The sequence below is a fragment of the Chitinophagales bacterium genome (assembly GCA_041392475.1).
Lineage (GTDB): Bacteria > Bacteroidota > Bacteroidia > Chitinophagales > UBA2359 > JAUHXA01.
This window is the reverse complement of record JAWKLZ010000003.1, coordinates 1,303,255-1,360,925: the sequence shown is the minus strand read 5'-3', so window position 1 is coordinate 1,360,925 and position 57,671 is coordinate 1,303,255. Positions and strand designations below refer to the sequence as shown.

Below are 57,671 nucleotides of genomic sequence, written 5' to 3'. Positions count from 1 at the left end.
TAACACCAAAATAGTGCAAAAAATGAAAAGCATCAGCGAAGAACTCCAATCCTTAGACGACCACTTAAAACTCAAAAACTACAGCGTAGCCACCCGAAAATCCTACGGTTGCGCCCTCAAACAATTCCTCCATTGGCGCATCAAACAAGGTTTTCTCACTCCATTAGACCAAAGCCAAGCCCGCAGATACATCCTATATCGCTACGACCAAGACTTGAAGTGGCAAACCATCAACGGCGACTACTCCGCCCTGCTCCATTATTACAGAGATGTCAAAAAACTCTCTTGGGATGTCGAACACATACCCCGCCCCCGAAAAGAACGCCAACTACCCCGAATCATCTCCAAACAAGCCGTTGAAAAAATGATTTCCCATGCCCCCAACCTCAAACACCAAGCCTTCCTCTGCCTACTCTACGGCACAGGCATCCGGCTATCCGAAGCCCTCAACCTCAAAATCACCGACATAGACGGCCAACGTAAACAAATCTTTATCAGAGGAAAAGGCGCAAAAGACCGCTATGTCGACCTCCCCGAATGCCTCCTACTCCTACTTCGACACTACTATAAAATGTACCGCCCCATCACCTACCTCTTCAACGGAGCAGTCCGAGGCGAACAACTCGCCCACCGTTCCGCCCAACACCTCATCCAGCAAATCCGCAAAGCAGCCAACATTCAAAAAACTGTCAGTCCACACACCTTTCGCCACTGTTACGCCACCCACCACCTTGAAAATGGCACAGATTTGTTGTACCTTCAAAAACAATTAGGACACAAACAGCTCAAAACAACCGCCCGATACATCCACTTAGTCAAAACCTACTCATGGCGCATTCACCATCCCATTGCCACCCTTCAAATAAGCTACCACAACAGAATAGCATAGGAGAAATATTCCGCAAATATGGAGAAGCCTATATCACTCAATATCAACCCAATCAAAGAGCCATCCAACTCATACGCAACATCCGAAAATGCCGCACTCCCTACATGGGAGCAATACTAATTCAATGCAAAAGTTGTGGCGAATCCAAACGAATTTACAAATCCTGTGGAGACAGCAAATGCCCCATCTGTCAGAGCATTAAAAGAATGAAAAGCCAAGACAAAATTAGCAGTCGCATGTTGAACGTACCCTATATCCATGCGACTTTTACCCTTCCCCATGAATTAAACCCATTGCTGCGAAACAACCCCAAAATCCTCTATGGCTTGCTCTACCAAAGTGCCTGGAAAACCATCCAAAAAGTATGTGCAGAACCCTGCAATGTCGGAGCACTCCCAGGCATGATAGCCATCCTACACACATGGGGAGCAGACATGAAATACCACGTTCACCTACATACACTTATCACCTTTGGAGGCTTAGACAAACAAAACAATTGGCAACACCCCAAACGAAAAAACAAGCTCGCCAGATACCGACAAATCAACCGAACATTTAGAGATACTTACCTCAAAGGCATTCAAAAACTCCTTCAAAAAGAAGCACTCACACAAGTGCCAATGATGAAAGAAATACTCGCCGAAGTAGCAAAGAAAAACTGGGTAGTAAACAATGGACTTCCCCAAGTCAATACCCAAAACATAGAAGAATACCTCAGCCGATACATCAACAAAATAGCCGTTAGCAATTCCTCCCTCACCTTCAACCAAGCCAAAGAACAAGTAGAATTAATCCACAACGACTACCGCAATCAAATTGCAGGACAAGCAGCCCCCAAAAAAATCAAAACTTTTGACCCCCTCAATTTCATCCATCAATTCCTACAACACCTCCCACCCCGACACTTTCAGCGACTGCGATACTATGGCTTACATGCCTCTGCCAAACAAACAAAAATCAAAGACCAAATCCCCCAAAAGCTCAAAAGAAATGGCGCAACAGTTCGCACAACCCTGCAAATCATACGAGCCTTATTAGGCATAGAACTTTCAGCCTGTGAGCAATGTGGAGCAGTCGAATTCGAAAAAAGCATCGAAAAACCCGACCACGAATGGTTGGCTAAAAACATCAGAAACTTCAATCCAAGAGCCTCACCCAAAAAACACGACATAAGAAAATCTTGCTCCAATAACCCATTGAAGAAAAGCCCTATTCGTGGTGCCAATGGAAAAGTAGCACCCCAAAAACACCAAACAGCCTCACAAACCACTTGATAAAACTCTATTTATCCAGTCCTTACCTCCAATTCTAAAAATAAAGCAATTTCTACATACATTTTTTTGCCCCAAAACAAAATTTAGCTATATTTACGAAGTATAAAAGGCAGTCCGAGTTTAGAGCCTTTCCCCTATACTCCAATTTCGTTCAACTGAAATGTCTGCGCTTTGAAAGTTGATTGATTATACTAAACTTGGAGAAGCGCAGACATTCCTTTGAGTTGGCGGTAATAAAAAAAATAAAAACGCTCCGAAAAAAGAAGTTTAAAAATTTGTGCAACCAAATAACTGCATTTATATTTGCAGTCAAATAACTGCACAAATGAAATTAAGACGAGACGTATTTCAAGCCATAGCTGACCCTACCCGAAGGGCAATAATTACTTTGGTTGCTGTTAATACAATGACACCAACAGCGATTGCCGAAAATTTTGATTCATCACGGCAGACCATATCAAAACACATTCAAATCCTTACCGAATGTGAAATTCTCCTGCAAGAGCAAAAAGGTAGAGAAATTTATTATCATCTAAATCCAAGCGGAATGAAAGATATAGCTGATTTTATTGAACCATTCAGAAAGTTTTGGGACGATAGGTTTAACAAAATTGAATCCGTGATGAAAAAACACCAATCAAAAAAATAGACTAATGGAGCAGAAAACAAATGTTTTTGCCAAAGAGGGCAAACAAGAAATTTTAATCACAAGAGAATTTGATTTGCCTTTGGAATTGCTGTTTGAAGCCTATGTAAGAGCTGAAATAGTGGAACAATGGATGAATACAAAAGTGCTGAAATTGGAAAGTAAGAAACATGGTAGTTATGAATTTGAAACCACCGACCCAAAAGGAAATAAGCACCGATTTAACGGAGTGATTCACGAATGTATTCCAAATCATAAAATCATACGAACTTTTGAAATGGAGAATATGCCTTTTGGTGTCCAACTTGAAATTTATGAATTCGAAAAACTGAGCGAAGAAAAGAGCAAACTAAAACAGCAGATAATTTATCAATCTGTTGAACACAGAAACCAGAACTTAAAATTGCCATTCAAGCAAGGAATCAATTGGGCGCACAATCGTCTCCAAAATGTTGCAAACAATCAAAATAATTGAAAATGACAAAAAGAAATAAAATAATCTATTGGGTGGCTACTATTTGGCTTGCTCTCGGTATGACTTCTACCGCAATTGTCCAATTGATAAAAATGGATGAAGAAGTGGCAAACTTTACAAAGTTGGGTTACCCACTTTATCTGATGACTATAATTGGCATTTGGAAAATTTTAGGTGTCGTTGCCGTCTTAATACCAAAATTTCCATTGATAAAAGAATGGGCTTATGCAGGGTTCTTTTTTACAATGTCGGGGGCAATCATTTCTCATTTAGCAATTGGGGATGAAGCAAGCACTTTATTTGGTCCTGCATTGTTGCTCGCCCTTACAGTAGCTTCTTGGTATTTTAGACCAGACACTAAAAAGTTAATTTCGTAACTAAATAAAATTCAGAATGGAGAAAGTTGATAAATTTATTGAAAAGCAAAAAAGGTGGAAAGAGGAATCTAAATTATTAAGGAAAATCTGTTTAGAGTGTGGTCTTGAAGAAGATTTTAAATGGATGCACCCTTGTTACACTTTTCAAGGAAAAAATATTGTGCTGATTCACGGATTCAAGGAATATTGTGCACTTCTTTTTCATAAAGGAGCATTGCTAAAAGATACAAATAACATTCTGATTCAACAGACAGAGAATGTGCAAGCTGCTCGTCAGATTCGATTTACCAACAAAAAAGAAATTGTTGATTTAGAAGAGATAATTAAAGTGTATATTTATGAAGCGGTTGAAGTGGAAAAAGCAGGTGTAGAAGTACAAATGAAAAAGACTTCTGAATTTAATATGCCTGATGAATTTAAAAAAGCATTAGAAAATGACCACGAATTAGAATCTGCTTTCCAAGCTCTAACACCAGGAAGACAAAGAGGCTATCTTTTGTATTTTTCCCAAGCAAAGCAATCAAAAACCCGTGCATTAAGAATAGAAAAATACATTCCTAAAATCTTTGAAGGTAAAGGATTAAATGATTGATAAAGAGTAGGTTAAAAAGAATACTGCCGCCAACAAAGGCTAAAATGTGTGCGACAAGAAGTCGCTCAAAATATAGTCATACAATCACTTACGAACAAACAGGACAAGTAGAAAGTGAACGTTATGACCTTTTATACCACTAAAAGTTTCTTAGGTCGATGTGCGTCATTGGCAACGATGAGGTGCAAAGCTCGACTGACAATGTGGCTGGCGGGAAAGCGTGAGCAAGTACCAACAAACCGTTAATACCCTGCGGTTTAGCTGCTAAGAACAGAGTACAGTTCTGATTAACAAATGCTTCACCAAAATGAACGCAGGTGAGGTTAGATGTGCGTGAGTCGTATGCGGTGAAAGTCGCTTTGCCTGCTCCGCATTTCAATCGGAGTACGGTTCTTAGGGAGGAACGGGGCAGTGATGCTCCTGACCTACCCGAGTCGTAAGCGGTTTGCCTATGGGAATACCTCTCACACCATTTCCGATTACACTTCGTTTCTTCGGAGCAGGCAAGCGTACGGGTCTCGTACTCGGCGGTTCGTTATTGATGCCTAATGCGGTGATAGAAGTTCGCCAAAATTCGCAACCTCTTTTCTCCAACCGTTTGAGGGTGATAGTCGTGCAAAGTATTAGGCTTTGGACAATACGCCATCCCCCCATTCTTGACCTACTCCAAGTTTATGCCATGTCAGGTTCGACCCCCAACCTTATCATTTCTTAAGCTTGTGGTCGGGTTTCTTCCAACCATACAATATATTTTTATTAAGTTGAATCATAGCCATCAAGTTTAGTAATTAACATAAGCATTAAGCCCTGAACAAGAACAAATAATAAAAAGGAAGCTTTCTTATAGTTCATGTGTATAGTGTGCTTCTTTTTTATTAAAACTTCCTGTTGAATGTTGTATGAGAAACAAGCAAACCTTAGCTTGATGGCTATGATTAAGTTGAATTAAGAACGCTTTCATCGAGGTCATAATTGGATGAATAAACAACGTTTGGTCTTGAATCCCAAAAATTCTCCTTTTACTATACCTCCATTTTCTGCGCTGATAGCCTTTTACTCTAATCTTTGACTTTACCAAATCTACTAATCGTAGTGGAAGGCCCTTTTCGTATGTGAGCATCAGTAGGAACGGAAAGATCCACACGAACTGTATAGTCATACCAACTGCCCATTCCAATAGCTTTGACTCCTTTCCAACCAGTTCCAACTTGATTACCCGTACCAGAACCCCATGATGCCGTACCATTCAGAACTCCTAAGTGCCTGTAGTAGTAGAGGTTTCCGTTGTCTTTGTTGACCAAGTAAATATTTCCATCTCCTGTCGAAAATACTTGTCTGGCTGATAACCAACCGTTTCCTATCTTGTTATTGAAGCCACCCAACCAAGTGCTTGCTCCATTGTCTAAGCCTGTGTGTCGGTACCAAGCCAAATCACCGTTCTCCTTGATGCCATAAAAAACGCCATTTCCGCCCGAAAAAATTGCTTTGAAGACATTCCAGCCATTTCCAATTTTAGTTCCACTCTTGGGATGCCAAGAAGCCTTTCCAGTTTTGTAGCCCAAGTGTTTGTACCAAAACAAATCGCCATTTTCTTTGAGCAAATAAATCACTCCTTTACCGCCCGAAAAAACTGCTTTGGTGTCACCTGCCCATCCATTGCCGACTTTGCTTGCAGAAGCCAATGCCCAGTTGAAACTGCCTGTGTGATAGCCATTGTGACCATACCACATCAAATCACCACTTGGAGTGACTCCGTATAAATACCCATTGCCATCATTGAATAGAAATTTAAAATTCCACCCACTGCCTACCTTTGTGCCTGTATTGGCACTCCATTCAAATTTGCCAGTTCCATAACCCGTATGTTTGTACCAAAGCAAACTGTTATCCGTAGAAGTCGCATAGATAATGGGTTCGGTGATGTAGCCAGGACCGCCATACAATTGCCTAACACCTGCGATGTCTTTTTCACTCAACATGCCATCGTTGTTCCATGCGGGGCTACAATAATTCATAATAGATTCAGCATCATAAGGTGTTATCCACCAGTCGCCGTTTGTGCCTTGAGCATCTTTTTGACATTCAAGAGGAGCATCTGTACGGTTTTGTTCGTGCGCAAAACCCAAAGCATGACCAAACTCATGTACTGCAATGAGTTCGATACAGTCTCTTCTCATTGCAGGGTTCGTTGTAGCATCGTTACATTCCCAATTGTTGAAAGTGAAATTTAGTTCCATTCCATTCATCATTCCGTCCAATGCGCTCCCAAGTGCATTGACATGAGGATGTGAATCAATGATAAGAATTCTCACTCCTCGGCTGTTCGCATTGCAGTTGCCCCAGCCTGTAGTTCTAAATTCTGACTCCCGTTCCCATGTTCGGGCTACGGCATCTCTCACCCAAGTTCGTTCTTGCATATTGCCATTATTGGCATTTTCCCAGCAGACTTCACAGGTTTTATTGGGCCAAACTCCGCCAGACAATGCGCTTAATCCTTGTTGAGATTGACCTATGCGTTGGGCAAATATTGAAGTGGAGAACAATAGGGTGATTGCTAAACATAAAACAAAATTTTTCATGATTAATTGAGGTTTAAGGTTTAATATTGGTTTTTAAAAGCCTTGCAATTTTAACCTTATCCCTTTTCAAAATCAAAGAAAAAAAAATGGCTTTATAGAAAAAAAAGCCTAATTTGGGTGTGAAATCTCACTACAAAAAATCTTCAAAGCATGGAAAACTCATTGTTGATAATGGTTTTACGTACCTTTTCTGCAAAGGAGATGAAGCAATTTACAGAATTTGTAGATTCTCCCTACTTCAATAAAAACAAACACCTGAAGGCTTTAACCACTCAACTCGCCAAACTTCACCCTAATTTTTCTCCTTCAAAAGCAAACAAAGAAAAACTGTTTACCAAATTATTTCCTAAGACTGCTTTTCGCAACAGCACCATGCTCAATCTTCTTTCTGACCTCTATCTACTTGCCCAAAAATTTTTGGTATGTAATAAGCCAAAAGAAGGAGATATAACCGAACAACTTTGGCTAATGGATGAGTTTTACGAAAGAGGTTTGGACAAACACTTCAAAAAGACATGGGAGGAAACCCAAACAAAGGTTGCCAAAAGCCATCTCAAAGACCATGATTACTATCGAAATATGGCATTTTTGAAGCAAGGATATAGCATTTTTCAGCACGACAAAAAAACCAACGAATACATACAGATTGCTGCAAACAGACAAGAACGAAATGAGTTTGTGGTTCGGGCAGCAATATGTTGGTTGTTCGATGTTTATGGGGAGGTTTTCAATATGGAGCGACATGTTGCGATAGATTTTCCTTTCACCTTTCCTTTGTTGGAGGCAATGCTTGAAGAAACCCAAAAAGAAGCCTATCAGAGTGATTCTTACCTGCAAATTAGCAGAGCGGCATTGTTGATTGAAAAAAACAACGAATTGGCGGATTTTGAACGACTTGAAGCCTTGTATGAACAGCATTGGAGAGAATTGGACGAACGCATGGGACACAATGTATTGGTTTGCCTCCGCAATTTTTGTTTTGCTCACCGCAATGTCATGCCTGAATTGAACAAAAAAAGATTTGAACTCAACCTAAAATCATTGGAAAGATACAGCCTCAAAGGGCATTACAGCTACATAAACGATGCGGTTTTCATCAATTTTGTCAAAGCTGCAATGGATGTAAAGGAATTTGAATGGGCTGAAAATTTTGTGAATAAATACAGCGAATTGTTGCATCCCGACAGAAAAAATGGAGTGACAGATTATTGTCGAGCATCCATTTTGTTTTATCAACAGCGATTTGAAGAAGCAGTGACTATATTGGCTGCCATTGAACCCTACAATGACCATACTTGGTACTTCAATATCAAAGAAATGTTGCTTTGTTGCTACTATGAATTGAAGTGGGATGAAATGTTTATAGCATTGTTGGATAGCTATAAACATACAGTGAAAAACAGAACAGACATTGCAGAAGGAGTGAGGAAACAATTGCAAAATTATGCTTGGTTGATAGGGCGAATCTTCAAAATAAGAACACAATTACCTAAGTCTGCTCATAAGCTATCTGATTTGAATGAGCAAATCAGCACTCGTCAACCGAATGGCTGGAGTGAATGGTTTTCTCGAAAAGCATCGGCATTGACAATGGCTTAGAAATGAAAAACATACAAAAGTTTCAAAAACTTTTGTATGTTGCAATTGGTTTGAAACGCACATCTGCTATTCTTCTGCAATTGATTAAAAAAAAGTATTTGGTGAAAAGAGTAAAAGTTCCTACAATGGAGAAGTTTGAAAATCAGCAGACGTTTCAATGTAAGATATTCAGCACTTAATAAGTACAATAAAATTAGTGTAAATAAAATGAAATTAATTAAAACTTTAGCCTTTTTTACTTCCTATCTATTTATGGTTTTAAACGCCGTTGCACAAGAAAACTATGTAGAAGCATCTATCACTACGCTGCAAGGCGAAAACCTAAATGGTTGGATTGATTATAGAGATTGGCAACAAAGTCCTTCTAAAATAGACTTCAAGGAAACATTGGAAGGCAATGAAAAAGAGTATTATCCCGTAGATATTCTGGAATTTAGTGTAGGAGAAGCAATATATAAAAGCGCAGTAATTGAAATAGAGCAGAGTTCTCGAAAAATTGAGAATTTGGATGCGAATAAGGACTTGAAGCTGTCAAAGGATACTGTATTTTTGGAAACATTGATAGAAGGCGAAGTAGAGTTATATGCTTACGATGGAAAAAATAGTGGAATCAATTTTTATATCAAAGAAGATGAATCTTATACGTTATTGCAATATAAAAAGTATATGGATGACAATGCCTCAAAGGTAAAAGAATTTAAAGGCTATATTTATCAACTATTACAGTATATGGAAAAATGTTCTGAAATGCAGACCAATTTAACCAAAACAGTTTATACAAAAGTTAGTTTAAAAAAGGCATTTAAAAATTATTATCGCTGTATAGATGCGCTACCTGATTTTGAGAGAAAAGGAAATAAGATAGCTCTAAAATTAGGAGTAGTAGGAGGGATAAATTATACTTCAATGTCGCTTATTAGCAACTCCCAGAAACATATAGTTTTTGATGATATAAAACTTTCCAATTCAGTTGATGCTACTTATGGAGTAAACCTTGAAGCTTTTTTGCCTATAAATCAAGGAAAATGGTCTATTTATTCAGATTTGATTTTAACGAATTATAGCATGAATGGTAGCTTTGAAAAATTTAGTCAAAACGTCTTCCATGAAGTACACGAATTGAATATAGCATTGAGACACCTTAAACTTAGCCATTTATTGCGATATCAGTTTGCAAAAACTCCCCTTGTCATTGGACTGGGAATTTCTCATGCTTCAGTTGTAAGTGAGGTTGAAAATTATTACTCATACAAAGATGTAATTTTCGACCCACCTGTAGTTTTCGAGGAAAGAGAATTTGTAACAAATCCTAACGTCCGTGAGTTTGGTCTATTGTTAAGTGTAGAAGTTCGATTGTGGCGTTTGGGTTTAGAGGCGAGATATGAGAAAAGCGATGGAATACCTGATTTGATATCCATTACTACTCCAACAAATAGGTTATACTTATTGGCGAAGTTTAGATTAAATTAAACCTACTTTAACTTATTCAAAAGGACTAATCATACTTGGTACTTCAATATCAAAGAAATATTGCTTTGTTGTTATTATGAATTGGAGTGGGATGAAATGTTTATAACCTTGTTAGATAGCTATAAACATACAGTGAAAAACAGAACAGACATTGCAGAAATAGTAAAAAAACAACTGCAAAATTATGCTTGGTTGATGGGGCAAATCTTCAAAATTAGGGAACAATTGCCGAAATCTGCACCAAAGTTAGCCGATTTCAATGGAGAAATACAAATCCGACAACCAAATGGTTGGAGCGATTGGTTTTACCAAAAAGCAAAGGATTTAGGATTTTGAACCACAAAAGGAACAAAGAAAATAAAATCTACTTGTGTCTATTTTCTTGAATTTCTGCATCTTCCAATAGGTACATCAATCCATACACATCATCTACCAAGTCCAGTTTACCTTTGAAGGTCAACATTTGGTCCATTTTGAAGTGTTGATTGCTATCTTTCATGCGAATTTCCATCACCGATTCTTTGCCCGCAGCACCACAAAAAAAGCAAGCACTGTATGGAAAAGCAGACAAAACATAGACATCACCCGTCACATCCACAGGCACCATAAATCCTTCTACGATAACCTCCTTACCTTCCATTTTTTTTACTTTGTCGTTGAATTGAGGCTTGTTGTACCAAATATCTTGTTCGACATCGTAGGTGTATTTGAATTTGGCATCAAGCATTATTTCCCACGGCAAATCGCTTTGAGCGGTGATAGAGAACTGTAAACCTGTCAGTAGGAAGAGGGTAAAACAAAGGAGAAATATGGATTTGAAGAAATTCATGGTGTTTGAGATTTGTTGTTTAATGTGTTCTTGATGAAAGATTTTTGAAGTTTTCTTTTGAGAGCATATTGATTTTCTAACATGCCATATCTTTTAGAATAAACTTCAAAAGGCTTATTCAACTTTCGCCTTACTTTAACTTCAACAACTGCGAATTGGTTTAAAAAGCAATCTCACTATTGGACAAATCAAACTTCAAATATCGCCTGTCCTATAGGTGAAAACAAAAAAGCGACTTAATTGGTAATCAAATAAGTCGCTTTTGTTTTTAGTAGTGAAGTTGAAACTTATTTCACCAACTCTACTTTTTTGGTTTCAATAACCTGTCCTTTAGTGTATTTTACCAAATAAGTCCCTTTAGGAAGTTCTTCCAAATCTACTGTCATGGAAGATTTATCAATAGGAATGGATTGTTGTAGCTGTCCAGAAAGATTGAAAACATCTATTGTTCCTCCAATTTCCAACTGGTCTATGGTCAACAATCCCGTTGTTGGGTTTGGATAGACTTTGGAATCGCTGGTTGATTCTATGCTTGTTTTCAAATGACTAATTTCTCCACCACCGCCATCATTAGCGATATAAGATCCAGCTCTTACTGCTATGCCATAAGTGCCTGTTTGTCCACTGTATCCCCAAACTCGAATATGGTAAGTCGCACCTACTGTCAAGCCTGAGCGTACAATCTTAGGCATATCGCCAGGTCCATCATCATCGTCACACTCCAAACCTACTAAAGAAGAACAATTGCCACTATACAAAGCCATCATCATATCCGTAGCTGTACCTGTTTGGTTCATCTGGATAGTCATAGTCGAAAAAGTAGCTGTAAATTTATACCATACATCCTTGCCGTAGAAAGGACAAGAAGATGTAGGCCCAGGATTGGTGGTGTTGGTGGCGTTGACGTTTGTGCCTGTGGTATAAGACCAGGAACTGACAATGGGTAAAGTGATGGCATTGCAGGGGTTGTCGTTGGAGGGAGTAGAGGTGGTTGCACCACTCTGCGTGACACTAATAGTTTTATTAGCAGCCCCTGTTGCAGATACGGTGACTGTACCTGTTCTTGATGAAGAACTTGTATTGGCTAAAACAGCAACTGTTACCGTAGAACCGCTTTTGGTTGCATTGATCCATGATTGATTATCTGAAACGGAATAAGTGGATACTCCTGATACTGTTGAAGTCTTGTTACTTGCTGAACTGGTGAAACTTAATGAAGTAGGAGAAACTGTAATAGTTGGATTGGTTATCGTAATCTGCTTGTAACCGATATTGTTGCTTTCATTGCTTTCGGTAACAGCATTGGTGGCATCTGCTCTGAAAATAATGTATTTTGTACCCGTGGTGGCACTGCTCGGTATGGTAAGGGTTTTGCTTTTGCTGCTTGTTGCCCCAGCATTCAAGGAAGAAACGTCATCTGTTCCCAACTCAACATCGTCTGAACTGTAAGTAGAGTTGGAAGACAAGTAGTAAGTCAATGTAGTGGTTTGGCCTGTTGCGCCTGTTCCATTGTTTTTGATTGTACAAGAGGCTGTTAGTGTCGAGCCTTTGGCTATACTTGTTGGACTTGCGGATGGGGATTGGACGCTAAGGTCGGACTGGTTAGCTGCATCTAAGAAAAATGCAGCGGCACAACTTGCAGTTGGTTTTTGTCCTAATTCGAGACTAGCTAAAGCTGTAGAACCATTTGTAATGTTTTTGTATAAAACTATGTGTAAGTGAGAAGTACAAGTTCCTGTTCCTGTTAGTCCCGTTTTTCCTAAATAACCTATCAATTGACCTGCTGAAACAGTTCCATTTTTTACAATACCAGGTGCTACACTTTGAAGATGTGCGTATCTTACTGCGAAATTAGTACCTGTAAATCGAATGATTACTTGACGACCATAAGAATTTCCACAAGAAGATGCAGTTCCCAAAGTGTTGTTCACATAAATAACAGTACCCGAGCCGCAAGCGTATAAATCTTGACCTTCATCAGCATTTCCACTGCCCCAGTTCCAGTCATCTGCATATTGATCTGCTCCAGTATGAGCTGAACTTCCTACGGCAACTTTCCATTCCTTTGATGTACCGTTATAAGTGTCATAACGATTTGTCCAGCTAGAGCTAGAGCCAAATGCCCAGTACAAATGCGATGTACCAGAATTTAGTGAAAAATTTGTCTGGGCATACATATTTATTGAGGTAAACGAAGCTAGAATAATTAAAAAATAGATTTTATTTCCTTGTTTCATGGGTAGGCTAATTTTACAAACACAACCAACATCAGTTGCCCTGCAAATTTAATCCACAAGCAAGATTCAGAACGAGCAAATCAAAAGCAATAAACAAGCAAATTGAAGTGTATAAAATGTAAGCTATTTGCAGAGAAATTGCGGAGAGCACTTACCGCTTTTGCTGCAATTCCAACCATTCCTTTAGCTTGTCAATGGTCAAAATACTATTAGGAGCCTTGAGGTAATTTTGACCTCGTTCTTTAAGGAATTGAACAATTGTAGGCGACACACCGTTTGACTGTGCTTCTTTAAAAGAAAAACTGTTGGCTTCAAAAACCTCTTCAAAATGATTTTTAATTTGCTCCAGTACAATGCTTCCTGCTGCCATTGAGTTATTTGAATAAATATTGGTATAGACTCCAATCATGATTGGGTAAACCTTTCCTATTCCCTTAAAAACAGTAATCCTTAAATGTTTCCCTCTTCCTTCAATGGATCTTAAATCAAGATACAAATGTTGATTACTTTCTTCTAATTCGATTTTTCCTTCATAATGTGTTGAGGTATCAGTTTCTACATTTTGAAGAAATACAGTATTTTTATCTGAAATATTTAAAATGGCTTTACCCAGTTTTCCAGTTCGAGATGTTTCTTCATAGTGATGATAAAAAACCCACCAGTAGGTATTGTTGAACTGATTGATTCGGTTGCTTTCTACTTCAACTTTATTAGTCATTGTATCAATTGGCTGTAAATTAGACTGGCAAAACTGACGAAACAACTTATTGAAAATAAAGATAGAGAAGCAATTTCTAATTCGTTCTTGTGAAGGGTATTTCCGTTCTTCGAATTTACTCATCAAAATTCTTTCATCAAGCCTAAAGTTGATTACATTTCCTTCTGAAATTAATTTTTCCAGACATGCTTGTTTTTTTTCAAGAGGTAAGGTGAAAAAATTAGTTCTTTTGTCCTTGATGAATTTTTTAGCAATGTCGGTATTTTGAAGAATTGCATTTCTAACACTACCTTCTATATCATCCTTCAATTTCTTAAGAGCAGCCTTATTGTTGTCATTCCACTCCGAAGGGTTTTTGATTTCGTACTGCTCTTCTATTTTTTTGAGTACATATTGCCAATGTATGTGCATCGTAATGAGGTTTGTATTTGATGAAATGAATATTGAGAACAAGTTACGATAAAATAGTAATAATAATTAGAATCAACGGAGGATTTATTAAATAATTGAATAAATTTTATTTAAGAGATATTGGATATGACGATTAAAGAAAGAAAAACAGTGATGCAAACGGCAATACCATCAGCCGTTTTTGGGGAATAAGAAGGTTTTGGGATAGATAGGTGTTTTCATTTGTGCCAAAAAACTATGTTGTAGGAAAAACGATAAACCGAGGCGGAATCGGTTCTGCCAACCATATTCCATTGTTTTCGAGGTAGAAGTCAATGCCACTTTGATGTGCTTCCAATGCTTTGACTTCCAATATAGTAGGCTTACTATCCCGCCTTTCACCAACAATCATAGCCGTTTGAATGTCAGCCGAAAGATGCACATATTGGCGATTCATGGGTAGAAGCCCACTTTTTTCAATCAATGGCACTGTTGTTCTCGGTGTGCCGTGATAGAGTATTTCAGGCGGTTCGTTGGTCGTTTTGGTGATTTTTTGAGTGATGGAATGACCATAAAATGCTCTTATTTTGCCGTCTTTCACCTCATAGCGTTGCTTATCTGCCGCCGCCATCATATCCAAAATATCTTGTTGGGTCAGGTTTTCCCATGTTTTTTGTTGCCTCAATTTGTTGAGAAGCAACTCCAAAGATGTCCAACCTTCTGGGTCGAGGATAATGCCAAATTGCTCAGGGCGATGACGCAATATTTTGGAGAGTGTTTTACTTAGTTTTGTGTAATTCATTATTTTTTTATGTTTTTTTATTCCACCAAACCATATTTGATAGCATATTTGACCAAACCAGCCGTATTTTTTGCGCCCAATTTGGTCAGCAAATTGCGGCGGTGCGTATCAACCGTTCGGATACTGATAAACAATTCTTCAGCAATTTCGGGATTAGAATATTCAGCCGCAATGAGTTTGAGAACTTCCATTTCTCGGCGGGTAAGCGGAATTCCTTCCTGCTTTTTTTTGTTGCTAATTTTTCCTTGCAAATGGGCAACTAATTTTGCAGAAACTTCTGTACTACAATACGTTTCACCTCTCATCAGCAGGTCAATGGCTTTGAGCATTTCGTTTTTACCTGCGTTTTTAAGCAGATACCCCTTTGCACCTGCTTCAAAAGCTTTGGTAATGTAACTCAAGTCGCTATACATTGATACGATCAATACTTTTACATCAGGATATAATTTGGTAATTTGTTTGGTTGCATCAATGCCATTGTAGTCGCCCATGTCAATATCCATTAACACAATGTCTGCCATTTTTTTTTGTAGAAGTAAAATTACTTCTTTACCGTTGTCCGCTTCACCTATTACCAAAATATCGGTTTCTTCTTTCAGCAGGGAAATGATGCCATGTCGGATCATTTTGTGGTCATCAGCTACAATTACTTTTATCATTGGGGAGTGTTTTTGAAGCTTGTGACGCAGACAGAAAAGAGAAGTAACAAAAGTATAAGGAATAAAATAGAAGCAAATAAATAATATACAATATTATTTAATGTTTTTTTAATTGGCAGTTTTAGTTTTTTAATGGAATTTCGACTGTTCCCAATACTCCTTCTCCAACTCGACTATCAATCGTAAATAAACCTCCTAAAGATTTAGTACGGGTATTGATATTGCGCCAACCAATACCTTTTTTCTTATCTTTCATTAGTTGATTATCAAAACCTATGCCATCATCCTCTACCATCAGTACAATGCTATTTGGATGTCTTATCAATTGAATAACAATATTTTCTGCCTTAGAATATTTCAGTGCATTGTTGAGTAATTCCTGCCCGATTCGGTACAAACCTAATTCAATGTTTTTGTCCAAACGCTGTTCTACATTCGTTCCATAAAAACTTATTTCAGCTTTCGCCACTTCGTTTGTACTATCGCATAAGTTTTCTAAAGCTGTTGCTACTCCAAAATCTTCAACTGCTGAAGGCATCAAATCATGTGAAATAGCCCGAATATCTTGTGCAATGGTTTTGGATAGTTCTCGAAGAATAGAACACTCAAAAATAAACTCGGGTGTTTTTTCTTCAATGATGGCCTCCAAAGATTCGATGTGCATGGTCAGTGATGAAAAAAGTGGTCCCAATCCATCGTGTATTTCTTGTGCAATTCGCCGCCGTTCCTGTTCTTGACCTTCCAGGGTAGCGTGTAAGGCCTGTTTTTCGATGCTGTTGATTTTGGTAATATCTTCAACAAATATGATAAAGGTATCTGAAATCCATTGACTTTGAAGCTTTAGTGTTTTATTTTCAAAAGATGAGGTTACAAAATTGAAGGGTTGTAACCGTTTTTTAATCACCATTTGCAAATATTCACTCCACTCAGGCATAGAGTCCATTAAATCTGAAAGTCGTTTTTCTTTTGGTTCTTTTTCCTCAATAGAAATCCCTATTATTTCTATTGCTTGCTGATTTGTTTTTAATACCTCTCCAGTCTCACTTAGCACTATGATTCCCAAAGGAACTGTATCTATCAGATTATCTAAAAAGTGGTGATTGTTTGTCATTGTCATGCTTGAAAAATCAATTCAAAGAGGGCGATTCTGGAAAATGAGAAATAATGCGAAAATGATCGTCATTGGTATCTCGAAGTATTTCTCTCCAAAGGTTTGTCGAATCAGCACCAAAAATATATTTTGATTGACTGGGTACAACAATCCATGAATTAGTTCCCATTTCTTCCTTCAATTGTCCTCCTTCCCAACCTGAATATCCTATATAAAAACGAATAAAACGAGGATCAATTTGGCGGGTATTGATAAGGGATTTGATTTGTTCAAAATCACCGCCCATATAAATACCTTCCGCTATTTTTGTGCTACCTTCAATCAACTCGCTGTAATCGTGTAAATAATACAGCGTATTTTCACCAACAGGGCCACCATAATACAGCGGTGCATCAAATGCGTCTATATCAGGGACTACATCCGATAATGTTTCTTTTAGTTTTCGATTGACCACCAAACCAAAAGTACCCTTTACTTCGTCGTGTTCACATAATAGCACAACGGTTCTATCAAATTCGGGACAGTTCATAAAAGGCTCGGCCAGTATAAAACTCCCTGTTTTAGGCTTTGTATTCGATAACACTCTATTGCAATTTTTTACTAAGTTAAAGAATTTTGGACTTTGGATAAAAGAAATAGGAAACAACTTATAAAAATTTGATAATCAAAAATTTAGTTCACCAATGCAATTCAACACAAATAATTTGTTATCAATAAATTAAATTCCTGCTTCTTACATCTTTGTTTCCTCGTCCAAAGTCTAAAAGAATTAGATTCTCGAATTTAAGGTTTTTATTCCAATCAATCGGTCATATCTTGCCCCAAATTTGCGGTGATACACCAAGATGGTATAATCATTTTCAGTGCGGTAATAATTTCCTTCAAATGGCTCCGCTTTTGGTACAAAATCTCCATCCTCCAGCAGCACATATTGATAGTTGTAAAAACCTTGCTTCAAATAAATACAAGCTTGATATGCTTTTTGTTCATAATCGTATTTCAACTGATAGCGAGGAGCGATTTGCCAATCCGTAAAACCTCCAAACAAGTATATATTACCATTCCTCAACGGTTCATCAAAGGGCAAGGTGAAATGCACAAAAGCATAATCGGCATCCAAATAGTTGAACAAACCATCTCGCATCCCAATCTCATATCTGCCATTGAAGTCAGTATAGTTGATTCTAAAACGAATGCCTTCAGGAGTGCGGGGGTAGTCTTCTTTCAAATAAACGTGTTTTTCACGCATTTCCTTGTCTTCTTCCAATCTTTTTACCCTTTCGCTACGATACCGAATGCTCCGAAAATCGAAGTACCGAAACTCATTGCCTGCTTCAAATAGGTTTCTGTTCGCAAAATTGTAAATCAACTCGTCAACGTGCATAAACGTGGGCTTCAAATTCTTCAAAGCATTGTCCCACCGTCCGTTTTGAAGCACCACCACATTGAGTTCAGCCATTGGATTTACAATATTCAAACCCTTATGAACCAAGCTAAAATCAAGTCTTTGGTGGGTTCGCAATACAGCAGTCAAAGTCGGACTTGAAAAACGTCCTTCAATTCGCATAAAATTTTCATACACAATCATCCGCCTCGTCAAAACCAAGTCGTCTTCATCACCACTTCGATAAACCTTCAATAAATAATTACCCGATTTGGTAATTTGCATATTGCGGTTCGGAATCTCCAATTGGTACTGTGTATAAGGCTGAAAGGTATTAAGTGAAAACTGATAGCGTGTTATGTCTTGCTCAATAAATCCATTGATATAGTCAAAGGAATCCAAACTCGAAGGTGTCCAATCGGCATCGCAAAGCACCAATTGATAACTATAATAATTCACCTCCTCGCCCAATTCGTCAAAGGTCAATTCCAATTGAAGTTCGCCTGATAGCGGAATAATTGCAGGTGTAAGCTGTTGGTTTTTTACATGAAATAAAACCGTGCGAATATTTTCTTTGTAAACAGCATCCTCATATTGAAGTTTATTTGGATAGTAATAATCTATTTGGATGGAATCGGCAGGTATTTGAGCATACATGGACAAATAACACAATAAAAAACTTACAAAACAGATGTTTTTGCAGCTAAAAATGAGGTGAGCAAGGATTATACAATAGGGTTTTAATAGTAAGGACATGGTGATAAGGGGTGATTTTTCGATTAAAACTATAAAAAATGGGTGAATTATTGCAAAAACATGGTTACACCTCAATTTTGTAGTCAAAAAAACCTGATTCTAACCAATTCTGTGCATTATTGAAAATAGCCCAAAAGTTTTAAATCAGTATTGCAAACAATCAAAACTCAAGAGCGATGCAAAAAACAGAACCAAAGTTAGGAGAAGTTAAGCGTAAACGCAAGATTTCAAAAAAACCGAAAGAATTATCAAGGGGCATGAGTGTTTTTACTCCTTACAACAAAAAAACTAAATGGAGTTTTGAACCCTGCTCACCAATATTCCATTTTGCTATCATGAAAATTGGCTTGAAGATTTGTTAATCTATGGGTCTTTAAATGGGGGATGTAATTTGGACTTTGAACAAAAGAAGTAAATGTTTGGTTACGAGTAAATTGCATTAAAAATACAATTTTACTTAATTCCTTTGCTATCAATGATTTAAAATCTTTTGTCTTATGTCTTTAATCTTTCGTCCAAAGTCCAAAAGCAATAGACTTAGAAGTATTCCGCAGAATTAGTTAGAATCAGCAAAATCTAACCTGCTTTAATACAATAACTTATTGCATCTCCACGACCACATCATCCGTCAAGGGATGCGATTGACACACCAACACAAAACCCTCTTCAATTTCCTTTGCGCTCAGAGCCTCATTGATGTCCATATGCACCTTCCCACTTTTCAACTTACCCATACAGGTACAGCAAATACCTGATTGACAAGAAAAAGGCAAATCAACACCTACTGCCAAAGCAGCATCCAAAATCGTATCTTTAGGATTCACTTCAATCTCATGTTCTTCACCTTCAAAACGAACCTTTACCCTTTGCGTATTGATAGCAGCAGAAGGAATAGAAACAGCTGCCTTTTCAATCACAAAAAACTCTCGGTGAATCGTGTCTTTGGGAATGTCTAAGCCAGTCAAAGTAGCTTGGACCACATCAATCAACCCACCTGGACCGCACAAAAAATATTCGGTTTGCTCGGCATCGTATTGCGGTAGTTCTTTCAACACTTCTTTGAGTGCAGTAGGAGTCAAAAACCCTTCACGACCTTCGTTCCAATTCACATTCTGCTTTTTATCCACAAAATATACCACCTTAAAATTATTGGAATATTGGCGTTGCAAATCATCCAGTTCTTTTTTGAAGATGATGTTTTTTTCATCTCGATTGGCATAAAGCAGAGAAACTTTTGTTTGAATCTCCAAGGAAAGGGTCGTTTTTAGAATAGACATCAAAGGCGTAATACCACTACCACCGCCAATCAATACTACGTGACGGTTGTTGTCAATATCAGGATCTATCGTAAAACGCCCATCTGGTCCCATTATCTCCAATTTACTTCCCTCTTTTACATTGTCATTCAGATAGTTAGACACTACCCCATCAACAACTCGCTTGACCGTCACTGCCAATGTGCTATCTGTATGAGGAGAAGTACACAGAGAATAACATCGGTTGTATTGTTTTCCATCAATCGCTACACACAGGGTGAGGTATTGACCCGGTAAATATTTTACTTTCTTGAAAAAAGGTTGTTTGAAGTGAATACTGATGGCATCCGCCGTTTCTTGCACTACTTCTTTGACCTTCAATTGAAAACGTTTAGACATGATTTATTTTTATTGATTCTGAGTTTAATGCTTTGAAGCGGGTAAAAGGTATTTTTCCCTCCAATGCCTTTACTACAAAGGCATCCGCCGTACCATTCACAATCCACATTTCGACCCCATGTTTTAGGCAAATTTCGGCAGCCACCAATTTAGAGTACATTCCGCCAGTTCCTTGCTGCGATTTTGATTTTCCCCCAAAATGACGCACTTTCTCCAAATCTTCTACCACATCAATAAATGCTGCATCGGGATAATGGTTCGGATCTTTGGTATATAAACCGTCAATATCGGACACCAATACCAATAAATCCGCTTCCAACAAGCCAGCCGTCAACGCTCCCAATTTGTCATTGTCGCCAAACATGATTTCTTCGGTAGCCACTGTATCGTTCTCATTCACAATCGGAATGAAGTGGTTTTGCAACAAAATATTGAGCGTATTTTTGGTATTGGTGCGGGAGGTTTCGTTCCTAAAATCTTGGTAGGTGAGCAAACATTGCGCTGTTTTTAAGCCAAAATCGCTGAACACTTCTTGGTAAATGCGAATCAAATTGGGTTGTCCAATCGCTGCAAGAGCCTGTTTGACTGCAATGGGATTGCTACCACTCAATTCGAGTGATTGTTTGGCAGCCGCAATCGCACCAGAACTGACCACCACACACTCAAATCGCTCCTGCAATACCAAAATCTGTCGGGCCAAATCTTCAATTTTGCCCCGTGAAATGCGGTTTGTTCCCTTCGTGAGCGTTGAAGTGCCTACTTTTATGACCAATTTTTGCATTGAAATAACTTCTTATGATTCTGAAAAGACTTCAATTGTATTGCAACCTAGACAGCGTCCAAAATAAAAGCTGCAAATTTACACAAGCTTGGTTAAATTATGCTTTCTCTTGTATGTTTTGTTGAAGTATATCAGCTGGTGAGGGGTGATTTTGATTCTAAATTTTGAATACCTTTATTTCTTTGAACAATCCTCAAACCATTGTTCCAATTCTTGCCGATAGATTTTTCGGTATTCATTGCCCCATTGATTGAGGATGTAGTTGGTGATGTGCATCACCTGTTGAGAACTCAGTTCTTTGTTGGCAGGCATGGGCTGTTTGAAAGTGCGTCCATTCACCACAATTTCGCCCTCCAAACCATAATAAAGAATACAAGGAAGTTCTTCAATGTGTTGCATCAAATAATCAGACTTTGCCAAAGGCGGAATCAAATTTGCGAGGCCTTGCCCGTCACTTTTATGGCAGTTGGCACAATACAATTCGTAATTTTTTTGACCAATATCTACAGGTTCATTGGCACATCCATTCAACCATTGTAGTGAAATAAAAAATAGGATAAATAACACTAATTGCAGTAAAGAATTATTTTTCATTTTGCAGTTGTTTGATTGCATCCATCAATTTATCCACCTCTTTTTCTTTTGTGCCGTCAAAAATACCTCTTACTTGACGTTTTTTGTCCAAAAGCATAAACGCACCGCTATGGATAAAACCGCCCGGCGCACGTTCATCTTCTTCTGCAACGACCATATAGGTTTCCGCCATTTCGTAAATTGCATCTTTGTCACCCGTCAGCAAATGCCACCTATCGGATGAAATACCCAATCCTTCGGCAAATTCCTTCAAAACTGCAACGGTATCGTGCTTTGGGTCAATGGTATGTGAAATCAATAGCAGGTCATCGGCATCTTTGAAGGTATCATAGACCCGCAACATTTGCGTTTTCATGATAGGGCAAATGGTAGGGCAGGTGGTGAAAAAGAAATCGGTGACATAGATTTTTCCCGCTACATCTTTTTCTGAAATCAAGGTGCTGTCTTGATCAACAAATTGAAATGGTTTATCGATTTTTTTCAATACTGGTAGTGTCTGTTGACTATTTTGACAGCCGAGCGAGAAAATACTCACGCACAATGCCGCAACAAAAAGAAGTAAGTAAGTACGAAAGGAAATATGCTTCATGGAAATAATTGGATTGGTCTTTATTGAGTAGTTTAAAACGGAATAAATTCCATTCTACTTCAAATGCAAAGGTAGGATTTGTTTGCAATTTTAGACAGTATCTAACAAGTCTTCTTTTGCTTTGTTCAATTGTTGGACTTCTATAAGCACTTGTTTTTTGAAGGAATTGTAAAGGGCGGGAATTTGATAGAGATTTTCCTTATTCTGGCTGTATTTGTTGATTTTTAGAATTGAATCTTGTAGTTTATTTAGGCCAACTACCATAATGGAGGATTTGATTTTATGTGCTTCAAAATGTACCTGTTCCCAATCAGCTGATTGAATACCAACTTCCATATTTTTCAGGGTTTCGGGGACTTGATTCAAAAATATGTCAATCATTTCAGCCATGTTCATGCCATTATTGTTCATCAATTTTCGCAAATGTGCCAAATAATCATCAGGATTAGTAGGAGTTTGAATGGTTAAAAGGGGAGTCTGTTGGACGTTGAGATTGGCACGAGACATATTGGTGGCAAACACTAAATTGAGGTTTTTGATAATGGTTGCAGGTGGAAATGGCTTGCCAATATAACCAATGATATTGAGCTTCTTAGACAATATTTCGCCTTTTTCATTTGCACCAGCTGTTAATACGATGACAGGTGTATTCTGGTTGAGTGAGCTGATATCTTCCCGAAGTTTTTTGATGAAATCCAGACCGTTGCCATCAGGCAGTTTCACATCCGATAAAATACAATCGTATTTGACAGCCATTAATTTTTCAGCCGCCTCTTTCAAATCTTCTGCTGTATCAATTTGGATGTTCCAATTAGCAAACATATTCTTTGCATAGAGTAAGTTTGCTTTGTTATCTTCGATGTAAATAATGTTTTTACTAAGCCAACTTCGAGGAATAGAAAGGCGGGTCTGTTGTTGTTGGAATTGATGAATGAGTGCGTCACTTGGAATTTGGAACGGAATTGTGACGGTAAAGGTAGTACCGACATTGATTTCGCTATTTACCTCAATATCTCCTTCCATCAAGTCCAAGAGTTTTTTCACAATGTTGAGTCCCAGGCCTGTACCTTCATAGACAAAATCTTGTTTGCTGTGTACTTGCGTAAAACTGTCGAATATGGTGGTCTTTTTTTCGGGAGCAATCCCAATGCCTGTATCTACTATTTCAAACCTCAGTACAACAGAATTCTCAGAAAAACACTCTATACTTGTAGATAAAGCAACACTTCCAACATGGGTAAACTTGATAGCATTGTTGAGCAAATTCAGCAAGACCTGATAAAGTCTTGTACGGTCTCCCATCAGGTATTTAGGAACATTGGGCGATACATAAAAACTTAGATGTAAGTTTTTTTCCTGTGCTTTGATATTCAGCAAACCGTGTAGGTCACTATAAAATTTTTCGGTGCTAAACGGTTCTGAGTTTATCTTGAGTTGCCCTGCATTGATACTAGACAAGTTGAGTAAGTCATTGATGATTACCAATAAATTATCTGCCGAGCTTTTGATGACATCTACATAGTTTTTTTGTGTAGCTTCTAAGGTCGTTTCTTCTAACAGATAACTCATGCCTAGAATACCATTCAAGGGGGTTCGCAGTTCATGACTTACATTGGCAAAGAGTTGTTCCTTGAATTTTGATTGTTCTTCGAGCAGCTTTTTTTGCAATTCCAGCGCAACACTTTTTTCTTCTAAATCTTGAATAGTTTTGTTTAATACGTTGGTAATTATATTTTTATCACTTAGTGTTCGTTGTACTTTGAAATCGGAATAAACAATTTCTTGACCTAATTTTTTTAAAATTTTGGCAATAGCTCTTTGTTCCTGCTCTTCAAAGATATGTGATTGAAGGAGGTGTTCAAGTTCCTCTATGTATTTATTTTTCGGTTTTGACATACTAAATAAAAAAAGCGAGCATGTAAGAATTAAATTTCTTTCAAAGTCACCAAGGAGCAAGTTTCATTGTAAAAATTAGAAGCACCGTTTGAATTTCTGCCAATTTCACCATATGTAAAGAACCCTACAAGTGGAGCATCCCACAGTTCGCTAATTCCCTCAATCTCTTGCTCTACCAATGGCCCCAAAGACATGTGTCTAGCCAAACAAGAAAAAAGGATTAAGGCATCAGCATCTTGATGTTCGTCTCTAAAATCCTTAAATCCGTCCACTGTATTTTCGATAATTTCAAATCCTGGCGCAATAGAAAACCTAAATTTTTCCCCCTCTCTTACAGGCCCTGCCATCATCAAGGAACCATCTTCTTCGTTGGCGTTCAGTGGCGCACGCAAAGCATAGCCTCCATTTCTTTCCACTTGAATCGGGTATTGAGCAGTTGCAATCGCAACAGTGCCGTCTTCCTCATTGACACTATGGTATTCTCCAAAAAAAGCTTTGAAAATATCTAGTGCAGGTTTATTGTTAATGGTATAAATTATGTTTCCAGTTGATTTAGTAATCACATTGGTCGCCCCCAAAGGTTCCCATCCGCTAAGAGCGAGTCCATTTACTGCAATTTTATCTGCATCTAAAATCAATGCAACCAACGCATTGTCGCTACTTTTGTGATTCGTAAAAGCATAAGTAGCCACCATTGCAGCGTCATCTCCCGCCATTCCTCCAAATATACGAAAATCATTTTGTAAAACATCGTCAATTCCGCTGACCAATAGTTCTCCATTGATTGCCGTACTGAACACAGAAATGTAGGCAGGATTCGAAAAATGTTCTTTTGAGTAGTTCGCCAAAGCATTACCTACCTCATAGGTTTTGGTGTATTCACCTACTTCGCCAAAATAAATTCGGTAATAATCTCGATTGATGTCCATCAACATCACCACGATACTTTTTTCAAATACTTCATCGTCAATGAATTCACCAGAAGTAGTTGACCCCACAATGTCAATTTCTTTTTGGGTAAAAACATTACTGAGCTCTTCAATATTGTAAGCGACAGAAGTAAAAACAAATGCTAAGGTGGGCTGGAATTCAGACTGCAATAATTTTTCAAGTCCATTGGTAATTTCTGCAATAGAATAACCATGTATGGTTTTAACTTTCATTGAATGAGGGTTTGAGTAACTGGAATAAAATAGATTAAGCAAAAAAAGACTATAATCATGCCAAAATATAAAGAAATAAAGATAAAGAAAAAAACATAAAAAATTTTACTAAAATATGAAAATAAGTTAGTGTAAAATAGCAGCTACCAAATTCCATATATCATTAGCAACGGCTTCAATACGTTGATTACCATCAATAATCACCACATTCTCTTTTCCTTCAAATCGTTTGAGAGCAGCAAAATAGTTTTTTCTGACCGTTGAAATTCGTTCATAATTTTCGTATTTATCCAACTCTGTTCTGCCTTTTGAGAGTCGCTCAATGCTCGTTTCAGTAGTAATATCCACAAAGACAATCAAATCAGGACGCAACAATTCTGCACAAATGCTATTTGCATTCACCACCCAATCCAAAGTGACATGAGGAACATGATACGCATAAGATGAAAAATAATACCTATCTGCAATCACATGCTTACCCGCTTCAATTTGCTTCAACATTCCATTCGTTCCGTTTTGAATATGATCCAGTCTGTCTGCCAAATATAAAGCCGCCATTGTTTTTTCATCCCCTTCAATTCGCCCATACAAAATATTGCGAATCAACGAACCTATAGGACTGTTAGTCGGTTCAAAAGTTTGGTAAATATCCTTTCCGTTTTCCTTCAGCCTATCCGACAATAATTTGACTTGTGTGCTCTTACCCGAACCGTCAATTCCTTCAAAAACAATAAATTTCCCTCTTTGCATGGTTATCATTTAGCTACTTAGAATGTTTGCAAAAGTACAAAAAACCAAAAGGCATTTCTATATTCAATTTTATTTTGACAGATTCCCTATCTTTGAACTCATAAATACCAAAAAAATCCATGAAAAACATATTAATTATTGTCTTGTTTCCCTTCCTTATTTTTACGGCTTGTGAAGGGCCTAAAGACATCGTTTTCCAGAGTATGAACAATGTACGAGTGACAGATTTTGCCAACAAAATGATAACTATTGAAGCAGATGCCGTACTGCACAATCCCAATTTAGTCAGTGTCAATTTGGTAGCAACGGATGTGATTTTAAGCGTTGAAGGAGCAGAAGTAGGTCGAGCAGTACAAACTGTGGAATCTGTAAGTATTCCTGCAATGAGCGATTTTTCAGTTCCTTTATCCACCGAATTTGCCCTCAAAAAATTGGGTAAAGGCGGTATTTTGGGCACAGCTCTGTCGGTATTGACCAAGAAAAACGTTGAAGTTCATTACAAGGGAACCGTAACAGTTCGAGTCATGGACATAGACTTTGACATTCCAGTGGATTATAAGCGAGAAGTTGAAGTGAATTTGTAACTAACAGTCCCGATTTAGACATTTGAAGTTTTACTTCAAAGGTTCTCTCATTACAATGAAAATCAATATTCTTCAAAGAGTAAACTTCAAAAGTCTCCACCTCAAATGTGGCACTTATTTTGTTGGCAATCCTACATTATTTTGCTATAAATACCCATGTTCGGAATTTTAACAGATTCACGCCTTTCCAATGTTGGCGACTCAGGTTTACGTATCGTTGTAAAATCAGTAGAGAGTTTATACTCCGATTGCTGCGGCATTTTTTTGAAAATATTTACAATTCTATTCTGATTTTAGTTTTAAAGGATCCTCCTCATTGTGTTCTTCGCCCCATTCTTTCGTTACTTTTCTGGTTATCTAGTGAAGGTTTCCAACGGCTTCAGTAGATAGACAGAAAAGTTGTTGAAGCACTAATTCCGTTTTCGTAAGCAAAAAACGTTAGTTGTCTTACCAATCGCCAAAAATATTCTTTTTCTTTGTACTCCAAATATTAAACATTAACATACGGTCGTTGTGTTGTAATCCTATCTGCAATTGAAGTGTTTGTATTTGCAGTTTTAATCTGAAAAATCAATTAATAATCAAAAATATATTTATGGCGAATGTAAGAGTTTTATGGATAGATGATGAAATTGACAATCTCAAACCCCAAATCCTGTTCCTCGAAAAAAAAGACTATGATATTCTGAAAGCGACCAATGGTTATGATGGGGTAGAACTTTGTAAAACCGAGAAGATAGATGTAGTGCTTTTGGATGAATCTATGCCTGGAATGACTGGCTTAGAAACACTTACCAAAATAAAAGAAGTAAATCCTGCTCTGCCTGTGGTGATGATTACCAAAAATGAGGCGGAGAACATTATGGAGGATGCAATCGGTGCACAAATCACCGACTACCTCCTAAAACCTGTTAACCCCAATCAAATTCTTTTGACCCTCAAAAAAATTATGGAGGGCAGAAGATTGGTCAGCAATGCCACTACTTCTGGCTATCAGCAGGAGTTTTCCAAAATTTTTATGGACATCCAAATGGGCTTAGACTATGAAGGTTGGGTAGATGTGTATAGAAAAATTGTGTATTGGGAATTGGAATTGGACAATGCCAATACGCAGGAAATGCAGGAGGTACTCTCCATGCAAAAAAGTGAGGCGAACAAAGAATTTTGCAAGTATGTGAGCCGTAACTATATGAAATGGATTCAAAGCCATGACGAAGGTCCTACTATGTCGCACAATTTGATGCGTGACAAAATCCTACCCCGCCTCGAAAAAGGCAAATCCAACTTCATGATACTGATAGACAACCTTAGATACGACCAATGGAAAGTATTGAAGCCCATTATTTCTGAGGAGTTTCGGTTTTTGGACGAAGACTATTTTTACAGCATTTTGCCTACTACAACCCATTATAGCCGCAATGCTATTTTTGCAGGTATGACTCCCTACAACATCGAAAGGCGTTTTCCGAGATTGTGGAAAAACGACGTAGAAGAAGGAGGTAAAAATCTGCATGAAGCAGACTTTTTGGAGGATCTTTTGGATCGAACAGGTAATGAGAAGTTGAAATTCAGTTACACCAAAATCACCAATCACCGTTCGGGCAAAGAACTAATGGATAATATTCACAATCTATTAGACAATGACCTCAATGTAATTGTTTACAACTTTGTGGATATGCTCTCTCACGCACGTACCGAGATGGAAGTGTTGAAGGAATTGGCGAGTGATGAAGCGGCTTACCGTTCTATCGCCAAATCTTGGTTCAGTTATTCGCCACTTTGGGAGGCATTGAAAAAAATCTCTGAGAAAGATGTGCGAATTGCTATCACTACCGACCACGGTACGATTCGGGTGAATACGCCTAAAAAAGTAATTGGAGATAGGGATACAACTACCAATCTTCGCTATAAACATGGCAGAAATCTTCAATATAATTCTAAAGAGGTCTATGAAGTGCGTAACCCAATTGAGGCACAACTTCCTCGCCCGAATGTGAGTTCGACCTTCATTTTTGCCAAAGAAGACAGCTATTTTGTCTATCCGAACAACTACAATCACTACGTCAATTACTATAACAATACTTTCCAGCATGGCGGTATGTCCATTCAAGAAATGATTGTGCCTGTGGCGTGGTTTGGGACTAAATAAACTTGTAGAAAATGGTTGAATTGCCGTATTGTTTTATGGTTGAACTATTTACACAGTATAGCAATTCAACCATAAAACAATTTCAACCATGCAAAACTACTACCTCGGCTGTCCGATTTGGGCAAACAAAGACTGGGAAGGTTCTTTTTTTACGCCCAAAGCCAAACCAAAAGACTATTTATCACAATATGCCAAGGTCTTCAACACTGTTGAAGGCAACAATACTTTTTATGGTTTGCCCAAAGCCTCTATGGTCATGCGTTGGAAAATGGACACGCCAAAAGATTTTCGGTTCAGCTTCAAATTTCCCAAACTCATCAGCCATGTGTATAAGCTGCAAAATGTGCAAAAAGAAGTGACGCACTTTTTGGGGAGTTTAGAACCGCTTTTGGAGAAAATCGGCGTTTTTTTCCTTCAATTGCCTCCCTCCTTCAATCGAAAAGGTCTGCCTGTTTTGGAGCAATTTCTGCAAACTTTGCCACAAGATTTGACCTATGCCGTTGAAGTACGGCACCTTGATTTTTATCGCAACGAAACCGCAAATCAAGAGCTGAACGATACATTGCAGCGACTCGGCATGAATAGGGCCATATTTGATACCTCAACGCTTCACGCCATCGAATCGGAAGATGAACACATCATTGGCGCACAGCGCAAAAAACCACAAATGCCCGCTTATTTCACCACAACTGCCGAGCATCCTTTTCTACGTTTTGTGGGACATCCTACACCCGAAGCCAACCGAACAAGGTTTATCTATCTCGCCCAAATCGTGGCAGAATGGCTGCAATTGGGCAAAACACCTTATGTATTTATCCATTCACCTGGAGAATTGACGACTCCTACCATTGCTCGCTTTTTTCACGAATTATTGAAGGAAAAGTGCGAATCATTGGGCATTGAAGTCGGCAATGTGCCTACTTTTCCTGTGGATGATTTGCCGAAATTACCTGAGCAGATGAGTTTGTTTTGATTTTTTGAATTAGATTTCGTATTTTACGTATTTAAAAATTAAACTACCAATATGAAAACACTAATCAGAACCTTTATTTGTTATTTATCTCTATTTTTCTGTTGTATTTTCTTACACAATTGTTGTACATACACCTATCAAATTACAGGAGGAGGTGAAATTGAAGTTTACAACTCACGATCTTCATCTGTACGTAAAGCAGATACAATAAAACAAGATTTTATTTTGATTTTGACTTTGACTTATGAACAAATAAGGTTAGGAATGCAAAACAATTTTGGAATAATCTCAAATTCTTTTGCAAATTCATGTGGAGAAACCTACGAAAATAAAATTGTAGAAAGTAGCCTAATATTGAAGTGTGATAAAGATTTCATTTATGAAGGTGTCAGTATTTCTGCAAATTCAAATTTAACAAGTCTTCCAAATTTAGAAACTCGTACATTTCGTTGGGGTGGTGTTACCTTTTATTTCATGCCCGAATTTATAGAAAAAGCTCAATTTCAAAAAGGGGAGCATACTTTTACTATTGAAGTAGATACAGACGATCAATTGCATTTTCAAAATGAAGTGTCAGTCTATGTTGATTTATAATTATATTTGAGCGTCAAAAAATAATCAAACAAAACAACACACTGTGCCTTAAAGCCTTTGTGTTCAAAAAAACAAAACAACCTTCAAACTATGGCAAAATACGACATCAACGACCCGACTGATTTAGACATCATGCGTGCTCAATTTGACATCATTTCAAATCGAGATTGGGAAAATTACATCACTTTGGCAGAAGAACGAAGCATCGGCTACAAAAACATCAACATCCTCAAAAGTGCGAGCCGAAAAGCGGGAATGTCCAAGTACTTGAGTTCCAAAGTCCTTGCATGGGTAATTGATTTGGTAGATCAATTGGATGAAGACGAAGATTGACCCATTGAAGGAGACAATCCATAGAACGATAAACATTATCTCCTCAAAAGCGTTCTTTTATTGCATTTTACATCAAATGTAAAATCCACATTCATTTCCTTTCCTAATCAACAAACTATAAGAGAATCAATATGAATAACCGATTGATTGTGCTGATTCTGATCGCCTTCAGTTTCATCGCCTGTAATGCCACACAAAACCCAACAGAACCCAACAACTCTAATACGAATCCATCTAATCCTGACCCTGGACACCACAGTCAAAATTCCTTGGATTGGGAAGGAATCTATCAAGGAATATTGCCCTGTGCTGATTGTGAAGGCATACAAACCGAAATCACTTTAAACAAAAATCTAACCTACATCTACAAAACCAAATATCTTGGGAAAGAAGATACCATTTTTGAGAAGAAAGGCGGATTTGTATGGGATGGTGATGGAGGGAAGATAGCCCTTGCTGACTTTGACGAAGACAAATTATCTGTAAAATACATGGTTGGTGAAAATGCTCTTTTCAAACTCGACATGAAAGGAGAAAGAATAACAGGTGCATTGGCGGATAAATATGTGCTGAAAAAAAAGCAAAATCAATTGACCGAAACCTATTGGAGACTCGTAGAACTGGGAGGACAAGCCATAAAAGGAAATAAAAACAATCCAAAGGAGGCTCACATGGTACTGGTATCAGAAGACAATAGCGTTTCGGGTAGCGGAGGCTGCAATTCATTTAGTGGAGTGTATGAAGTGAAGAACGGCAATAGAATAACATTTTCTAAAATGATATCTACCAAAATGGCCTGTAAGAATATGAAGGAGGAGTCCAATTTCTTTAAAGTCTTAGAAATCATTGACAACTATACCATTACTGGAAACACTTTGGTACTCAACAAATCCAAAATAGCTACCTTGGCAAAGTTTGAAGCAGTCTTTTTTAAATAATAGGACGCTTTATAAAAAAAGTTGAATGGCGGTAGTCTTCAAAACTTACCGCCATTCAGCACATTATCAAAACGGAATCAAGGTAAAGCCAATCGAAAGTGGTCGCAAATCAGGTCCCTCACCATCTTTGAACAAAGAATTGAGTGCATAATCTACATAAAAATTGACAGGCCCAATTCCCACTTGACCGATGACACCGTACCGAAACTTATTGATGTTGAAGTCATCTTTGATTTTGACCTTACCATTTTCGCTGCTTTTCTGTTTCGTTCTCGCACCCAACAACAAACCGCCATACGCACCACCGCTTATTCTAAAGGACTTCTCAGGTTGTCGAGGATTCGTTTCGATGTTGAACAATACAGGCATTTGCAGGTAAGTAGTGGCTAATTTGTTCTTTTTGAAGTCAATATTGTTGTCCACAATCATGAGTGCATCTGCATCGTGTATTAGCGTGATGTCGTTTTCAAAATGGTAATTATTCCAAGCCAACTCCAAACCATACATAAAGTTCAGATTGTTGCCAATCAAACCAATACGCTGACGAAACAAATGTAAATTCACATTGAGCGACTTACCATAATCCAAGTCTAAATCATTCAATTCACTCGGCAAATTGAAGCTACCGTCCGACAAATAGGTATTGAAGCCCAAGTCCAGCATAAAGTACCTTGTCCTCACCTTACCGTTGCAGTCCTTTTTATTGTCATAATCACCATCACTTTTATCTGAATATATTTCCATTTCTCCCCCATCGTCTTTGTCTTTAATGATGATTTTTAAGCCGCCAATCTTCAAACGAGTTGAATCACGTCTTCCTTCTGCTTTTGGCAGGCTATCTTGTACCCCAACTCCAGCGTGAACTCCATGTGATGTTTCCATCCATTCGCCCTCCAATCCATTGCTTCCTCCTTCCACCATTGCAGCATTTGCAGGAACCCACAACAAACTGCACACACAAACACACAATGCCATCCAAAGGCTTGTTTTCAAACTTTTTACAAAATATTGAATTTTCTTAAACTGTTTCATTATCTATTGTTTTTAAATATTTTTTTAATAAAATCATGTTGTTCGGGCTTCATACTTATTGACACTAAAATCTCCGAATCTGTACCTGATTCGTACATGTCATCACTCGCCAATACTTCTGGCGTAATGGCTCTCTTCAAATTGTTAAAAAAAGTCGACTTTGTTCTATTGTTTTCTTTATTGCTCTCTATATCAATAACTTCTGCTTGTGGAAGTTCCCTAAAATCTACATTTGCTACTACAATTGATTCTCCTGCTACCTCACCCGATTGTGAAGGCAATGCCGTCAAAGTAAGCACATCTCTGACCTCTTTTTCTTTCACTGCAACTGTTTTTTTCACCTCCAAAATCTCGTGTTCCTCCACCACTGCAATGGTTTCATCTCGCTGTTTTGTGGCAACCGCTTCCATTGCAGCATCTTCAATAGGCTTCTCAAAACCTGTCACCCCTCCCCTATTTTCTCTCTCAAAACCTTGATTCACCGCCACATTGACATTCTGTATTGTATTCGTTTCCTTCTGCAATTTTGATCTATGCTGAATGTTTTTTGCAGTATTCATTTTCGCTGTTGAAGGCTGATTCACGGCAATGGATTTAGATAAATTTACTTTGGGTTTCAAATTATTCTCCATTTCAGAATTATTCTCATTTCCTTTTTCCATTTCATTCTCTATATCCCCTTCTTTATTTTCTTCTACGTCTGCAATTTCGCCCTTATTTCCATCATTTGTTTTTGCATCATTTCCTCCAGCAATCACTTCAACTTTTTTATTATTATTTTGATTTTCAACAGGCTGCAAAAGCAACTGCACCACAAAAAACAAACACAAAGCAGCAGCAATTGGCAATACATACCGTTTCCATTGCCGAAAAAGCGGAACAACTTTTGACCTTTCCTCCAATTGCAGCAAGGCCGCCTTATCAGGAAAACCAATAGCCAAATCTGCCTCCAAAACCACTCCTTCTAAACCCATTAATTCTGCTTCAATATCAGGGTTTTGCAGTAAAAAAAGCTGCATTACCTCTTCCAGTTCGGGGGAAAGATTTCCCTCCAAATAATCTATCGCAAACTCCTCGTAATTTTGATTGTTGATATCCATTCCTACTCTAATTTTGTTTAAACCTCCGATATTTATTCCTCTAAAAATAGCGGATTATTCTTGCTGCCAAGTTCACTTATTAAGCGTCGCTAGTCACTATTCACCAAACCGCTCAAAAAAAACCTCAATTTCTTTCTGGCTCTAAAAATATATACTTTCACCTGCGCCTCCGACAACTGTGTAATCTCTGCAATCTCTTGGTAAGCATAACCCTCATAATCCCGCAACAAAACCACCGTTTTTTGAATCTCTGGCAATGTCTCCAAACCTTTGTCCAACACCTCCTTCAAATCGTTGGAAGTAGGGTAAACAATACGGCTATCCTCAGGCATATCCGCCCAATGTTGCACCCGCTTCATTTTCCTAAAACCGTCCACCATCTTGTTGTAGGCAACCGAAAACAAAAATGCCCTCGCCTTGTCCACTTCAATGTCGGCATGTTTGTTCCACAATACCAAATAGGCATTCTGCACCAAATCTTTGGCATCCGCTTCCTGCTTCACATGCTTTATGATGAAGCGATACACCCGATCGGCATACAGTTTTACACAGTTGTTGTACTCTTTAGATGTCATGTAGCTTTTTTCGTCATTCAGTCGTAGGTCGGATGAAGGTAGAGAATAGTTACAGGGGGAAGAAAAAAAAAATTAGGGATATTTTTTCTGGTTCTTTGACAAAATCTGTGATTTGAGACTTCGGAAGTTTGCCGCTTACAAAATCAAAAAACTATTTCGCTAAAAATTAACTTCTTATAAAATGAAACTTCCGAAGTCTTTATTGCTTCCACAAAAATTGTCACAGAACCTTTTTTCTTACGCCAAATTGACTTCAATCAGGTGAACAGTTCTATTGGATAAGTTAGACATATAACATTTTCTCTGCAATTAATACGCAACACATATTGTGTCTTTTTTACAATTAATGCGCAAGACGTATTTTATATTTACTTCAATTGTTACGCAAGACAGTTAGTATATTTTTTTATACGAAATTAGGATTGACTTTTTTTTAGGCTATATTGTATTTTGTTTTGGAGGAATGAAGAAGATTTTTTAAATTTGGATATTGTGGATAAAGACGCAACTGTGTTCGTCTTTACAATCGTTACCACACATTAAAGAAAAATGAAAAGAAACTGGAAAGACATAAAATGGATATTTGAACAAGATGGTGCATTACGAGATATTTATGTCCAAGAGGTTTCACTAAATGATTGGCGAAAAGTCATTGACTTAATTAACGAAAAATATAAAGTCTATTATGGTGACACTGGAGAATACAAAGACACTAATAAAATTAATAAGGATTATGTTATTGAATATCTAACTGACAAAACAGGAGAAATAGAAAGTAAAAGTGCTTTAATAGCTCTTGGAAAAATTAGAATAAACTGCCATTTCTTTTTAGAAGACCAAATTGAATTTGACATTGACCCAAAAGAAGTCAACTCGATTGAGGAATTTGAATTGATAGAAGAATTTATGCTTGAAATAAGCAAGTCAATAGACAATCAAATAACATTGACTGATGAAAACAATCCAATATTTCCATTAATCAAGATTGATGCGAATAGAGAAATTAATAAAATTTTGACAGAAGAAGAAGTGAAAGAATACTTGGAAAATCCAAACTCATTCATTAGCAAAATGAAGTTGTTTAAGATGAAATTAGAAATGAAATTATCGCCAAATAGAATTAAAGAAAAAATATTGAAAAGTGCAAGCGAACCATACGAATCAACTAAAAAAGATGAAAACGTGTGGTAATCGAGTAGGTAGCCCGTAAGCGGTTTGCCTACGGGAGTACCTCTCACACCACCGTACATACGGGTCTCGTATACGGCGGTTTCCTACCCATCTCCGATGATGCTCTTTTCACCATCACCAGCTATTTTGTACTTTAACATAGGGCTACTATCTGTCTATGCTTTTACAGCAATGGACGACAGCATAGCTCCCTATCGAATTTCCAAAAGGGTAAGATTCAGTCCTTCGCCATGAGCAATCAATACTCGGCTACTATGACTTCTGCAATTGCCACCTTGCTTGTTACCAAGCGGTGTTTGCTCTTCGGCTGATGCGTTGCCTCCGTCTTTACAATTACAGACCTCCCTCGGTAAGGTAAATATCCTTCGGTCAATCCCTGCTGAATCTACTGTATAGGTACTCACTGTTTTTGGTAAGCCTGTCCCAATTTGTCGGGGAGACTTTCACTGGACATTTTGCTTTCACTTCACAAAATGAAACGATTATTTAGGCAATAAGCTAAATCTTCGTTATATTTACCATTCGAGGCTCACACATAACTGCCCATAGCGGGCAAAAGCCCACTATGCTGGACGTTATGCTTCATTAAAAATGAAACAAGTGAAAATTCAGAAAATAATTGGCTTATTAATTACAACTCTATTAGTAATTTCTTGTAGTGAAAACCAATATGATGGTGCTTTAAAAAACAGTTTAGAAAAACTAATATCTAATACCAAAGCTGATATTGGTTTATCGATTATTGATTCGAGATCAAATAAAATACTGTCTATAAATGGAGACAAACTTTATCCAATGTTAAGCACAGTAAAAATTCCAATTGCATTGACAGTTTTGAATAAGGTGGAGAAACATGAGTTCTCAAAAGACCAAGAACTCTTTATTTCGAGCGAAGAATTATTAGAAAACACCTGGAGTCCCTTTAGAGATAATTTTCCAAATGGTAAGGTTACTATTTCTTTAGAAGAGGCACTAACGTGGATGGTTGTGCAGAGTGATAATAATATAACCGATGTACTAATTCGATTGGTGGGTGGAGAAGAATACATCGAAAAGTTCTGATTGTAACGTTTTGCTGTGATAATAAAAAAGCCACTGAAAAAGCTTATGTTTAAAGTACGAACCAAACAAGTGCAAATTCAATGGCATCTCAAATTAACAAAAATTGTACGATTGTATTACCGATTTTGGAAAATAAATACGATTCATTTTTAAACGACCCAAAAATAGCTCGCCAAATAATTAGCGAAATATGGGCAACAAGCCCCGAGTTATTTCCTGCACAAATGACTAAAGGTTATGTGCTTAACGGCAAAACTCGGCCGTCGAAAAAAATGAATATCCAAATGCGAAAAATAAAAGTAGCGGGACAAAATTATCAAATACGCCCAAGTTTCATTCTGCCTTATTGCAGAGCGAAGACGTATATAGCTTCTAAAGGCTTGTTCTTAAAGCGGTTCGGTGTTCCTTTCTGGGCATTGGCATTTGCTTTTGGATACAATGCGATGTGGTGATCGCCTCTATAATTGTTTTAGTGATTATAGCATTGTAGGCACAACCATCCATGACCCAGAAAAATTACCTTCCGATATTTTAGCAGATGAACACCATGTAAAAATACAAGGTAAAAAAGCTTATGTGGCTACAACTGTGGGACAAAACTGTTTTTTAGGTATGGAAGTTTCTTCTGGCGCAGATGCGGATTCTTTGGAAGAAGCTTATGGTGTATTCAAACAAGAAGCAGAGGATGTGTCATCTGACTACCAACCTAATACAGTAAATACAGATGGGTGGACAGCTACACAGAACGCATGGCAAAAACTCTATCCAAATATTCAAGTCATTGAATGTTTCTTACACGCCTTTCTAAAAATTAGAGACAGAGCTACAAAAAAGATTCAAGACTATTTCAATACAGCAGCAGATAAGGTGTGGAAGGCTTATCGAACTACTTCAAAAAGACAATTCGCACAACATATAAGAAGGCTTCGGGAATGGACAGCTAAGAATGTGCCTTCCTGCCCCATGAAAGATAATATTCTTAAACTCTGTAAAAAGAAAAACAAGTGGTTAGCACATTTTGACTTTCCCAAAGCACACAAAACCTCCAACATGATAGATAGATCCATGAGGGCAATGAATAGACATGCCAACAACTCCCAAATGTTTCATGGAGATATACTTAGCACTACTCATAATTTCAGAGCTTTTGCCCTTCTTCATAATTTTTCACCCTCTTGTTTACAGGCTTGGGATGAATCAGCTGTCTTAATCAGTCCTGCGGCAAGACTCAACGGATTTGTCTATCATCATGACTGGTTACAGAATTTGTTAATCGCGGCTTCGTTAGGAGGATATCGAAATCACAGCAATCCGTTATAATCAGGAAAAGTTCATTGCTAACAAAAGCATCATTATTAGAAATAATGAAGAGGCAATGCATCAAGATTGGGAATCTCAGTTTACGAATAAAGCCACCCCAAACGCTTACGCAAATCTTTTGAAGGCCTTTTCTGAAGGTGGAATTCTAAATAAAGAAAACACGGAATGGCTTTATCAAGCCATGGTAAAAAGTAAAACAGGAGTTAAGCGTCTTAAAGGTAAATTACCTAATGTAGAAATAGCACAACGAGCAGGAACTTCCTTTACAAGTGAAGAAGGAATTACTGGATCAATCAATAATGTTGGAATTATCAAATTGCCCAACAACCGAAAAATCTATATATCCGTTTTTATTCGAAATATTGAAGGATTCGAAAAAGGAGAAGAATTGATAGCTGATATTGCTAAAACCGTTTATGACTACTACTCTAATGATTAGAAAATGATTGAAGAATCGATAAATCGATTGAACTACCTTTTAGGCATAGCACCAAAACTTTTGATGGAAATTTATGAAGTAAGTTTATCGTAAAAAAATTGACCAGACAAATGAAGCAAAAAAGAAATATTAGGTTACTTAATTGACAGTGCTACAAATAATCACCATAGAATCATTCGAGCCCAATTTGAATCAAACCCAGATTTCCTATAACCAGAACGAATGGAATAAATTCAATTTTTATCAAGACATAGAGAGTGTTCAAATAATTAATTTCTGGACAATTTATAATAAACAACTAATTGAAATCATTAGACAAATACCTTAAGAAAGTTTGATGAAGTAAAGTAGTGTTGGTGGAAACCTATTGACTTTGAAATATATTATAGGCGGTTACATTGAACATTTAGAACACCATTTAAAACAAATCATAGATTAACAGCAATGATAGCAAACACTCCAAAACCACCGTATTATGCGGTTATTTTTTCATCAATGAGAACCGAGATAGATGATAACTATGCTGAGGTAGCCGATAAGATGGTAGAATTAGCAAAAGTTCAAGATGGTTTTTTAGGAATTGAATTCGCAAGAAATGAACTTGGAATTACTGTTTCATATTGGAGAGATTTAGAGTCAATCAAAAAATGGAAAGAGAATACTGACCATTCGATTGCAAGAGAAAAAGGTAGAAAACAATGGTACAGTGCATTTAAAACAAGAATAGCATTTGTAGAGAGAGACTATGGATTTGAAAAAGAATAACGAAAGCACAATCGAGTAGGTAGCCCGTAAGCGGTTTGCCTACGGGAGTACCTCTCACACCACCTCCGATTACACTTCGTTTCTTCGGAGCAGGCAAGCATACGGGCAGGCTGCATACGGCGGTTTCCTAGCCATCTTCGATGATGCTCTTTTCACCATCACCAGCTATTTTGTACTTTAACATAGGGCTACCATAGCCATCAAGTTTAGGAATTAACAATACCTATTAGACTGAAAATAAGATTAAGAATAAATGCGAAAGTTTCTATAAACAAAATAAGGCAGATAGTCTTTTCATATATAAATTAAAAAACAAAAAAAAATTATATGAAGAACTTACTGCCTTACATGAACGAAGTTAGTGAAAAAATGGTAACTTCTTTTAGTGAATCCTCCATTGAAGAAATTGCCCGAGAAACTTGTTTTGTACGTCGAAGCTCTAAATTGATGGGCTTTGTATTTTGCCAACTATTGTTAAAAATGTTTGCGAAATCTCTGCCCTTTGTGAGTTTAACTGATTATAGGGCAGCACTCAAGAATAATCATGGTATTGATATAACCGAAGAAGGTATCAATCAGCGTTTTAATGAACAGAGCATTGATTTTTTTTAAATCATTGATTAATAGATTATTAGCTCTTCAATTAAATAGTATAATTTCAAGTGTTCAATTGGATTTACCTTTTAAAGACATTCAATTATTAGACTCTACCTATATAAAATTGCCTGATTGTATGAGTAAATTGTTTCCAGGCACTGGTAAAAAGGGGGGAAAAGAGACAGGTAATTCAGGTTATAAGTGGCACTTAGAATATCGCTTTCTCAGTGGTGATTTTATTGGCGTGATTACCTGTAAGGGAACGGAAAATGATGCAAAACAATCCGATACACATTTAGAAGAAGGCAAAATAGAGAGTGGTATCTTATATATACGAGATTTAGGTTATTATAACATAGGAGATTTTGAAAAAATTGACCAAGCAGGGGCAAGTTTTTAAAGCCGTATGAAAAAGAACACAACCGTTTACGAAGAAACAGATGAAAAGAAGTTGGAACAAACTGATTTATTTGACATTATTAAGAAGATGCAAAAAGCAAATATAAAATGTTCTTTTTCATTCCTAAGGCTCAATCAATTCTACTGCAAAATTATCTATATACAATTTTTTCTCACTTCCTTGATTCAATACATATACCTTCAATCGGTCATTTGGCTGAATATTCTCTCGCATTTTGCGGGGAAGTGGCCGCTCAAAATAAGCATGGTACCATTTCCAACCATCCGTTAACCAATGCAACCTCATTGGACGGCTCTCAATTAGCTCCTCCCCTCTCCAAAATTCTATCACCAAGCTCGTCATTTGCCACTCATTCCATTCTGCATCCATAAAAAATATCTGTACACCTGCTCGAATCCATGCCTTTGAAGTAGGTTGAATATCCGTCAAGGGTACTTCAAAATAAGGCGCATGAGGATGGTCTTTGTTCACAATTGCCGCATAATTGCCTTCAAATTTTTGGTCTTGGATCCGAACTATATTACTATCTTTTGGGGTCTCGAAATCCTCAAAATATAACTGCCGAAAAGTCATGCCTCTTGTATCTCGGATACGCCTACCTACATCCAAATATTTGCGATTTTCTTGTTTAATCTGTGTACTACCAATGATACTGAAATAGTAAGCACGGGTCATGTATTCTCCATTCCAGCCGCCGCCAGCACTATGCGACTGCCAAGTTTGCATAAGATTGAGGTCAGCAAAAACCAATACGATTGCAGCCCAAGCAATGAGCAAAGCCCGTTTTTTTTGTTCCATTATCCAAGCCACAAAAGCCGCAAATGGAAACGCCAATATTGCATAAGACTGAACAACTGCCCTTGACCCTACACTACCGCCATACCACCAAATATCCCAACTATAAACAATGTAAACATTCATCACTACAAATACCAAACAAGCCCAAAACACTTGATTTGTTTTTTTGAAAAGTTGCCAAAACCCTGCTAATGCAAAAATCATCACAGGTGTATAAATCAGCCAACCTTTGCGGTAACTAAACAAGCCGTCCATGAGGTAGGGGCTCAAAAAACTAAACCCTTGATCATCATAAGAATAATAAAACCAATCACCCGAAATCTTTTTCCAATACAACAACTGAATCATGCCTACTGCAATCGTACACACCGTCAACAATGCGACCTGTCCTTTGCTTTGCCACACCAATTGAGCCTTTGCCTTCATCGCTTTTCTGCTATCAATCCCCCAAAGCAAAGGAATCAAAATGGCAATGACTTCGGTAGGACGCACAATAACCATCAAACCATATAGCAATCCTATGGAAGCAGCCAACCCCCATTTTTGTTGTTGATGCCACAAAATCGTCAGCCAAATCAATAACGCATAGAGTGTGAACAAATAACCATGGGTCATTGCAGCAGACAGCCCTGCATAAACGATGTAATTGGTTGCCAAAACAATGATTGCCAATACAATTCCAACCGTCAAATCTTTGAAATAATACAACAAACAAGTTCGCAACAGCCAAAGCCCCAAACAGGCAAACAACACACTATAAAGCGATAAAAAGTATTGATAGGGAAAGGAATACCCATCTTGAGGAAACCCCCACTTATCTGCAAAAAAATGGGCGACACCAAATGCAGGCGCATACAAAATCGCCATTCCAATAGGATATTTTTGTACTTTATGACCATTCGCTGCAACCGACCAGTTATCAGACACAGAAGTATAGCGTTTACAAATATCTTCCATATACTTCAACTGTTCCAAATCATCGTATATGAAATGTGCTGGCAAGTAAGCATAATATCCACTCACATCATAACCAATCGTGAAATTATGGTTCCACTGTGAGTGCATAAAAGCTATTCGAAACAACAAATAACACAGCAAACAACAGATGAAAAAAGATATATAAGCTCGTCCGTTCATTTCTATCAATAGTTTTCAGTTTTAGCAACGGCTACGGATTTAAATTCGTTGTTTTAACATTGAAGAAATAGCCTGCAATAATTTTCTTAATTTTGCCATCCAAAAAATTAAAAATACCAGTATGTTAAAAATAGGCGTTTTTGGAGTAGGGCATTTGGGGAAAATTCACGTAAAATTACTTCAAAATATTGAACATTACGAACTTGTAGGATTTTATGATCCAAATAATTTCAATGCTGAAAAAGTAAGTCAAGAGCTTGGAGTCAAACGGTTTACAGATTTTGATGAACTAATTGCTGCGATTGATGTAGCAGATATTGTAACGCCAACCAGCACACATTTTGAAGTGGCAAGTCGAGCGATTGAAGCAAGAAAACACATTTTTATCGAAAAACCCTTGGCGAGCAATATGGCAGAAGCTCGACAATTGGTGGATAAAGTGGCGGCAAAAGGCGTAAAAGCACAAGTTGGTCATGTAGAACGCTTTAACCCAGCTTTTTTAGCAGTGAAAAACATTGAATTACAGCCCATGTTCATCGAAACACACCGCTTAGCAATGTTCAATCCAAGAGGAACGGATGTTTCGGTGGTTTTGGATTTGATGATTCACGATATTGATGTGATACTGAGCATTGTACCTTCAAAGGTAAAAGCAATTCATGCCAGTGGTGTTTCGATTGTTTCTACGACTCCTGACATTGCCAATGCCCGCATTGAATTTGAAAATGGTTGTGTAGCCAACGTGACTGCCAGCCGTTTATCCTTGAAGAACATGCGAAAAACACGAATTTTTCAGCCGAATGCTTATGTAAGCATTGATTTTTTGGAGAAGAAATCGGAGATTGTTCGCATTAGTGAGGCTGCGGAAAAAGGCATCGGTAGTTTTGAAATCAATATGGGAGATGAAAGGGGTAAAAAATACATTCTATTCGAAAAATCGGATGCTCCGCCTGTTAACTCTATTCAAATGGAACTCAGCCTTTTTGCAGAAAGTATCTTGCAAAATAAACGAGAAGAAGTGACCATTGAAGATGGCTACAATGCGATGGAGATTGCTTACCGAATTTCGGATGCGATTGAGGAAAGAATTGCAGAGTTGTGAGATTTAGACTTTAGACGAAAGATTTTAAATTATTGATAGCAAACGATTTTAATGCCATTTACTCATCACCATTAACACTCTAAAACATCAACACTTCAAAACCTCAAAATGAAACACATTAATTATCTATACATTTTTCTCTTTTTCTCTACTTCAATGGTTTTGTGGACTTCTTGCACAACAACGGAACTGAATCCTGCCTATGTTTACATTGAAGAAGTAAAAGTCGCATCGAGTTCCAATCAAGGTGCTAATACCCACAAGATTACTACTATATGGGCTTTTGTAGGCAACGAACCTTTGGGTGTTTTTGAGTTACCGGCTTTGATTCCCATTTTGGAAGAAGGAGAAGGTATATTGACGCTTCAAGCGGGAATCAACAACAATGGCGTATCTTCCGATCGGGTGATTTATCCATTTTATCAATCAGCAATTTTGACACTCAATTTCAAACCGCTTGAAACCGATACGATTGTACCTACCTTCAATTATTCCGACAGAACTAATTTTGCATTTATTAGCGATTTTGATGCTTTCGGCAATTTTTTTGAAGGCGATATTGGCATCACTACTATTGATAGTGAAGTGCTTAGTGGCAGTAGAAGTGGTAAAACGGAATTGACCAGCACCAAAAATAATTTTTTGATTAAAAACAGTAATTCACACGCCCTACCCGCCACGAGTCAACAAGCTGTTTATCTGGAAATTGACTACAAATGTACGCACCCATTTGAAGTATTTATTGAAGCCTCTGACGATACTGGAGGTGAACCTATCGGTAGTTTTTTGTTGTTTGTCGCTGCACGTGATGATTGGAACAAAATTTACATAGATTTGACCAACACCATTGCCGCCCTAAAATTGCAGGACAAAAATCAGTTTAGAATTTTATTTGATGGAAATTTGAATGATGGTGAATCATCTGGAACTTTCTTTTGGGACAACATCAAATTAATTTATCAGCAGTAATGAGGGAGACAAAAAAAATCGGTTTGTTGTTTTATGTATTGTGGGATTACCTTGCCGCCCTGTTCTCTTGGGGTTTGTTTTTCACTTACCGCAAAATTGTCATCGAAAATCTACCAATTAGTTGGACGTATTATCAAGACACTCGTTTTTATTTGGGCATTGCACTCATTCCGATTGGCTGGATGGTACTGCATACATTGTTAGGGGCTTACAGCGATATTTACCGCAAATCAAGGCTGGTGGAGTTTCAGCGCACTTTTATCACAACTACTATCGGCGTATTGTTTCTGTTTTTTGTGTTGATATTAGACGATGTGGTAAGTAGTTATATGAGTTATTATAGGTCATTGGCAGTATTGTTTGGGCTGCAATTTTTTAGTACACTTTTTGGTAGGATTATCCTATTGACAAGAGCCAAAAAACAATTGGAAATCAATACCATAGGCTATAATACGATTATCTTGGGCAGCGACAAAAATGCAATTGAAGTTTATAAGGAAATTATGGGCGCAAGACGTTCTTTGGGTTATCGTTTTGTGGGATATGTAGAAGCAGCGGATAGCGGCGAAAATGCGCTTGCAGATTATATGCCTAAATTGGGGGATGTAAAGGATTTACCTCAAATCATTCAGAAAGAGGCTATTGACGAAATCATTATTGCTATCGAACACCATGAACGAGAGCATATTCCAGCGATTATGGATTTGTTGGTAGATAGAAATGTGGTCATCAAAATCATCCCCGATATGTATGATATATTGGCAGGTTCGGTCAAGATGAACCATGTTTTGGGGGCAATTCTTATCGAAATTTATCCTGAATTGATGCCTCAATGGCAAAAAAATATCAAACGTGCGATAGATATTTTTGCTTCGGGAACCATGCTTTTTTTGCTTTTACCGATTTATCTTTTCACTGCAATGCGGGTAAAATTATCATCTCCTGGTCCTATTTTCTATTCACAAGAACGCATTGGACTCAATGGAAATCCATTTCGCATTATCAAGTTTCGCTCGATGGTAGTAGATGCAGAAAAGTATGGTCCCGCTCTCTCAAGTGACGAAGATCCTCGCATGACAAAATGGGGTAGTGTGATGCGAAAATGGCGATTAGACGAAATTCCGCAATTTTGGAATGTGTTTCGAGGAGATATGTCTCTGGTAGGACCTCGCCCTGAACGTCAGTTTTTTATTGACCAAATTATCCAAAAAGCTCCTGAATACAGACATTTACACAAAGTTCGCCCAGGCATTACTTCTTGGGGAATGGTAAAGTTTGGTTATGCCGAAAATGTCGATCAGATGATCCAACGGATGAAATACGACTTGCTTTACATCGAAAATATGTCTTTGGCGATTGACTTCAAAATCATGATTTATACGGTTTTGATTTTATTGCAGGGAAAAGGGAAGTAGAGAAGATTCAAATACACAAACACTTCAAAACAAACAGAATGAAAGAACTCAAAATAGCCAGTAGCCTTAAATTGTATGACGATTACTCCAGCTTCACAGCCGAAGAAATCTCTTTATTCAAAGCCACTAAAAATGCTGTAAATCAAGCCTATGCACCTTATTCTCGATTCAGAGTAGGAGCTGCAGTATTACTAGCCGATGGTAGTATTTATGAAGGCAACAACCAAGAAAATGCAGCATATCCAAGTGGTTTGTGTGCAGAAAGAGTTGCCTTATTTTATGCTTCTGCCAATAAACCCAATATCAAAATAAAAGCAATTGCAGTAACTATAGACTATTCTAACAATGCAGATTTTGAAGATATTATCTCTCCTTGTGGTGGATGTAGGCAGGTGATTGCTGAATATGAACACAAATTTGATAGCCCTATTACTGTTTACCTTTTAGGAAGAGCCGAGAAGGTGTGTTTGGTAGAATCTATGAAGGAATTACTGCCATTTTACTTTTCGGGAGATATATTGAGGGCTTTTACTGAGAAAAAGTAAGCAAAAAAGTACACACTTTCAGGTATTATGCCTACAAAAAAAGACACGAAATACGTCCTTGAAGTTTTTTTTGTTTCAGAAAAACAAAAAATGACAAAGTTATTGCAAGCAATTCAAGTACACACATGCCTAATTGTTACACATATTCTTATTCAAAATTAAATGTTAATTTTTTCCCTTTCTGACACCTTGACTAAAGTAAAATGAACTTAATCGACAGAACCCAACCTTAGGGGGATTGAATAATTAATTCACAATTAACTGATAAAAAATATATTAAAAAGAAAAAATGCGATAATATTGCATTATCAATAAAAGTATATCCAAATAAAATGATTATCAATATAGGCTAGATAATTATATGAAAAGAAGTACCAATAATATCATATAATTATAAAGGAGATTATCGTTGGCATGAATATTGAAATATACACGGGTGTGTGCATATTTTTGTTAAATGATACGCAAATCTTAGGTATTAGGTTACTAAAAATTTAGAAAAAGATACCACTTTTTATTTATTCACCCAATCAAACGTTAACTATCATGGAGAAAATTACCAGATATTTACCTTTTCTGTGCTTAATTTTTAGTTCTTTGTTTTGTGTTGCCCAAGAAGATGATGAGGAAGTAGCCCTCAGCAACACGGAAGTTTCACAAGCCACTACTGCTACCGCAAATAAGGCCATTGCTTTATTTCCCGTCAAACAAGAAGCTAGCTACAGCTTTGTCCAAAAAGACACCAAAGAAAAAATAGACTTAAAAGTAGAAAATGTTTTCCCTTTTAGTGAAGGTTTGGCTGTTATCAAAGTAAATGGTAAATATGGCTTTATCGACACTTACGGAAAACTAGTTATTCCATTGGACTACCAATGGGCTGACAAATTTACAGAAGGTGTAGCCAACATTGGCTTGAACGGCAAGCAGGGTTTTATTGACCGTACAGGTAAATTGATTATTGAAGCTAAGTACGATTACGCCTTACCTTTCTCAGAAGGATTGTCAGCAGTGAAAGTCAATGAAAAATGGGGTTTTATCGACCGTCAAGGAAACTACGTTATTGAACCTCAATACGAAATGGTATCTTCCTTCAAAGATGGTTTGGCAAAGGTCAAAAGCGTAGTAGAAGAGTTTAGTGGATACATTAACAGAGCAGGAGTCTTTGTCGTAAAGCCTAAATTTGAATTCAGTACTGCAGATGATTTTTCGCAAGGTTTGGCTTGTATAAAATACAATGGTAAGTACGGATTTATCAACACAACTGGTGAATGGACCATCAAACCAGACTACAACTACGCTAAACCTTTTTCTGATGGATTAGCATTGGTCATTACCACACAAGACAATATGTGTACGTATGGTTTCATTGACGAAAAAGGAAATACCGTTATTGAGCCTCAATTTAGACAAATCTGTAGTGATGCCTACGACAATGCTGCTGCTTGTCTAACAGGTCTTTGTATCTCTCCTAATACCAGTCTTGACAAACCGATTTATACATTCGTTGAAGGAATGGCAGCTGTTGCATTGGGCAATAAATGGGGATTTATTGACAAAAAAGGAGACTTTGTCATTCCTCCACAGTTTGACGAAGTAAGTGCATTTGCTGACGGATTGGCAAGTGTAAGAAAAGGAGACAAAAGAGGCTATATCAACCCAGCAGGAGAATGGTTCTTGACTTCTTACTACCAAGAAAATGGCGAGTTCTCAGAAGGTTGGGCCAAAGTAGGTGTTCCTGTGAAATGGGGTTATATGGATGCTTCTGGAAAAATGGTCGTAAAGCCTGAATTTTCTGAAGTTAAGTCTTTTGACGGAGGAATCATGTGGGTCAAACAAGAAAATAAATGGGGTGTTTTGGATGCAAAAGGAAATACATTATTAAATCCCAGATTCTCTGATACTTATATTTGCAGTGAGGGCTGTGCAGTTGCTACTGAAAAAGGAAAAAAATACTTTGTAGGAAAAGATGCTACTGTTATTGGACCATACGACGATGTTTTTCCACCAACAGGCCGTTTGTTTGATGAAGGCTTAGAAGCTGTACGGGTCGACAACTTGTGGGGATTTGTGAATCAAAGTGGAAAGATGGTTATCGAACCAAAATTTGAGCAAGTTAGAGGTTTTTCTAACGGTTTGGCTTTGGTGAAAGAAAACAATAAATTCGGTTTTATCGGTAAAAAAGGTCAGTGGGTATTTAGACCTGTTTACGATTATGCCAACTCTTTTGCCAATGGTGTTACAACTGCTCAAAAAGGTAGTTCTAATTTCTTGTTGTATCCCAAAGGAGAAGTCATAGAATTAAACAACATTCAGTCACTTCCTCGAAAATTCAATGAGGGTTTAGGAAAAATTCAACAAAATAATTTGTGGGGTTTTATAGACGAAACAGGTAAAATAGCTATTGAAGCCCAATTTGATGAAGTGGGTAACTTCAAAAATGGTTTTGCTCCCTTCAAACAGTACAATAAATGGGGATTCATTGACAAAGAAGGCACCATGATTTCTGCTCCTCAATTCAACAATGTCACTCCATTTCAAGAAGGATTAGCGTGCGTATCAGTTGGTAGTAAGTTTGGTTATGTAGATGCCAAAGGAACACTCGCCATCATGCCTCAATACGAAGCTGCCCGTCCATTTAATGAAGGAATGGCTGCAATAAGTGTAGATGGCAAATGGGGATTTATTGACCAAGAAGGCAATATGCTTATCGAACCACAATTTAAAGAAGTCGAAGATTTCAATAATGGCTTGGCAAAAGTAACCGTTGAAAGCAGAATGGCTTACATCAACCGTACCGGTGAAGTAGTATGGCGAGTAGAAGCTTCTACCTTCAAAAGCAAGTAATTACTTCAATTCTCAATATCATTCAATAATTCAAAACGCCACGATTTAGAAATATCTAAATCGTGGCGTTTGTTTTTTCATCAGTTATAGGTCTTCACATTAAAAAGGAATAAATCGCAACCCACCCCTGCCCCTCCAAGGAGGGGAATACTTGTACCAAGTGGGAAATTCCCCTCTTGGGAGGGGTAAGGGGTGGGTTTAAGTAATATAAACAATCAATGCGGAAACCAATACCAATCAAAACTCCAACACCTCAAAACTTCAATACAAAAAACTGCCTTTTTGACACCTCTAAAATCTTATTAGACACATTTTTGCAGTTTTTTTGTCATAATTACAGCTTTTTATTGCAGACAACCACTTGGCACAAGTATTGACTAATGAAGACTGAATATAACTATTAACAAAAATACAGCATAAATAAGCATTTAATATGGGAAAGATTATTGGAATTGACTTAGGTACAACCAACTCTTGTGTAGCAGTAATGGAAGGTAATGAACCTACCGTTATCCCTAACAGCGAAGGTAAACGTACGACTCCATCTATTATCGCTTTTCTAAAAAGCGGAGAAAGAAAAGTAGGTGATCCTGCTAAACGTCAGGCAATTACCAATCCTCAAAATACCATCATGTCTATCAAGCGATTCATGGGAATGCGCTACAATGAACTGGGCAATGAGATCAGCAATGTATCTTACAATGTGGTAAGAGGTGACAACGATACAGTACGAGTAGATATTGACGGCAAACTTTATACGCCTCAAGAACTTTCTGCAATCGTATTGCAGAAAATGAAAAAAACAGCAGAAGATTATTTGGGAACAGAAGTGACCGAAGCGGTAATCACAGTTCCTGCTTACTTCAATGATTCTCAAAGACAAGCAACAAAAGAAGCTGGTGAAATTGCAGGTTTGAAAGTGCGTCGAATCATCAACGAGCCAACAGCAGCAGCTTTGGCTTATGGTTTGGACAAACGTGACAAAGAACAGAGAATTGCAGTTTATGACTTAGGTGGTGGTACATTTGATGTATCTGTCCTTGAATTGGGCGATGGCGTTTTTGAAGTAAAATCTACCAACGGTGACACACACTTGGGAGGCGATGACTTTGACCGCAAAATTATGGACTGGTTGGCAGCCGAATTTCAATCAGAAGAAGGCATTGACCTACGCAAAGACCCAATGGCACTTCAAAGGTTGAAAGAAGCATCAGAAAAAGCCAAAATTGAATTGTCTAGTTCTGCTGAATCAGAAATCAACTTGCCTTATATTACCGCAGTAGATGGTATTCCTAAGCACTTGGTTCGCAAATTGACTCGTGCAAAATTTGAACAATTGGTGGATGATTTGGTACAAGCAACCCTTGAACCTTGTCGCTTGGCTTTGAAAGATGCAGGTTATACCAAAAACGATATTGACGAAGTTATCTTGGTAGGTGGTTCTACTCGAATCCCTAAAATTCAAGAAGTTGTTGAAGAATTTTTCGGCAAAAAACCATCTAAAGGAGTAAATCCTGATGAGGTAGTGGCAATAGGCGCATCTATCCAAGGAGGTGTTTTATCAGGTGATGTGAAAGATGTGTTGTTGTTGGACGTTACACCACTTTCTCTGGGTATCGAAACCTACGGTGGCATTATGACCAAATTGATTGAATCTAATACTACGATTCCTTCTCAAAAGTCAGAAGTATTCTCTACAGCATCAGACAATCAACCTTCTGTAGAAATAAGAGTGCTTCAAGGAGAACGCCCAATGGCAAAAGACAACCGTGAAATTGGTCGTTTTCACTTAGACGGTATTCCACCTGCACAGCGAGGTATGCCTCAAATTGAAGTGACTTTCGATATTGATGCCAACGGTATTTTGAGTGTAAGAGCCAAAGACAAAGGCACCAATAAAGAACAAAGTATCCGCATCGAAGCAGGAACAGGTTTGTCGAAAGACGAAATCGAAAAAATGAAAGCAGAAGCGAAAGCCAATGAAGAGTCTGATAAAAAAGAACGTGAGAAAGTAGAAAAACTCAACGCTGCGGATTCTATGGTTTTCAATACTGAAAAACAACTCAACGAATTTGGCGACAAAATTTCTGCTGGCAATCGTGAGAATATCGAAGCTGCTTTGGAGCAACTGAAAACAGCGCACAAAACACAGGATATTAGCGGAATAGACAAAGCTATTGAAGCATTGAATGCGGCATGGCAAGCGGCTTCTGCTGAGATTTATCAAGCTCAACAGGCGCAAGGACAACCCAATGGCAATCCAGAAGCAGGTCCTGACCCACAAGCCAACGCTGGTGCAGATGACGTGCAAGATGTAGAGTTTGAAGAGGTGATTGACGAAACGAATAACAAGTAATTGGTGACTATTAGATTGGTGCCTGATAATTTGTTGAAAATATAATTCAACCCCCTAACTTTTTTGAGGTTAGGGGGTTTTGTTTTTCACAACAGATCAGCCAAAACTCCAACACAATCAACACTTCAAAACCCCAACACAAAAAAAATGCATCTTCCCTCCATATCTAAACACAAAATTCTCAAAGTTAACGGTTCAAAAGCCATTGAAATCAACGATAGTTTGGCAGTAGAATCTCCTCTTGAAATTCAATTGGTCTGGACTAACAAAGGCAAGCGAATAAGGCAAAGCATTTCGGTGACAATGCGAACGCCTGTGTTGGATTTTCAATTAGCCATCGGTTTTTTGTTTGCAGAAGGTATTCTTTCCAGTTATAACGATATACTTCAAATCAGGTATGGCGACAATGCTCAAACGGAAGATTTGCAGGGAAATGTAGTAGTGGTAGAATTGCAGACTAGCGTAAAAGTCGCCATCGAACAACTCGACAGACATTTTTACACCACTTCAAGTTGTGGCGTTTGTGGTAAAACTTCCATTGAATTAGTGCAAAGTCATATGTGTTATTACCTCTCTCCCAATACCCCAAAAATTGCAGCAAAACTTATTCACCAACTCCCCCATAAACTTCGACAACAGCAAAATTTATTTGATGATACAGGCGGTATTCACGCAGCGGCACTGTTTGATGCTTTGGGAAATTTATTGTGCTTGTGCGAAGACGTTGGGCGGCACAATGCCTTGGACAAATTGATTGGAAAATCTCTGCAAGAACGCCGTTTGCCTTTGAAGAATTGCATCGTGTTGGTAAGCGGAAGGGCAAGTTTTGAATTGATTCAGAAGGCATTGATGGCGGGAATTCCCATTTTAGCTGCCGTTGGCGCACCTTCAAGTTTGGCAGTTGAATTGGCAGAAACATACAACATGACCTTGATTGGTTTTTTACGGAATAAGCAGTTCAATGTTTACACGGGCTTTGAAAGAATTGAAGTGGACTAATCGAAATGAAGGTTCTCAAAAATCCCCCTCCCTATCTCGGCATGAATCGGATTATCCACCAATCCCGTTTCCAACAAAACTGCTCCAAAAAATACTGCCCAACCTTTTGCTCTTGCCAACAAATCGGGTGAAGGTTGATAGGCTTCAATAGCTGTTTGACGAACAGAATTTTTCTTAAAAAGCATCCACAAACAAGCCAAATCAGTTGCTACATCCCCTGATGTCATATCGCCCCAATCAATCACCGCACGAATTTTGCCATTGTGAACCACAATATTTCGGCTATGCAAATCTCCATGTATCCAACAATTTTGGTGGTGAATCGGTGCGGACAAAGCAGCTTTCCAAATTTCTTCAATTTTCGGGCTAATCTTGTCCGTTTTTTCCTTCAATCTTTGCAGTCTGCTCTCTACATCTACTGCCCTTACTGCAAGTGGCACGCCTCTCAGCAAGCTCACAGGAGCATCCTCAGGAGCGGTTATATGCAATGCTTTTAGAAAATTTGCTATCACTATTGCCTGATTTTCATTGGGTGCATGAATAGCAGCCGCTTGACCTTCAAAATAAGGGGTGATGCTCCAATGCCACGGATAGTTTTGGTCGGGAATACCTATGCGTATAGGAGTAGGTACTTCAATGGGCAGTTGTTTCGCCAAAATCGGCAGCCATTTCTGTTCTTTTCTCAACAACTTTACAGCCACTTTCCTTCTCGGAATCCGAAGAATATACTCCTTTCCCAATCGAAAGAGAGTATTGTCCCAACCTGAATCTAAGTGTTTTAGCGGTAAATGGGCGAGGTCAGGGTGTTGGGAATCAAGGAGTTCTTGAACCAATTTTGAAGTAATGTTGATTTCTGGGAGAGGGGTACTTTGAAGTGGGGTTTGCATAATTCTGTTATGTTAATTTTCAGCCATAAACTATATGCAAAATTAAAAAGGTTCTTTGACAAAATCTGTGATTTGAGACTTCGGAAGTTTGCCGCTCACAAAATCAAAAAACTATTTCGCTAAAAATTAACCTCTTATAAAATGAAACTTCCGAAGTCTTTATTGCTTCCACAAAAATTGTCACAGAACCATTAAAAACTAAGCAACCTTCAAAGAATAAATTCCCGATTTCATTTTCCAAATAGTGCGAGAATCAAACTATCTTTCCATTTTGATTGGTTTTTAATTTTCATTCATTACTACCAACCATTTTCTTTTTTTCCTTATTATTGAACCTATTAAACTAAAACAAGGGTACATCTTTTATTCTAACCAATTACAGAAACATGAATCTATTTGAGAAATTCCTAACTCCTGCCCCACTGCCTTATGATTTTCAAGAATGGAAACAGCTTGATTTTGCAGAAAAAGCAAAAAAAGTATGTCAAGCTTGGGCAATACAAGGATATGGCTCTCCCATTGCAGTAGCCATTTTCTATCTCCTAAAAATTGCCTTTTACATTTATATATGGCTCTGGTTCTGTTCTTTTTCTACAAATTTGGGTAGCATTTCCGACATTGGTACATGGTGGTTTGAGTTGGAAGCACTTGGCAAATTTATTTTTTGGACCACACTCATTGAAGTCATTGGTTTTGGTGGTGCAAGCGGCCCTTTGACAGGGCGATATGTTCCGATACTTGGAGGCATTACCTATTTTCTCCGCCCCAATACGATAAAAGTACCCCTTTTTCCGAATGTGCCTATTATTGGAAGCGACAACCGAACTTGGATAGACACTTTACTGTATTTGACTTTGTTGTGCTTTTTGGTCAATGTCTGCATTGCACCTTCGATTACACCTGAAATTGTTTTGCCAATTGTTGTTTTATTACCGATTTGCGGGATTTTAGATAGAACCGTTTACCTTGCAGCCAGAGGAGATATTTATTACCCCATGATTGTCTGCTTTTTATTTCCAGCCGAAACAGGTCACGCTTTGAAGATTATCTGGTTTGGAATATGGTTTTGGGCCGCTTTCTCCAAATTAACTCCCAATTTCATCTCCGTAATAACGGTCATGATTAGCAACAGTGTATTGCTGAATGCTTCCATTTTTGATGGCTTCAAAAAGCGACTTTTCAGATCCTTTCCCTATGATTTGCGCCCCAGTAGATTTGCAGGTTTTTTGGCGCACTTCGGCACACTTGTTGAGTTTTCTATGCCTTTCCTACTACTAACTTTTATGGGCAATTCACAAATCACTTTTTATGCCCTCATCGCCATTTCTATGTTCCATTTGTTCATCTTCCTAAATTTTCCAATGGGCGTGCCGATGGAATGGAACATCATTATGGTATTTGGTGCATGGATGTTGTTCTACGGACATACTGAATTCAATCCTATGCTTATAAGTGAACCTATTGTCGGGGCAATGTTGGCGATTGTATTGATTGTTTTACCAATAGTCGGAAACTTGTTTCCCAAACACGTTTCCTTTTTGATTTCTATGCGCTACTATGCAGGTACTTGGGCTTACAGTATTTGGCTTTTTAAAGGGGATGCGAAAGAGCGTATTGACCAAAAAATCACTAAAACATCAAAGGATTTGACAAAGCAGTTGCTTTTTATGTATGATAGAGAAACAGCCGAAGCTATTCTATCCAGAATGATTGCATTTCGGCTGATGCACTTACCAGGGCGATTGTTGAACGAATTAATTTCTAAAGCTGTCGACAATATCAATGCCTATCAATGGGTTGAAGGTGAAATATTTGCAGGAGAAGTTGTTGGATGGAATTTTGGCGATGGGCATTTACACCATGAACCTGTATTGGCTTCTATTCAAAAACGCTGCAACTACGATTCAGGTGAGTTGCGGGTCATTATGGTAGAATCTCCACAATTTCACACACAAAAATTGGAGTACCGTATCTACGATGCCAAAGATGGGTTGATTGAAAAAGGCTTTGGAAATACAAAAGAACTTCAACAAAAAATGCCGTGGGGAGAAAAAGCGTTGAACAATTGACAATTATATAAAATAACCTTCAATAAATTTCACCAATTAAACATCATTTGAAAACATTTAACAAAACACATTCAATATGTACAATGCCAAAAACCAGTTGCATGAGCTTGTAAAAGAACTCGGATATTTTGAAGACTGCGTTTCTTTTAAAACCATTGTTAGACAAGGAGAATTTTACAGTGAAGCAACATTTTGGGTCAAAGATGGACGAAAAATAACGGAAATAGGTGTGGGTCATAAGAAAACAGCTTCCGAAATCAATGCCTCCGAAAATCTCTTGTCTATTATTTTTGATGAACACAAAGATTTAATCATTGATTGGGAAGAAGTAAAAATAGAAGCACAGGCGGGTGATGGACTCATCAAACTCTGCGCCTACCTCAATGAGGCACATGCTACTGCCGAAGCGAAATCTATTTGGCTTCAACAAATGGAATCAGACAAAAACATGGTCGAAATTTTTGACCAACTGCAAAGCGAAAACCATCCTTCTGTCGCGCTTTTTGGTGACAATTTGGGCGCAAAACGCAAAGCTACTTGGATTGAAGCCCTCATTTCCAAAAAATTTGCTCAGTCAATCATTGCTCCTTCTGCATCAAAGGCTTTTAGAGAATTAACTTTGTTTTTGGAAAGGTAATGAAACAAAAATGCCTCCACAACTTACAGCTATGAAGACATTTTATTTTGTGTATTAAAAATCAATGATTTGCACTCAAAACCAGTCGCAAATCACATCACGATTATCCCTTAATCAAAGTCCTAAAATCCAATTTTCCTGCAATGTGTCCTTCAATGGCAGCAATTGGAATACGCACCTGATCCATAGTATCTCTGTCTCGAACCGTCACTTGACCATCCTCCAAAGTTTCAAAATCCAACGTTACGCAGAAAGGCGTACCAATGGCATCTTGGCGGCGGTAGCGACGACCAATTGAATCTTTTTCATCGTATTGACACTGCGTTACCCATCTCAATTGGTTGAAAATCTCACGTGCTTTGTCGGTCAATGCCTCGTCCTTCGTCAAAGGCAAGACCGCTACTTTCACAGGAGCGAGTACAGCAGGAATTTTCATTACAACACGGGTTGTCATGTTTCCTTTGGCATCAGGCACTTCCTCCTCTTGAAGGGCATGGCTCACAACTGCAAAGAAAGTTCTGTCCACTCCAATTGAAGTTTCGACTACATACGGCACATAACTTTCACCGAGTTCAGGGTCAAAATATTGCATCTTGCGACCAGAAAGTTCTTGGTGATTGCCGAGGTCAAAGTCGGTGCGGGAGTGAATTCCTTCAATTTCTTTGAAGCCAAATGGAAATTCAAATTCAATATCAAGAGCAGCATTGGCATAATGCGCCAATTTATCATGGTCGTGATATTGTAGTTTTTCAGCGGGGAAAAGGCTTTTGTGCCAGTTCATGCGAAATTCTTTCCAATAGTGGTACCATTCCATTTCGGTGCCAGGCTTCACAAAAAACTGCATTTCCATCTGCTCAAATTCTCGCATACGGAAAATGAACTGACGAGCTACGATTTCATTACGGAAAGCCTTGCCAATCTGTGCGATACCAAACGGAATTTTTTGGCGGGTCGTTTTTTGAACATTCAAGAAATTCACAAAAATCCCTTGTGCTGTTTCTGGTCGAAGATAGACTTTATTAGAGTTGTCGCCGCCCTCACTCGAAGTTGCTCCAAATTGAGTCGAAAACATCAAATTGAATTGACGCACATCTGTCCAATTTCTTGAACCACCTTCTGGATCAGCGATTTGGCAATCTTCAATGAGCGTTTTAAGATCATTCAAATCTTCCGACCCCAAAGCTTTCACAAAGCGTTGGTGAATAGCATCTCGCTCTTCTTGTCGCTTCAATACCCGAGCATTCGTCGCTCGAAACTGGGCTTCATTGAAGGAATCTCCAAAGCGTTTTTTGGCTTTTTCGACATCCTTGTTGTTCTTTTCGTCAATTTTCGCCAAATGTTCTTCAATCAACACATCCGCACGGTAGCGTTTTTTGGAATCTTTGTTGTCAATCATTGGGTCGCTGAATGCATCAACGTGTCCCGAAGCCTTCCAAATCAAGGGGTGCATAAAGATTGCAGAGTCCAAACCCACGATGTTTTCGTGCATTTGTACCATGGCTTTCCACCAATATTCCTTGATGTTGTTTTTTAGTTCTACGCCATAAGGGCCGTAATCGTAAACGGCACTCAAGCCGTCATATACCTCGCTTGAAGGAAATACATAGCCATACTCTTTGCAGTGG

At 38.0% G+C, this 57,671-nt stretch carries 58 protein-coding genes (1 of these 58 running past the window's edge); 35 read left to right on the top strand and 23 right to left on the bottom strand.

The window, feature by feature from the left end; genetic code table 11:
• Positions 1 to 22 precede the first annotated feature (22 nt).
• From R3E32_28245 to R3E32_28210, 8 genes are all read left to right on the top strand, one after another.
• On the top strand, positions 23 to 889 hold the full coding sequence (locus R3E32_28245) for a tyrosine-type recombinase/integrase (protein ID MEZ4888649.1): 867 nt from the start codon (positions 23 to 25) through the stop codon (positions 887 to 889).
• A complete protein-coding gene (locus tag R3E32_28240; protein MEZ4888648.1) occupies positions 829 to 2,163 on the top strand; it encodes a transposase in 1,335 nt (444 codons plus the stop codon). The genes R3E32_28245 and R3E32_28240 overlap by 61 nt, the downstream gene beginning before the upstream one ends.
• Before the next feature lie 325 nt (positions 2,164 to 2,488).
• Positions 2,489 to 2,812, top strand: a complete 324-nt coding sequence (locus R3E32_28235) for a metalloregulator ArsR/SmtB family transcription factor (GenBank protein MEZ4888647.1) — start codon at positions 2,489 to 2,491, stop codon at positions 2,810 to 2,812.
• A gap of 4 nt (positions 2,813 to 2,816) precedes the next feature.
• Positions 2,817 to 3,284, top strand: coding sequence for an SRPBCC domain-containing protein (locus R3E32_28230; protein MEZ4888646.1), 468 nt, complete (start codon positions 2,817 to 2,819; stop codon positions 3,282 to 3,284).
• A 2-nt stretch (positions 3,285 to 3,286) separates the two neighbouring features.
• Positions 3,287 to 3,661 (top strand): DoxX family protein, encoded by a 375-nt coding sequence (locus R3E32_28225; GenBank protein MEZ4888645.1) that lies wholly within the window; start codon positions 3,287 to 3,289, stop codon positions 3,659 to 3,661.
• A gap of 16 nt (positions 3,662 to 3,677) precedes the next feature.
• Positions 3,678 to 4,253 (top strand): YdeI family protein, encoded by a 576-nt coding sequence (locus R3E32_28220; protein ID MEZ4888644.1) that lies wholly within the window; start codon positions 3,678 to 3,680, stop codon positions 4,251 to 4,253.
• 317 nt (positions 4,254 to 4,570) lie between these two features.
• On the top strand, positions 4,571 to 4,693 hold the full coding sequence (locus R3E32_28215; GenBank protein ID MEZ4888643.1) for a hypothetical protein: 123 nt from the start codon (positions 4,571 to 4,573) through the stop codon (positions 4,691 to 4,693).
• A gap of 11 nt (positions 4,694 to 4,704) precedes the next feature.
• Positions 4,705 to 4,968: a hypothetical protein gene (locus tag R3E32_28210; protein ID MEZ4888642.1), complete on the top strand. Its 264-nt coding sequence runs from the start codon at positions 4,705 to 4,707 to the stop codon at positions 4,966 to 4,968.
• Positions 4,969 to 5,311: 343 nt separating this feature from the next.
• Here the strand turns inward: R3E32_28210 and R3E32_28205 are convergent, their stop codons facing one another.
• Complete coding sequence (locus tag R3E32_28205; GenBank protein MEZ4888641.1) at positions 5,312 to 6,832, bottom strand: tachylectin-related carbohydrate-binding protein; 1,521 nt, start codon at positions 6,830 to 6,832, stop codon at positions 5,312 to 5,314.
• A 150-nt stretch (positions 6,833 to 6,982) separates the two neighbouring features.
• Here R3E32_28205 and R3E32_28200 point away from each other — a divergent pair, with 150 nt between their 5' ends.
• The 3 genes from R3E32_28200 to R3E32_28190 all read left to right on the top strand — a co-directional run bounded on the left by R3E32_28200 (position 6,983) and on the right by R3E32_28190 (position 10,237).
• On the top strand, positions 6,983 to 8,431 hold the full coding sequence (locus R3E32_28200; GenBank protein MEZ4888640.1) for a hypothetical protein: 1,449 nt from the start codon (positions 6,983 to 6,985) through the stop codon (positions 8,429 to 8,431).
• Between the two features lie 207 nt (positions 8,432 to 8,638).
• A complete protein-coding gene (locus tag R3E32_28195) occupies positions 8,639 to 9,901 on the top strand; it encodes a hypothetical protein (GenBank protein ID MEZ4888639.1) in 1,263 nt (420 codons plus the stop codon).
• A gap of 132 nt (positions 9,902 to 10,033) precedes the next feature.
• Positions 10,034 to 10,237, top strand: coding sequence for a hypothetical protein (locus tag R3E32_28190; GenBank protein ID MEZ4888638.1), 204 nt, complete (start codon positions 10,034 to 10,036; stop codon positions 10,235 to 10,237).
• A gap of 28 nt (positions 10,238 to 10,265) precedes the next feature.
• Here the strand turns inward: R3E32_28190 and R3E32_28185 are convergent, their stop codons facing one another.
• The 8 genes from R3E32_28185 to R3E32_28150 form a co-directional block, all read right to left on the bottom strand.
• A complete protein-coding gene (locus R3E32_28185; protein ID MEZ4888637.1) occupies positions 10,266 to 10,730 on the bottom strand; it encodes a hypothetical protein in 465 nt (154 codons plus the stop codon).
• Positions 10,731 to 11,017: 287 nt separating this feature from the next.
• Positions 11,018 to 12,967, bottom strand: a complete 1,950-nt coding sequence (locus R3E32_28180) for a CARDB domain-containing protein (protein ID MEZ4888636.1) — start codon at positions 12,965 to 12,967, stop codon at positions 11,018 to 11,020.
• A gap of 151 nt (positions 12,968 to 13,118) precedes the next feature.
• Positions 13,119 to 14,096, bottom strand: a complete 978-nt coding sequence (locus R3E32_28175) for a hypothetical protein (protein ID MEZ4888635.1) — start codon at positions 14,094 to 14,096, stop codon at positions 13,119 to 13,121.
• A gap of 235 nt (positions 14,097 to 14,331) precedes the next feature.
• A complete protein-coding gene (locus tag R3E32_28170; protein ID MEZ4888634.1) occupies positions 14,332 to 14,877 on the bottom strand; it encodes an RNA 2'-phosphotransferase in 546 nt (181 codons plus the stop codon).
• Positions 14,878 to 14,894: 17 nt separating this feature from the next.
• Positions 14,895 to 15,536, bottom strand: a complete 642-nt coding sequence (locus R3E32_28165; protein MEZ4888633.1) for a response regulator transcription factor — start codon at positions 15,534 to 15,536, stop codon at positions 14,895 to 14,897.
• Between the two features lie 121 nt (positions 15,537 to 15,657).
• The gene (locus R3E32_28160; GenBank protein MEZ4888632.1) at positions 15,658 to 16,647 is read right to left on the bottom strand and encodes a sensor histidine kinase; all 990 of its coding nucleotides are present in this window, start codon (positions 16,645 to 16,647) and stop codon (positions 15,658 to 15,660) included.
• A gap of 16 nt (positions 16,648 to 16,663) precedes the next feature.
• A complete protein-coding gene (locus tag R3E32_28155; protein ID MEZ4888631.1) occupies positions 16,664 to 17,176 on the bottom strand; it encodes a YqgE/AlgH family protein in 513 nt (170 codons plus the stop codon).
• Positions 17,177 to 17,416: 240 nt separating this feature from the next.
• Positions 17,417 to 18,787 carry a DUF5103 domain-containing protein gene (locus R3E32_28150; GenBank protein ID MEZ4888630.1) on the bottom strand — a complete coding sequence of 457 codons (1,371 nt, stop codon included), beginning with the start codon at positions 18,785 to 18,787 and terminating at the stop codon, positions 17,417 to 17,419.
• 176 nt (positions 18,788 to 18,963) lie between these two features.
• Here R3E32_28150 and R3E32_28145 point away from each other — a divergent pair, with 176 nt between their 5' ends.
• Positions 18,964 to 19,149: a hypothetical protein gene (locus R3E32_28145; protein MEZ4888629.1), complete on the top strand. Its 186-nt coding sequence runs from the start codon at positions 18,964 to 18,966 to the stop codon at positions 19,147 to 19,149.
• A gap of 237 nt (positions 19,150 to 19,386) precedes the next feature.
• On the opposite strand, the gene R3E32_28140 is transcribed toward R3E32_28145, so the two are convergent.
• From R3E32_28140 to tmk, 7 genes are all read right to left on the bottom strand, one after another.
• Positions 19,387 to 20,442, bottom strand: coding sequence for an FAD-binding oxidoreductase (locus R3E32_28140; GenBank protein MEZ4888628.1), 1,056 nt, complete (start codon positions 20,440 to 20,442; stop codon positions 19,387 to 19,389).
• Positions 20,435 to 21,223: a glutamate 5-kinase gene (gene proB, locus R3E32_28135; GenBank protein ID MEZ4888627.1), complete on the bottom strand. Its 789-nt coding sequence runs from the start codon at positions 21,221 to 21,223 to the stop codon at positions 20,435 to 20,437. Before proB ends, R3E32_28140 begins: the two co-directional genes overlap by 8 nt.
• A 174-nt stretch (positions 21,224 to 21,397) precedes the next feature.
• The gene (locus R3E32_28130; GenBank protein ID MEZ4888626.1) at positions 21,398 to 21,817 is read right to left on the bottom strand and encodes a cytochrome c; all 420 of its coding nucleotides are present in this window, start codon (positions 21,815 to 21,817) and stop codon (positions 21,398 to 21,400) included.
• Positions 21,807 to 22,406: an SCO family protein gene (locus tag R3E32_28125; GenBank protein ID MEZ4888625.1), complete on the bottom strand. Its 600-nt coding sequence runs from the start codon at positions 22,404 to 22,406 to the stop codon at positions 21,807 to 21,809. Before R3E32_28125 ends, R3E32_28130 begins: the two co-directional genes overlap by 11 nt.
• A gap of 90 nt (positions 22,407 to 22,496) precedes the next feature.
• Positions 22,497 to 24,302: an ATP-binding protein gene (locus R3E32_28120; protein ID MEZ4888624.1), complete on the bottom strand. Its 1,806-nt coding sequence runs from the start codon at positions 24,300 to 24,302 to the stop codon at positions 22,497 to 22,499.
• A gap of 29 nt (positions 24,303 to 24,331) precedes the next feature.
• Positions 24,332 to 25,465 carry an FIST N-terminal domain-containing protein gene (locus tag R3E32_28115; protein MEZ4888623.1) on the bottom strand — a complete coding sequence of 378 codons (1,134 nt, stop codon included), beginning with the start codon at positions 25,463 to 25,465 and terminating at the stop codon, positions 24,332 to 24,334.
• 126 nt (positions 25,466 to 25,591) lie between these two features.
• Positions 25,592 to 26,224 carry a dTMP kinase gene (gene tmk / locus R3E32_28110; GenBank protein MEZ4888622.1) on the bottom strand — a complete coding sequence of 211 codons (633 nt, stop codon included), beginning with the start codon at positions 26,222 to 26,224 and terminating at the stop codon, positions 25,592 to 25,594.
• Positions 26,225 to 26,334: 110 nt separating this feature from the next.
• Between tmk and R3E32_28105 the strand changes: the two genes are divergently transcribed.
• From R3E32_28105 to R3E32_28080, 6 genes are all read left to right on the top strand, one after another.
• Positions 26,335 to 26,799 (top strand): LEA type 2 family protein, encoded by a 465-nt coding sequence (locus tag R3E32_28105; protein MEZ4888621.1) that lies wholly within the window; start codon positions 26,335 to 26,337, stop codon positions 26,797 to 26,799.
• Between the two features lie 595 nt (positions 26,800 to 27,394).
• Positions 27,395 to 28,948, top strand: a complete 1,554-nt coding sequence (locus R3E32_28100; protein ID MEZ4888620.1) for a PglZ domain-containing protein — start codon at positions 27,395 to 27,397, stop codon at positions 28,946 to 28,948.
• Between the two features lie 88 nt (positions 28,949 to 29,036).
• Positions 29,037 to 29,921: a DUF72 domain-containing protein gene (locus R3E32_28095; GenBank protein MEZ4888619.1), complete on the top strand. Its 885-nt coding sequence runs from the start codon at positions 29,037 to 29,039 to the stop codon at positions 29,919 to 29,921.
• Positions 29,922 to 29,972: 51 nt separating this feature from the next.
• The gene (locus R3E32_28090) at positions 29,973 to 30,515 is read left to right on the top strand and encodes a hypothetical protein (GenBank protein ID MEZ4888618.1); all 543 of its coding nucleotides are present in this window, start codon (positions 29,973 to 29,975) and stop codon (positions 30,513 to 30,515) included.
• A 90-nt stretch (positions 30,516 to 30,605) separates the two neighbouring features.
• Positions 30,606 to 30,848, top strand: coding sequence for a hypothetical protein (locus R3E32_28085; GenBank protein MEZ4888617.1), 243 nt, complete (start codon positions 30,606 to 30,608; stop codon positions 30,846 to 30,848).
• Positions 30,849 to 30,979: 131 nt separating this feature from the next.
• Positions 30,980 to 31,786, top strand: coding sequence for an META domain-containing protein (locus tag R3E32_28080; protein MEZ4888616.1), 807 nt, complete (start codon positions 30,980 to 30,982; stop codon positions 31,784 to 31,786).
• 66 nt (positions 31,787 to 31,852) lie between these two features.
• On the opposite strand, the gene R3E32_28075 is transcribed toward R3E32_28080, so the two are convergent.
• The 3 genes from R3E32_28075 to R3E32_28065 form a co-directional block, all read right to left on the bottom strand.
• Complete coding sequence (locus tag R3E32_28075; GenBank protein MEZ4888615.1) at positions 31,853 to 32,818, bottom strand: outer membrane beta-barrel protein; 966 nt, start codon at positions 32,816 to 32,818, stop codon at positions 31,853 to 31,855.
• Entirely contained in the window at positions 32,818 to 33,918 is a 1,101-nt protein-coding gene (locus tag R3E32_28070; GenBank protein MEZ4888614.1) for a hypothetical protein, read from the bottom strand. The genes R3E32_28075 and R3E32_28070 overlap by 1 nt, the downstream gene beginning before the upstream one ends.
• Positions 33,919 to 34,007: 89 nt before the next feature.
• Positions 34,008 to 34,493: an RNA polymerase sigma factor gene (locus R3E32_28065; GenBank protein MEZ4888613.1), complete on the bottom strand. Its 486-nt coding sequence runs from the start codon at positions 34,491 to 34,493 to the stop codon at positions 34,008 to 34,010.
• 549 nt (positions 34,494 to 35,042) lie between these two features.
• Here R3E32_28065 and R3E32_28060 point away from each other — a divergent pair.
• Entirely contained in the window at positions 35,043 to 35,684 is a 642-nt protein-coding gene (locus tag R3E32_28060; GenBank protein MEZ4888612.1) for a hypothetical protein, read from the top strand.
• Positions 35,685 to 35,875: 191 nt separating this feature from the next.
• On the opposite strand, the gene R3E32_28055 is transcribed toward R3E32_28060, so the two are convergent.
• Positions 35,876 to 36,088 (bottom strand): hypothetical protein, encoded by a 213-nt coding sequence (locus R3E32_28055; GenBank protein ID MEZ4888611.1) that lies wholly within the window; start codon positions 36,086 to 36,088, stop codon positions 35,876 to 35,878.
• A 187-nt stretch (positions 36,089 to 36,275) separates the two neighbouring features.
• Here R3E32_28055 and R3E32_28050 point away from each other — a divergent pair, with 187 nt between their 5' ends.
• The 7 genes from R3E32_28050 (at position 36,276) to R3E32_28020 (ending at position 40,267) form a co-directional block, all read left to right on the top strand.
• The gene (locus R3E32_28050) at positions 36,276 to 36,746 is read left to right on the top strand and encodes a serine hydrolase (GenBank protein MEZ4888610.1); all 471 of its coding nucleotides are present in this window, start codon (positions 36,276 to 36,278) and stop codon (positions 36,744 to 36,746) included.
• A gap of 80 nt (positions 36,747 to 36,826) precedes the next feature.
• A complete protein-coding gene (locus R3E32_28045; protein ID MEZ4888609.1) occupies positions 36,827 to 37,198 on the top strand; it encodes a hypothetical protein in 372 nt (123 codons plus the stop codon).
• Positions 37,185 to 38,066 (top strand): hypothetical protein, encoded by an 882-nt coding sequence (locus R3E32_28040; GenBank protein MEZ4888608.1) that lies wholly within the window; start codon positions 37,185 to 37,187, stop codon positions 38,064 to 38,066. The genes R3E32_28045 and R3E32_28040 overlap by 14 nt, the downstream gene beginning before the upstream one ends.
• Before the next feature lie 55 nt (positions 38,067 to 38,121).
• Positions 38,122 to 38,505 (top strand): serine hydrolase, encoded by a 384-nt coding sequence (locus R3E32_28035; protein ID MEZ4888607.1) that lies wholly within the window; start codon positions 38,122 to 38,124, stop codon positions 38,503 to 38,505.
• 444 nt (positions 38,506 to 38,949) lie between these two features.
• A complete protein-coding gene (locus R3E32_28030) occupies positions 38,950 to 39,270 on the top strand; it encodes an antibiotic biosynthesis monooxygenase (GenBank protein ID MEZ4888606.1) in 321 nt (106 codons plus the stop codon).
• A gap of 327 nt (positions 39,271 to 39,597) precedes the next feature.
• Positions 39,598 to 39,882, top strand: a complete 285-nt coding sequence (locus R3E32_28025; protein MEZ4888605.1) for a hypothetical protein — start codon at positions 39,598 to 39,600, stop codon at positions 39,880 to 39,882.
• On the top strand, positions 39,857 to 40,267 hold the full coding sequence (locus R3E32_28020; protein ID MEZ4888604.1) for a transposase: 411 nt from the start codon (positions 39,857 to 39,859) through the stop codon (positions 40,265 to 40,267). The genes R3E32_28025 and R3E32_28020 overlap by 26 nt, the downstream gene beginning before the upstream one ends.
• Positions 40,268 to 40,390: 123 nt before the next feature.
• On the opposite strand, the gene R3E32_28015 is transcribed toward R3E32_28020, so the two are convergent.
• Positions 40,391 to 42,223 (bottom strand): hypothetical protein, encoded by a 1,833-nt coding sequence (locus tag R3E32_28015; protein ID MEZ4888603.1) that lies wholly within the window; start codon positions 42,221 to 42,223, stop codon positions 40,391 to 40,393.
• A 121-nt stretch (positions 42,224 to 42,344) separates the two neighbouring features.
• Here R3E32_28015 and R3E32_28010 point away from each other — a divergent pair, with 121 nt between their 5' ends.
• From R3E32_28010 to fdhD, 7 genes are all read left to right on the top strand, one after another.
• Positions 42,345 to 43,325: a Gfo/Idh/MocA family oxidoreductase gene (locus R3E32_28010; GenBank protein MEZ4888602.1), complete on the top strand. Its 981-nt coding sequence runs from the start codon at positions 42,345 to 42,347 to the stop codon at positions 43,323 to 43,325.
• Positions 43,326 to 43,433: 108 nt separating this feature from the next.
• Positions 43,434 to 44,294 (top strand): hypothetical protein, encoded by an 861-nt coding sequence (locus R3E32_28005; protein MEZ4888601.1) that lies wholly within the window; start codon positions 43,434 to 43,436, stop codon positions 44,292 to 44,294.
• Positions 44,294 to 45,709: a sugar transferase gene (locus tag R3E32_28000; protein MEZ4888600.1), complete on the top strand. Its 1,416-nt coding sequence runs from the start codon at positions 44,294 to 44,296 to the stop codon at positions 45,707 to 45,709. Before R3E32_28005 ends, R3E32_28000 begins: the two co-directional genes overlap by 1 nt.
• A gap of 38 nt (positions 45,710 to 45,747) precedes the next feature.
• On the top strand, positions 45,748 to 46,254 hold the full coding sequence (cdd, locus tag R3E32_27995; protein ID MEZ4888599.1) for a cytidine deaminase: 507 nt from the start codon (positions 45,748 to 45,750) through the stop codon (positions 46,252 to 46,254).
• 546 nt (positions 46,255 to 46,800) lie between these two features.
• Complete coding sequence (locus R3E32_27990) at positions 46,801 to 49,098, top strand: WG repeat-containing protein (protein MEZ4888598.1); 2,298 nt, start codon at positions 46,801 to 46,803, stop codon at positions 49,096 to 49,098.
• 433 nt (positions 49,099 to 49,531) lie between these two features.
• A complete protein-coding gene (gene dnaK, locus R3E32_27985; GenBank protein ID MEZ4888597.1) occupies positions 49,532 to 51,454 on the top strand; it encodes a molecular chaperone DnaK in 1,923 nt (640 codons plus the stop codon).
• A 147-nt stretch (positions 51,455 to 51,601) separates the two neighbouring features.
• Positions 51,602 to 52,453: a formate dehydrogenase accessory sulfurtransferase FdhD gene (gene fdhD / locus R3E32_27980; protein MEZ4888596.1), complete on the top strand. Its 852-nt coding sequence runs from the start codon at positions 51,602 to 51,604 to the stop codon at positions 52,451 to 52,453.
• On the opposite strand, the gene R3E32_27975 is transcribed toward fdhD, so the two are convergent.
• Positions 52,450 to 53,340: an aminoglycoside phosphotransferase family protein gene (locus R3E32_27975; protein MEZ4888595.1), complete on the bottom strand. Its 891-nt coding sequence runs from the start codon at positions 53,338 to 53,340 to the stop codon at positions 52,450 to 52,452. The two genes, fdhD and R3E32_27975, sit on opposite strands and share 4 nt — an antisense overlap.
• A gap of 386 nt (positions 53,341 to 53,726) precedes the next feature.
• Here R3E32_27975 and R3E32_27970 point away from each other — a divergent pair, with 386 nt between their 5' ends.
• Complete coding sequence (locus R3E32_27970; GenBank protein ID MEZ4888594.1) at positions 53,727 to 55,409, top strand: DUF3556 domain-containing protein; 1,683 nt, start codon at positions 53,727 to 53,729, stop codon at positions 55,407 to 55,409.
• 76 nt (positions 55,410 to 55,485) lie between these two features.
• Positions 55,486 to 56,046, top strand: coding sequence for a hypothetical protein (locus tag R3E32_27965; GenBank protein ID MEZ4888593.1), 561 nt, complete (start codon positions 55,486 to 55,488; stop codon positions 56,044 to 56,046).
• A gap of 103 nt (positions 56,047 to 56,149) precedes the next feature.
• On the opposite strand, the gene R3E32_27960 is transcribed toward R3E32_27965, so the two are convergent.
• Positions 56,150 to 57,671 carry the 3' portion of a glycine--tRNA ligase gene (locus R3E32_27960; protein ID MEZ4888592.1) on the bottom strand. Its footprint extends 38 nt past the window's final position, so 1,522 of the gene's 1,560 nt are visible here — the last part of the coding sequence; the start codon falls outside the window, past its right edge — the gene reads right to left on this strand; its stop codon occupies positions 56,150 to 56,152.

Bases quoted from the DNA above. Each gene is read 5' to 3' on its own strand.
- R3E32_28245 (MEZ4888649.1), top strand. From the start codon at position 23: ATGAAAAGCATCAGCGAAGAACTCCAATCCTTAGACGACCACTTAAAA.
- R3E32_28240 (MEZ4888648.1), top strand. From the start codon at position 829: ATGGCGCATTCACCATCCCATTGCCACCCTTCAAATAAGCTACCACAA.
- R3E32_28235 (MEZ4888647.1), top strand. From the start codon at position 2,489: ATGAAATTAAGACGAGACGTATTTCAAGCCATAGCTGACCCTACCCGA.
- R3E32_28230 (MEZ4888646.1), top strand. From the start codon at position 2,817: ATGGAGCAGAAAACAAATGTTTTTGCCAAAGAGGGCAAACAAGAAATT.
- R3E32_28225 (MEZ4888645.1), top strand. From the start codon at position 3,287: ATGACAAAAAGAAATAAAATAATCTATTGGGTGGCTACTATTTGGCTT.
- R3E32_28220 (MEZ4888644.1), top strand. From the start codon at position 3,678: ATGGAGAAAGTTGATAAATTTATTGAAAAGCAAAAAAGGTGGAAAGAG.
- R3E32_28210 (MEZ4888642.1), top strand. From the start codon at position 4,705: ATGGGAATACCTCTCACACCATTTCCGATTACACTTCGTTTCTTCGGA.
- R3E32_28205 (MEZ4888641.1), bottom strand. From the start codon at position 6,832: ATGAAAAATTTTGTTTTATGTTTAGCAATCACCCTATTGTTCTCCACT.
- R3E32_28200 (MEZ4888640.1), top strand. From the start codon at position 6,983: ATGGAAAACTCATTGTTGATAATGGTTTTACGTACCTTTTCTGCAAAG.
- R3E32_28195 (MEZ4888639.1), top strand. From the start codon at position 8,639: ATGAAATTAATTAAAACTTTAGCCTTTTTTACTTCCTATCTATTTATG.
- R3E32_28185 (MEZ4888637.1), bottom strand. From the start codon at position 10,730: ATGAATTTCTTCAAATCCATATTTCTCCTTTGTTTTACCCTCTTCCTA.
- R3E32_28180 (MEZ4888636.1), bottom strand. From the start codon at position 12,967: ATGAAACAAGGAAATAAAATCTATTTTTTAATTATTCTAGCTTCGTTT.
- R3E32_28175 (MEZ4888635.1), bottom strand. From the start codon at position 14,096: ATGCACATACATTGGCAATATGTACTCAAAAAAATAGAAGAGCAGTAC.
- R3E32_28170 (MEZ4888634.1), bottom strand. From the start codon at position 14,877: ATGAATTACACAAAACTAAGTAAAACACTCTCCAAAATATTGCGTCAT.
- R3E32_28165 (MEZ4888633.1), bottom strand. From the start codon at position 15,536: ATGATAAAAGTAATTGTAGCTGATGACCACAAAATGATCCGACATGGC.
- R3E32_28160 (MEZ4888632.1), bottom strand. From the start codon at position 16,647: ATGACAAACAATCACCACTTTTTAGATAATCTGATAGATACAGTTCCT.
- R3E32_28155 (MEZ4888631.1), bottom strand. From the start codon at position 17,176: ATGAACTGTCCCGAATTTGATAGAACCGTTGTGCTATTATGTGAACAC.
- R3E32_28150 (MEZ4888630.1), bottom strand. From the start codon at position 18,787: ATGTCCTTACTATTAAAACCCTATTGTATAATCCTTGCTCACCTCATT.
- R3E32_28145 (MEZ4888629.1), top strand. From the start codon at position 18,964: ATGCAAAAAACAGAACCAAAGTTAGGAGAAGTTAAGCGTAAACGCAAG.
- R3E32_28140 (MEZ4888628.1), bottom strand. From the start codon at position 20,442: ATGTCTAAACGTTTTCAATTGAAGGTCAAAGAAGTAGTGCAAGAAACG.
- proB (MEZ4888627.1), bottom strand. From the start codon at position 21,223: ATGCAAAAATTGGTCATAAAAGTAGGCACTTCAACGCTCACGAAGGGA.
- R3E32_28130 (MEZ4888626.1), bottom strand. From the start codon at position 21,817: ATGAAAAATAATTCTTTACTGCAATTAGTGTTATTTATCCTATTTTTT.
- R3E32_28125 (MEZ4888625.1), bottom strand. From the start codon at position 22,406: ATGAAGCATATTTCCTTTCGTACTTACTTACTTCTTTTTGTTGCGGCA.
- R3E32_28120 (MEZ4888624.1), bottom strand. From the start codon at position 24,302: ATGTCAAAACCGAAAAATAAATACATAGAGGAACTTGAACACCTCCTT.
- R3E32_28115 (MEZ4888623.1), bottom strand. From the start codon at position 25,465: ATGAAAGTTAAAACCATACATGGTTATTCTATTGCAGAAATTACCAAT.
- tmk (MEZ4888622.1), bottom strand. From the start codon at position 26,224: ATGATAACCATGCAAAGAGGGAAATTTATTGTTTTTGAAGGAATTGAC.
- R3E32_28105 (MEZ4888621.1), top strand. From the start codon at position 26,335: ATGAAAAACATATTAATTATTGTCTTGTTTCCCTTCCTTATTTTTACG.
- R3E32_28100 (MEZ4888620.1), top strand. From the start codon at position 27,395: ATGGCGAATGTAAGAGTTTTATGGATAGATGATGAAATTGACAATCTC.
- R3E32_28095 (MEZ4888619.1), top strand. From the start codon at position 29,037: ATGCAAAACTACTACCTCGGCTGTCCGATTTGGGCAAACAAAGACTGG.
- R3E32_28090 (MEZ4888618.1), top strand. From the start codon at position 29,973: ATGAAAACACTAATCAGAACCTTTATTTGTTATTTATCTCTATTTTTC.
- R3E32_28085 (MEZ4888617.1), top strand. From the start codon at position 30,606: ATGGCAAAATACGACATCAACGACCCGACTGATTTAGACATCATGCGT.
- R3E32_28080 (MEZ4888616.1), top strand. From the start codon at position 30,980: ATGAATAACCGATTGATTGTGCTGATTCTGATCGCCTTCAGTTTCATC.
- R3E32_28075 (MEZ4888615.1), bottom strand. From the start codon at position 32,818: ATGAAACAGTTTAAGAAAATTCAATATTTTGTAAAAAGTTTGAAAACA.
- R3E32_28070 (MEZ4888614.1), bottom strand. From the start codon at position 33,918: ATGGATATCAACAATCAAAATTACGAGGAGTTTGCGATAGATTATTTG.
- R3E32_28065 (MEZ4888613.1), bottom strand. From the start codon at position 34,493: ATGACATCTAAAGAGTACAACAACTGTGTAAAACTGTATGCCGATCGG.
- R3E32_28060 (MEZ4888612.1), top strand. From the start codon at position 35,043: ATGAAAAGAAACTGGAAAGACATAAAATGGATATTTGAACAAGATGGT.
- R3E32_28050 (MEZ4888610.1), top strand. From the start codon at position 36,276: ATGAAACAAGTGAAAATTCAGAAAATAATTGGCTTATTAATTACAACT.
- R3E32_28045 (MEZ4888609.1), top strand. From the start codon at position 36,827: ATGGCATCTCAAATTAACAAAAATTGTACGATTGTATTACCGATTTTG.
- R3E32_28040 (MEZ4888608.1), top strand. From the start codon at position 37,185: ATGCGATGTGGTGATCGCCTCTATAATTGTTTTAGTGATTATAGCATT.
- R3E32_28035 (MEZ4888607.1), top strand. From the start codon at position 38,122: ATGCATCAAGATTGGGAATCTCAGTTTACGAATAAAGCCACCCCAAAC.
- R3E32_28030 (MEZ4888606.1), top strand. From the start codon at position 38,950: ATGATAGCAAACACTCCAAAACCACCGTATTATGCGGTTATTTTTTCA.
- R3E32_28025 (MEZ4888605.1), top strand. From the start codon at position 39,598: ATGAAGAACTTACTGCCTTACATGAACGAAGTTAGTGAAAAAATGGTA.
- R3E32_28020 (MEZ4888604.1), top strand. From the start codon at position 39,857: ATGAACAGAGCATTGATTTTTTTTAAATCATTGATTAATAGATTATTA.
- R3E32_28015 (MEZ4888603.1), bottom strand. From the start codon at position 42,223: ATGAACGGACGAGCTTATATATCTTTTTTCATCTGTTGTTTGCTGTGT.
- R3E32_28010 (MEZ4888602.1), top strand. From the start codon at position 42,345: ATGTTAAAAATAGGCGTTTTTGGAGTAGGGCATTTGGGGAAAATTCAC.
- R3E32_28005 (MEZ4888601.1), top strand. From the start codon at position 43,434: ATGAAACACATTAATTATCTATACATTTTTCTCTTTTTCTCTACTTCA.
- R3E32_28000 (MEZ4888600.1), top strand. From the start codon at position 44,294: ATGAGGGAGACAAAAAAAATCGGTTTGTTGTTTTATGTATTGTGGGAT.
- cdd (MEZ4888599.1), top strand. From the start codon at position 45,748: ATGAAAGAACTCAAAATAGCCAGTAGCCTTAAATTGTATGACGATTAC.
- R3E32_27990 (MEZ4888598.1), top strand. From the start codon at position 46,801: ATGGAGAAAATTACCAGATATTTACCTTTTCTGTGCTTAATTTTTAGT.
- dnaK (MEZ4888597.1), top strand. From the start codon at position 49,532: ATGGGAAAGATTATTGGAATTGACTTAGGTACAACCAACTCTTGTGTA.
- fdhD (MEZ4888596.1), top strand. From the start codon at position 51,602: ATGCATCTTCCCTCCATATCTAAACACAAAATTCTCAAAGTTAACGGT.
- R3E32_27975 (MEZ4888595.1), bottom strand. From the start codon at position 53,340: ATGCAAACCCCACTTCAAAGTACCCCTCTCCCAGAAATCAACATTACT.
- R3E32_27970 (MEZ4888594.1), top strand. From the start codon at position 53,727: ATGAATCTATTTGAGAAATTCCTAACTCCTGCCCCACTGCCTTATGAT.
- R3E32_27965 (MEZ4888593.1), top strand. From the start codon at position 55,486: ATGTACAATGCCAAAAACCAGTTGCATGAGCTTGTAAAAGAACTCGGA.